44 protein-coding genes, 1 tRNA gene and 2 pseudogenes (1 of these 47 running past the window's edge) are annotated in these 57671 nt (G+C 35.1%); 28 read left to right on the top strand and 19 right to left on the bottom strand.

The genetic code is table 11. The features are described from left to right. Together GQ593_RS07285 and GQ593_RS07280 are read left to right on the top strand one after the other, a co-directional pair. Nucleotides 1-119, top strand: partial view of a Sua5/YciO/YrdC/YwlC family protein gene (locus GQ593_RS07285; protein WP_160431436.1) — the 3' end only. The gene continues 445 nt to the left of window position 1, outside the view; 119 of the gene's 564 nt are visible here — the last part of the coding sequence; the start codon falls outside the window, past its left edge; the stop codon is at nucleotides 117-119. Nucleotides 120-123: 4 nt separating this feature from the next. Further along, nucleotides 124-1230 carry an anhydro-N-acetylmuramic acid kinase gene (locus GQ593_RS07280; protein ID WP_160431435.1) on the top strand — a complete coding sequence of 369 codons (1107 nt, stop codon included), beginning with the start codon at nucleotides 124-126 and terminating at the stop codon, nucleotides 1228-1230. Between the two features lie 36 nt (nucleotides 1231-1266). On the opposite strand, the gene GQ593_RS07275 is transcribed toward GQ593_RS07280, so the two are convergent. The 3 genes from GQ593_RS07275 to hda are packed head-to-tail and all read right to left on the bottom strand — an operon-like array spanning nucleotide 1267 to nucleotide 4687. Next, nucleotides 1267-3168, bottom strand: a complete 1902-nt coding sequence (locus GQ593_RS07275) for a toxin-antitoxin system YwqK family antitoxin (protein ID WP_160431434.1) — start codon at nucleotides 3166-3168, stop codon at nucleotides 1267-1269. A gap of 54 nt (nucleotides 3169-3222) precedes the next feature. Further along, nucleotides 3223-4002, bottom strand: coding sequence for a Cof-type HAD-IIB family hydrolase (locus tag GQ593_RS07270; protein ID WP_160431433.1), 780 nt, complete (start codon nucleotides 4000-4002; stop codon nucleotides 3223-3225). Between the two features lies 1 nt (nucleotide 4003). Then, entirely contained in the window at nucleotides 4004-4687 is a 684-nt protein-coding gene (gene hda / locus GQ593_RS07265) for a DnaA inactivator Hda (RefSeq protein ID WP_085247622.1), read from the bottom strand. A 983-nt stretch (nucleotides 4688-5670) separates the two neighbouring features. Here hda and mnmG point away from each other — a divergent pair. Next, nucleotides 5671-7563 carry a tRNA uridine-5-carboxymethylaminomethyl(34) synthesis enzyme MnmG gene (gene mnmG, locus GQ593_RS07260; RefSeq protein WP_160431432.1) on the top strand — a complete coding sequence of 631 codons (1893 nt, stop codon included), beginning with the start codon at nucleotides 5671-5673 and terminating at the stop codon, nucleotides 7561-7563. Then, the gene (gene rsmG / locus GQ593_RS07255; protein ID WP_160431431.1) at nucleotides 7541-8140 is read left to right on the top strand and encodes a 16S rRNA (guanine(527)-N(7))-methyltransferase RsmG; all 600 of its coding nucleotides are present in this window, start codon (nucleotides 7541-7543) and stop codon (nucleotides 8138-8140) included. The genes mnmG and rsmG overlap by 23 nt, the downstream gene beginning before the upstream one ends. A gap of 43 nt (nucleotides 8141-8183) precedes the next feature. Here rsmG and GQ593_RS07250 read toward each other — a convergent pair whose 3' ends face one another. After that, the gene (locus GQ593_RS07250; protein ID WP_160431430.1) at nucleotides 8184-9419 is read right to left on the bottom strand and encodes an N-acetylmuramoyl-L-alanine amidase; all 1236 of its coding nucleotides are present in this window, start codon (nucleotides 9417-9419) and stop codon (nucleotides 8184-8186) included. A gap of 465 nt (nucleotides 9420-9884) precedes the next feature. Between GQ593_RS07250 and miaB the strand changes: the two genes are divergently transcribed. From miaB to GQ593_RS07180, 14 genes are all read left to right on the top strand, one after another. After that, a complete protein-coding gene (gene miaB / locus GQ593_RS07245; protein WP_160431429.1) occupies nucleotides 9885-11312 on the top strand; it encodes a tRNA (N6-isopentenyl adenosine(37)-C2)-methylthiotransferase MiaB in 1428 nt (475 codons plus the stop codon). A 77-nt stretch (nucleotides 11313-11389) separates the two neighbouring features. Further along, the gene (locus GQ593_RS07240) at nucleotides 11390-11869 is read left to right on the top strand and encodes a hypothetical protein (protein ID WP_160431428.1); all 480 of its coding nucleotides are present in this window, start codon (nucleotides 11390-11392) and stop codon (nucleotides 11867-11869) included. A gap of 24 nt (nucleotides 11870-11893) precedes the next feature. Further along, nucleotides 11894-12916 (top strand): PhoH family protein, encoded by a 1023-nt coding sequence (locus tag GQ593_RS07235; RefSeq protein ID WP_237397710.1) that lies wholly within the window; start codon nucleotides 11894-11896, stop codon nucleotides 12914-12916. 18 nt (nucleotides 12917-12934) lie between these two features. Further along, complete coding sequence (gene mrdA, locus GQ593_RS07230; protein ID WP_160431452.1) at nucleotides 12935-14872, top strand: penicillin-binding protein 2; 1938 nt, start codon at nucleotides 12935-12937, stop codon at nucleotides 14870-14872. Continuing rightward, nucleotides 14872-15981 carry a peptidoglycan glycosyltransferase MrdB gene (mrdB, locus tag GQ593_RS07225; RefSeq protein WP_202115409.1) on the top strand — a complete coding sequence of 370 codons (1110 nt, stop codon included), beginning with the start codon at nucleotides 14872-14874 and terminating at the stop codon, nucleotides 15979-15981. Before mrdA ends, mrdB begins: the two co-directional genes overlap by 1 nt. 14 nt (nucleotides 15982-15995) lie before the next feature. Continuing rightward, the gene (locus tag GQ593_RS07220; RefSeq protein WP_160431427.1) at nucleotides 15996-17177 is read left to right on the top strand and encodes a serine hydrolase; all 1182 of its coding nucleotides are present in this window, start codon (nucleotides 15996-15998) and stop codon (nucleotides 17175-17177) included. 431 nt (nucleotides 17178-17608) lie between these two features. After that, complete coding sequence (gene rpsB, locus GQ593_RS07215) at nucleotides 17609-18346, top strand: 30S ribosomal protein S2 (protein WP_065638006.1); 738 nt, start codon at nucleotides 17609-17611, stop codon at nucleotides 18344-18346. A gap of 88 nt (nucleotides 18347-18434) precedes the next feature. After that, nucleotides 18435-19292: a translation elongation factor Ts gene (gene tsf / locus GQ593_RS07210; RefSeq protein WP_160431426.1), complete on the top strand. Its 858-nt coding sequence runs from the start codon at nucleotides 18435-18437 to the stop codon at nucleotides 19290-19292. 118 nt (nucleotides 19293-19410) lie between these two features. Beyond that, on the top strand, nucleotides 19411-20145 hold the full coding sequence (gene pyrH / locus GQ593_RS07205; RefSeq protein ID WP_065587088.1) for a UMP kinase: 735 nt from the start codon (nucleotides 19411-19413) through the stop codon (nucleotides 20143-20145). A 29-nt stretch (nucleotides 20146-20174) separates the two neighbouring features. Further along, entirely contained in the window at nucleotides 20175-20732 is a 558-nt protein-coding gene (frr, locus tag GQ593_RS07200) for a ribosome recycling factor (RefSeq protein ID WP_065587087.1), read from the top strand. Between the two features lie 270 nt (nucleotides 20733-21002). Then, on the top strand, nucleotides 21003-21773 hold the full coding sequence (locus GQ593_RS07195; protein WP_160431425.1) for a hypothetical protein: 771 nt from the start codon (nucleotides 21003-21005) through the stop codon (nucleotides 21771-21773). Between the two features lie 14 nt (nucleotides 21774-21787). Then, nucleotides 21788-22189: a HEPN domain-containing protein gene (locus GQ593_RS07190; protein WP_160431424.1), complete on the top strand. Its 402-nt coding sequence runs from the start codon at nucleotides 21788-21790 to the stop codon at nucleotides 22187-22189. Nucleotides 22190-22580: 391 nt separating this feature from the next. Continuing rightward, entirely contained in the window at nucleotides 22581-23786 is a 1206-nt protein-coding gene (locus GQ593_RS07185; RefSeq protein ID WP_160431423.1) for an MFS transporter, read from the top strand. A gap of 69 nt (nucleotides 23787-23855) precedes the next feature. Continuing rightward, entirely contained in the window at nucleotides 23856-24926 is a 1071-nt protein-coding gene (locus GQ593_RS07180; protein ID WP_160431422.1) for an alpha/beta hydrolase, read from the top strand. A gap of 98 nt (nucleotides 24927-25024) precedes the next feature. Here GQ593_RS07180 and GQ593_RS07175 read toward each other — a convergent pair whose 3' ends face one another. Next, on the bottom strand, nucleotides 25025-25900 hold the full coding sequence (locus GQ593_RS07175) for a LysR family transcriptional regulator (RefSeq protein WP_160431450.1): 876 nt from the start codon (nucleotides 25898-25900) through the stop codon (nucleotides 25025-25027). A 616-nt stretch (nucleotides 25901-26516) separates the two neighbouring features. On the opposite strand from GQ593_RS07175, the gene deoC reads away from it, so the two are divergent. Genes deoC through ispC form a run of 3 tightly spaced genes read left to right on the top strand, consistent with a single transcriptional unit; the run spans nucleotide 26517 to nucleotide 29181 of the window. Beyond that, entirely contained in the window at nucleotides 26517-27182 is a 666-nt protein-coding gene (deoC, locus tag GQ593_RS07170) for a deoxyribose-phosphate aldolase (protein WP_085247635.1), read from the top strand. A 57-nt stretch (nucleotides 27183-27239) separates the two neighbouring features. Continuing rightward, nucleotides 27240-28001, top strand: a complete 762-nt coding sequence (deoR, locus tag GQ593_RS07165; protein ID WP_160431421.1) for a DNA-binding transcriptional repressor DeoR — start codon at nucleotides 27240-27242, stop codon at nucleotides 27999-28001. 1 nt (nucleotide 28002) lies between these two features. Next, nucleotides 28003-29181: a 1-deoxy-D-xylulose-5-phosphate reductoisomerase gene (gene ispC, locus GQ593_RS07160; protein WP_160431420.1), complete on the top strand. Its 1179-nt coding sequence runs from the start codon at nucleotides 28003-28005 to the stop codon at nucleotides 29179-29181. Between the two features lie 107 nt (nucleotides 29182-29288). Here ispC and GQ593_RS07155 read toward each other — a convergent pair whose 3' ends face one another. Further along, nucleotides 29289-30248: an aminoimidazole riboside kinase gene (locus GQ593_RS07155; protein WP_160431419.1), complete on the bottom strand. Its 960-nt coding sequence runs from the start codon at nucleotides 30246-30248 to the stop codon at nucleotides 29289-29291. Nucleotides 30249-30563: 315 nt separating this feature from the next. Here GQ593_RS07155 and GQ593_RS07150 point away from each other — a divergent pair, with 315 nt between their 5' ends. Continuing rightward, nucleotides 30564-32033, top strand: a complete 1470-nt coding sequence (locus GQ593_RS07150; protein ID WP_160431418.1) for a glycoside hydrolase family 32 protein — start codon at nucleotides 30564-30566, stop codon at nucleotides 32031-32033. A 135-nt stretch (nucleotides 32034-32168) separates the two neighbouring features. Here GQ593_RS07150 and GQ593_RS07145 read toward each other — a convergent pair. From GQ593_RS07145 to GQ593_RS07135, 3 genes and pseudogenes are all read right to left on the bottom strand, one after another. Continuing rightward, nucleotides 32169-33560: pseudogene (locus GQ593_RS07145) on the bottom strand (SulP family inorganic anion transporter); the annotation flags it as partial. Between the two features lie 40 nt (nucleotides 33561-33600). Continuing rightward, nucleotides 33601-34682, bottom strand: a protein-coding gene (locus GQ593_RS07140; protein WP_442903596.1) for an IS3 family transposase whose coding sequence is annotated in 2 segments (ribosomal slippage) — nucleotides 33601-34439 and nucleotides 34439-34682 — 1083 coding nt in all. Because the reading frame shifts where the segments join, the coding sequence is not laid out codon by codon here. 639 nt (nucleotides 34683-35321) lie between these two features. Further along, a complete protein-coding gene (locus GQ593_RS07135; protein WP_160431417.1) occupies nucleotides 35322-36326 on the bottom strand; it encodes a LacI family DNA-binding transcriptional regulator in 1005 nt (334 codons plus the stop codon). 208 nt (nucleotides 36327-36534) lie between these two features. Between GQ593_RS07135 and GQ593_RS07130 the strand changes: the two genes are divergently transcribed. Together GQ593_RS07130 and cysE are read left to right on the top strand one after the other, a co-directional pair. Then, nucleotides 36535-37776 (top strand): oligosaccharide MFS transporter, encoded by a 1242-nt coding sequence (locus GQ593_RS07130; RefSeq protein ID WP_202115406.1) that lies wholly within the window; start codon nucleotides 36535-36537, stop codon nucleotides 37774-37776. 187 nt (nucleotides 37777-37963) lie between these two features. Beyond that, nucleotides 37964-38725 (top strand): serine O-acetyltransferase, encoded by a 762-nt coding sequence (gene cysE, locus GQ593_RS07125; protein ID WP_272914602.1) that lies wholly within the window; start codon nucleotides 37964-37966, stop codon nucleotides 38723-38725. Between the two features lie 60 nt (nucleotides 38726-38785). Here the strand turns inward: cysE and GQ593_RS07120 are convergent, their stop codons facing one another. The 5 genes from GQ593_RS07120 to recN form a co-directional block, all read right to left on the bottom strand. After that, nucleotides 38786-39619, bottom strand: coding sequence for a mechanosensitive ion channel domain-containing protein (locus tag GQ593_RS07120; RefSeq protein ID WP_160431415.1), 834 nt, complete (start codon nucleotides 39617-39619; stop codon nucleotides 38786-38788). Between the two features lie 61 nt (nucleotides 39620-39680). After that, on the bottom strand, nucleotides 39681-40274 hold the full coding sequence (gene slmA / locus GQ593_RS07115; protein WP_160431414.1) for a nucleoid occlusion factor SlmA: 594 nt from the start codon (nucleotides 40272-40274) through the stop codon (nucleotides 39681-39683). Beyond that, a complete protein-coding gene (dut, locus tag GQ593_RS07110) occupies nucleotides 40271-40729 on the bottom strand; it encodes a dUTP diphosphatase (RefSeq protein ID WP_160431413.1) in 459 nt (152 codons plus the stop codon). The genes slmA and dut overlap by 4 nt, the downstream gene beginning before the upstream one ends. Next, nucleotides 40713-41939: a bifunctional phosphopantothenoylcysteine decarboxylase/phosphopantothenate--cysteine ligase CoaBC gene (gene coaBC, locus GQ593_RS07105; RefSeq protein WP_160431412.1), complete on the bottom strand. Its 1227-nt coding sequence runs from the start codon at nucleotides 41937-41939 to the stop codon at nucleotides 40713-40715. The genes dut and coaBC overlap by 17 nt, the downstream gene beginning before the upstream one ends. A gap of 51 nt (nucleotides 41940-41990) precedes the next feature. After that, complete coding sequence (gene recN, locus GQ593_RS07100; protein WP_160431411.1) at nucleotides 41991-43652, bottom strand: DNA repair protein RecN; 1662 nt, start codon at nucleotides 43650-43652, stop codon at nucleotides 41991-41993. Between the two features lie 495 nt (nucleotides 43653-44147). On the opposite strand from recN, the gene GQ593_RS07095 reads away from it, so the two are divergent. From GQ593_RS07095 to metF, 4 genes are all read left to right on the top strand, one after another. Beyond that, nucleotides 44148-46562, top strand: coding sequence for an AAA family ATPase (locus GQ593_RS07095; RefSeq protein ID WP_202115405.1), 2415 nt, complete (start codon nucleotides 44148-44150; stop codon nucleotides 46560-46562). A gap of 597 nt (nucleotides 46563-47159) precedes the next feature. Beyond that, nucleotides 47160-47711 carry a YagU family protein gene (locus GQ593_RS07090; protein ID WP_065583181.1) on the top strand — a complete coding sequence of 184 codons (552 nt, stop codon included), beginning with the start codon at nucleotides 47160-47162 and terminating at the stop codon, nucleotides 47709-47711. 174 nt (nucleotides 47712-47885) lie between these two features. Next, the gene (gene metE, locus GQ593_RS07085) at nucleotides 47886-50159 is read left to right on the top strand and encodes a 5-methyltetrahydropteroyltriglutamate--homocysteine S-methyltransferase (protein WP_160431410.1); all 2274 of its coding nucleotides are present in this window, start codon (nucleotides 47886-47888) and stop codon (nucleotides 50157-50159) included. Between the two features lie 132 nt (nucleotides 50160-50291). Next, nucleotides 50292-51167, top strand: a complete 876-nt coding sequence (gene metF, locus GQ593_RS07080) for a methylenetetrahydrofolate reductase [NAD(P)H] (RefSeq protein WP_160431409.1) — start codon at nucleotides 50292-50294, stop codon at nucleotides 51165-51167. Between the two features lie 39 nt (nucleotides 51168-51206). On the opposite strand, the gene GQ593_RS07075 is transcribed toward metF, so the two are convergent. From GQ593_RS07075 to GQ593_RS07055, 5 genes and pseudogenes are all read right to left on the bottom strand, one after another. Beyond that, nucleotides 51207-51283: transfer RNA gene (locus GQ593_RS07075), tRNA-Met, on the bottom strand. 301 nt (nucleotides 51284-51584) lie between these two features. Beyond that, nucleotides 51585-52514 carry a hypothetical protein gene (locus GQ593_RS07070; protein ID WP_202115404.1) on the bottom strand — a complete coding sequence of 310 codons (930 nt, stop codon included), beginning with the start codon at nucleotides 52512-52514 and terminating at the stop codon, nucleotides 51585-51587. Nucleotides 52515-52720: 206 nt separating this feature from the next. Then, nucleotides 52721-53824 carry a hypothetical protein gene (locus tag GQ593_RS07065; RefSeq protein WP_160431408.1) on the bottom strand — a complete coding sequence of 368 codons (1104 nt, stop codon included), beginning with the start codon at nucleotides 53822-53824 and terminating at the stop codon, nucleotides 52721-52723. A gap of 61 nt (nucleotides 53825-53885) precedes the next feature. Beyond that, nucleotides 53886-56966 carry a type I restriction endonuclease subunit R, EcoR124 family gene (locus GQ593_RS07060; protein WP_160431407.1) on the bottom strand — a complete coding sequence of 1027 codons (3081 nt, stop codon included), beginning with the start codon at nucleotides 56964-56966 and terminating at the stop codon, nucleotides 53886-53888. 20 nt (nucleotides 56967-56986) lie between these two features. Then, nucleotides 56987-57604, bottom strand: a pseudogene (locus GQ593_RS07055) (restriction endonuclease subunit S); the annotation flags it as partial. Nucleotides 57605-57671 lie beyond the last annotated feature (67 nt).

The raw sequence follows: 57671 nt of genomic DNA, 5'->3' as shown, positions 1-57671 counted from the left end.
TCGAAGTCGCCAAACAATTTGGTCCATATTTCCCCATTTTAGCCGGTGACACAGGTCATCGATCACAACCATCGGAAATAAAAGACATCAAAACAGGAAAAATCATTCGGCAAGGATAAAGTTATGCAAAATTTATATATTGGTGTGATGTCAGGTACTAGCATGGATGGAGTTGATATTGCTTTAGTAAATATTACCGCAAAAAATGTCGCATCAATAGCGAGCAACTGCTATCCAATGCCCGCCGATTTAAAACAGCATTTACTAAAATTATGTGAAACCCAACAAACCACATTACAAAATTTAGGTGAGATAGATCATCAAATAGGCAAACTGTTTGCTGATAGCATAAATAAGTTTTTAAAAGATAATAATATCGATAAACAACAAATTAAAGCTATTGGCTGTCACGGACAAACAATTTACCATTCACCAAACGGTGATAATCCTTTTACCTTACAAATTGGTGATGCCAATATCATTGCCGCAAAAACAGGTATAACCACTATTGCTGATTTTCGTCGTAAAGATATGGCTTATGGCGGACAAGGCGCACCACTTGTTCCAGCTTTTCATAAAGCAGTACTACAAGATCCACAAATAAATCGCGTGATACTAAATATCGGCGGTATTAGTAACATTTCGGTATTAATACCCAATCAAACCACCCTAGGCTATGATACTGGTCCAGGTAATGTATTACTGGATGGTTGGATAAAAGAGCACTTAGATAAAAACTATGATAAGGGCGGATTATGGGCAAAAACAGGTAAAATAAACCAAAAATTATTAAACCTTTTATATCAAGAAGACTATTTTCAAATACCCGCCCCCAAAAGTACAGGACGAGAACTATTTAACTTATCGTGGCTTTATAAAAAATTAGCAGGAACATATTTAAAAGCACAAGATATTCAAGCAACACTGGTTGAATTTACCGCTTTATCCATTGCCAATGAAATAAATAAATTACCTATAGTCAGCGCATTACCTTGTGAGCTTTTAGTTTGCGGTGGAGGTGCTAAAAATCCACTAATTATGCAAAGATTATCGGCTTTATTACCCTCATGGGCAGTATTAACAACCGATACAAAAGGTATAAATGGCGATGATATGGAGGCAATAGCCTTTGCTTGGCTTGCTTATTGTCGAATCAATAATATTCCATCAAACATTCCCGAGGTAACTGGTGCAAGCCAAGCTGTTTGTTTAGGGGTTATTTATCAATAAAAATTTTAATTTTTATAAACACATAAAAAATAAGCCTTATTCTGTTTGAGTAGTTTGATTAATAACCTTACCCTTTTCATCAAAGGTGATTTTTTCAATCACAGCTTTACCATTAACATACTTTTTTCTATATTCAATTATTTTTTGATTATTATCATTATATCGATACGATACTAAAGATACAAAGTTACCTTGCTCATAATCCATTATAGATTCAACAAGTCCATCTTCGTTCCAACTAGTATAAGTACCAAATAACACTCCATCGATATAATTTTTTTCCCTAGCTAGCTTTCCATTTTCATGCCAATATTTTTGAACACCATCAAGTTTATCTTGTTTATAAAATTCATCTTCTTTTAGTTGTCCATTTTTATACCAACGCTGAAAACGATTGTCTAATTTACCATTTTTATATATAGCTATTTTTTTCTTTGTACCATCATCATGCCATTCTTTCCATTCACCTTGTTCTAATCCATCCATATCATAAAATGCCTCAGATACCTTAATACCTTTTTCATTCCATTCAATTGAACTTATCAACTGATTATTTTTATAAATTTTTTCATATTCTAGCTTATTATTAGGATACCAACGTTGAAATACTCCATCTTTATTACCTTTATTATAATTCTCAAGAAGCTTAAGTTTCCCATCATCATACCAAACTCGATGTACGCCATCTAAATGTTGCTGTTTATTTTCATTATAATAAAAGGATTCTTCAGTTTTTATTCCATTTTTCCAATTATTATGTTCAATTGTTTTTCCATGATCATAAATATAATTAGTCTTTTTCGATCCATCTTTATCAAATATAACAAATTCACCATGTGAAAGTCCTTCATCATCATAATGACTTATAGAATAACGTTCACCTGTGTCATAAAACTTTTCAGATATACCAACTTTTTTTCCATTATGATAAGTTGATTTTTCTAAAATTTGACCATTTTCATAATAATCAATATAGTCTCCCTCATATTTACCATTTAAATATGTATGCTGTCGATATATTTGTCCATTTGGGAAATAATGATTACATGATCCATCAATATTAAAATCCTGATGGTAAATAGGTTGTGATTCAATAGAACCATCTTTATAAAAAACAATCGCTTTTCCTTCTTTTTTATTATTCTTAAAAGGAACTTTTTCAAAAACCTTACTATCTGGTGTATCATGATAACTAATAAATAGTCCATCTATTTCACCGTTACTGTTATAAGGTACTTCTTTCATTTTATTACCTGAAAGGTAATAAAATGTAAAAAAATTACTAAATTTTATTTCATTATTTTTAGTAACATCAGTGCTAGTATAGCCATCAAAAGCCAATAAAGGTTTATCAAGCAATTTGTTGTCATCATCTTTAAAATACCAACCCTTTATTTTCCAAAGCTTTTTATCTTCATCAAAAATTAAAGGAATATCAATATAATAACTAGCATCATGTTCAACTGTAAAATAATACTTACCTTCGTAATCCATTATCCACATGATATCATTCGCTGGTAGATACTTTTTATCACAAATATCAGAATTACAAACTTGAATATTAGTAATTAGAGGTTCACCTTTTATGGAATCGCATGGTTCAGAAGTAATAAGAAAATATTCTTCGTTTTTGATGTGTGTTGATAAATTGGACCAAAAAGAGCCATAATATTCTTCATCAGATAGATCTATAGATTTAGCATTAATAGATTGATATTTTTTACCACATGGTGTTTCTTCTGAAAAAAAGATTCTTTCAGCCATTTCAATCATAATAGTGTCATCAATCCTTCGAAGAGTAGGTTTCATTGTATTAACATTTTTTATTTTCGAAATATATTTAATTATATTTTCATTATCAGCGTTAGCAGAATAAGTAGTTAATGTTATACCTAATATTAAAACTATTTTTTTAAATATTATCTTATAGTTATCCATTATTTTTATTCCCAACCTATATTTTTTATATTAATCCCTATTTATAGGAAAATTCTAAATCAATCCAAATTTTTTCAATGCATTAGCAATACCATCATTATTATTTGTATCCGTAACAAACTCAGCTTGTGCTTTTAATTCATCAACAGCATTACCCATAGCAATAGGATGATCAACGGTTAGAAACATTTCAAAATCATTCATGCCATCACCAAAGGCATAGGTTGGTACATCAGTAAACCCTTTATTTTGTAGTAACTTAGTAATACCATACCCTTTAGATCCACCATGATTAAAAACATCAACACAGTAAGGCGTATTACGAATAAAGGTTAGCTCAGGAAAAACATCTCGATAAAGTGCCTCTCCTGATTCACAAAGTAATAAAAGCATCTGAATAGGTGTTTTTAAATAAATCTGATCATCAACAGGCGGCACTTGCTCTTTTAGGAAACGATAAAATTTTTTAGTTGGTTGGCTATCTTGCGACACTCGCATAATTTCGTAATTATAAAAAGACAGTGGAATACCTGTTTGCTGTTTAGAAAATTGATACAACCGATCGATAACACCCTTATCAATATCATTAGTAAAGACCTTTTCGCCTTTATATAAAACAACTTGCCCATTCATGCCAATTATCGACTCAATTTGAGTCTTTTTCATTAAATCAACCACTTCACAAGGTGTTCGACCCGTTGCCATCATTGGTGTAATATTATTTTGTTTTAATTTGTTTATAGCTTCCAAAGAGCTGGGTAATACATCAATTTGGCTATTAAATAATGTTCCATCTAAATCAAAAAAAACAATAGCATCAGGTTTCTTGCTCATATTACAAATCCAAAATATGTTTAATAAAAGGAATGGTTAATTTACGCTGTTGCGCAAGCGTTGCAACTTCAAACTTTTCTAATAAAGAAAACAGTGTACGCATATCACGGTTAACGCGCTTTAATAAAAATAACCCAACTTCTGTTGATAATTCAAACCCACTTAATTGTGCCCTTAATTGTAAAGCTTTAAGCTTGTCATCATCGCTAAGCTCTTTTAATTGATAAACCTGACCCCAAGATAACCTAGAAACCAAATCAGGTAATATAAAAGAAATTTGTTTAGGAGGTCTACTTGCCGTTATCAATAATTTACTCACGTTTTTTTCAGTTAAACGATTAAATAAATCAAAAATAGCTTCTTCCCAATCTCTATGACCAGCTATTGCATCAATATCATCTAAACAGACTAAATCATAATGATCCAACCCCTGCAGAATTTCAGGCACAAGATGATAGTACTGTTTTAAGGGAATATAACTGGCTAACTTATTTTGACTTGATGCATGTAAAAGGTGAGTTCGACCCGCAGCGCTAGCCGACCATATATAAAAGATATTAAACCCCTCTTTACCTAATAAGGTTTGCAATGAATCAAACAATAATCGATTATCACCGACATAAAAACTATCAAAAGTTTCATTATTGGGTAATGAAAAAGGTAAAGGTAGCTGCGAAAGAGTAATAAACGAACCTCACAATAAAACATAATCATGTTAAGTATAAATTTGCTTTTATAAAAATCAATCACTTTTATAGAAAAGTGAAATATCCTACTCTTCAAATTATTTAATGTGTACTTTAGTTGTACAAATATAGCTTAATTCACCACATAATAAAGCAAAACTGAATCTATCGACTAATGTAATAATGACTTGCTGATTCTTTTCCTTATTTTCAAAGCATTATTTGATACTCATATTTATGTAATAGCTTACCATCCTGTCGTTTTTTTTTATAAAAAATAAATTATTTTCATCTGAAAAATATTTTTTATTTGGTTGAATCTAATGACTACGCAGCTTTTGTCCTAAAGCTAGGCATAAATACAAAAAATATTCCAACATAACAAAAAATAATACCCCAATTAATATTGGTTTAATAAAAGAGATATATCAGGTGTAAAATAAAGTAATTGATTAAAATCATTCCAAACAAAAATATCAAGTAAATTAAAAAACAGCATTACAAAGATAGAAACATGATTAAATTATTTAATAACGGATCTTTCACTCAAGTATAAAATAAAACCAATAAAAGATAAAAAATTAAGCAAACAGATTTATTTTTTGTGGATAACTCTGTGATAAATTAGGATCATAAGCTGTTATGATCGCATTAATAACCTTACCCAATAAATCTTCTGTGGATAAATATAATAGTTATAAACAAGTTTAAATAAAAAAAGATCCGATCAATTAACAGAATTAGATGATCGATAAGATCCTATAAAATAATTATAAAAACGAGTTATCAACAAAAAGGATCCACATTAATAATAATAAAAATAAAAAGATCATCTAAAAGATCTTATTTTATTTAGATCGCGATCAAAATAGATCATTTGACGTAATCGAAAAGATGAGTAAAATTCCCTACCCTAAATAAACCAAATCTTCAGATCTAAATTAGCGATCTTCTGTACACAAAATAAATACGAGGCTTTTTTATGTTTTATCCAGATCTTTTTGATGTCATCATCGTCGGCGGCGGCCATGCCGGAACAGAAGCAGCCATGGCATCAGCAAGAATGGGACGAAAAACACTACTTTTAACCCATAATATCAATACATTAGGACAAATGTCTTGCAACCCAGCCATTGGCGGTATAGGTAAAGGCCACTTGGTTAAAGAAATTGATGCAATGGGTGGCTTAATGGCCCATGCTATCGATCGTGCTGGGATCCAATTTAGGATCTTAAATAGTAGCAAAGGTCCAGCCGTTAGAGCTACCCGTGCACAAGCGGATCGCTCTCTGTATCGTAAAGTGATAAGAACAACACTTGAAAACCAAGAAAATTTAATGTTGTTTCAACAATCGGTTGAAGATGTGATCATTGAAAACGATCAGATCATTGGTGTAAAAACTCAAATGGGTGTTTCTTTTAAAGCCAAAGCTGTTGTACTTACAACAGGTACTTTTTTAGATGGTAAGATCCACATAGGGCTTGATAATTATAGTGGCGGTCGCACTGGCGATCCGGCCTCGATCGGCTTATCAAAATCACTACATCAATATTCGTTTAGAATGGGGCGCTTAAAAACTGGTACTCCACCACGAATTGATGCTAGAACCATTGATTTTTCAAAATTGGGAACGCAATATGGTGATGATCCTGTTCCAGTATTTTCATTTTTGGGTAATACAAATGAACACCCTAAGCAGATCCCTTGCTATATCACCAGCACGAATGAAACAACCCACGATATTATTAGATCTAATTTAGATCGCAGCCCTATGTATACAGGCATTATTGAAGGTGTAGGACCAAGATATTGCCCATCAATTGAAGATAAGATCATGCGTTTTGCCGATCGCAATTCTCATCAGATCTATTTAGAACCTGAAGGATTAGATAGCAATGAGATCTATCCAAATGGGATCTCAACAAGCTTACCATTTGATACGCAACTTGCATTTGTCCGTAGTATGAAAGGATTAGAAAAAGCCAACATTATAAGACCGGGTTACGCGATCGAATATGATTATTTTGATCCAAGGGATCTTAAACCAACACTTGAAAGTAAAGTGATCAAAGGGCTCTTTTTAGCTGGACAGATCAATGGTACAACAGGCTATGAAGAAGCGGCTGCACAAGGAATGCTTGCTGGTTTAAATGCAGCCCGCTTTGCATATGATCAAGATCAATGGTATCCAAGCCGCGATCAGGCTTATTTAGGTGTACTAGTTGACGATCTTTGTACACTTGGCACTAACGAACCTTATCGCATGTTTACCTCGCGCGCTGAATATCGTTTAATGTTACGCGAAGACAATGCTGATATTCGTTTAACTGAAATAGGTCGTAAACTAGGCATGGTCGACGATTATCGTTGGCGTCGTTTTAATGAAAAATTCGAAGCTATTGAACAAGAAAGAGCAAGATTACAGGATATATGGGTACATCCTCATATTGAAACCATCGATGAAGTTAATGCTGTTTTAAGTGCTAATTTGACGAAAGAAGCCAATGGTGAAGAGTTACTTAAAAGGCCTGAAATGAGTTATAACACATTGAAATCACTTTCATTATTTGCACCTGGCTTATCTGACGTACAAGCTGCCGAGCAGGTTGAAATTCAAGTAAAATATGATGGTTATATAAAACTGCAAATAGAAGAAATTGAACGTCAAAAGCGCAATGAAGAAACGCTTATTCCTGAGCATATTGATTATGCCGAAATATCTGGATTATCGAATGAAGTTGTGGCTAAATTAAAGCAACATAAGCCTGTATCTATAGGACAAGCTTCTCGTATATCAGGCATTACACCAGCTGCTATTTCAATGTTATTAGTTTATTTAAAAAAGAAAAATTATGTTAAAAAAGAAACTCACTAGTCTAATTGATCAAGCGGATCTTTCGATCTCTGAATCACAAATAGATCAATTGATCCATTATGTTGAAATGCTCAGCAAATGGAACAAAACTTACAACTTAACAGCAGTGCGCGATCCGAACGAAATGTTAGTTAAGCATATTATGGATAGCTTAGTTGTATCACCTTATTTAACTGGCAAAACCTTTATTGATGTAGGAACTGGTCCTGGTTTACCAGGCGTTCCATTAGCTATTATTAACCCCACTAAACAATTTGATTTAGTGGATAGCTTAGGTAAGCGTATTCGCTTTTTAAAGCAAGTGCAGTTTGAATTAAAGCTAACAAATATTAATCCAGTACAAAGCCGAATCGAAGAGTATAACGATAAAAAATTTGATGGGGTTATTAGCCGAGCTTTTGCCTCTTTGCAAGATATGCTTAATTGGTGTAAGCACCTTCCTAATAAGCACGGATCTTTTTATGCTTTAAAAGGAAGTGATATTGATCCTATTCCTGATGGTTTTACGCTTAAACAAAATATCAAATTAACTATACCAGAGTTAGATGCTGAAAGATGTTTGATTATTATTCAATAATTTTATACTAAAACACAGGTTTTTCTGAAACTTTTGTACAATATTAATGTTTACGTTTTTTCAAATAATCTTTAATACCATCAACAATTGATTTAGATACCTGATTTTGGAATGAAGCAGTCTTTAATTTTTTTTCTTCAGTAACATTACTAATAAAGGCTGTTTCGACTAAAACAGATGGAATATCCGGCGCTTTTAACACTGCAAAGCCTGCTTTTTCAAGTGATGGTTTATGTAACTTATTAACTTTTTTCATTCGATTTAAAATAGCATTACCAAGTAACACACCATTACTTAACGTTGTTTTTTGGACTAAATCTAAAATAGTATCATCTAAATATTTATCGCCACTGCGGCTCACGCCACCTATTTGATCTGCTTCGTTTTGGGTTTGAGCTAAATAACTTGCGGCGGAACTACTTGCCCCACGTGTTGATAATGCAAAAACAGAGGAACCACCAACAGAACGATTAGCAAACGCATCAGCATGAATAGAAATAAATAGATCGGCATGTAAAGATCGTGCCTTAGCTACTCGTACTTTTAAAGGAATAAATACATCTTCATTACGTGTCATGTAGACTTTTATATTAGGCTCTTTCTTAAGTAAATTATAAGTACGCCGTGCAATTTGTAAAACAATGTCTTTTTCACGTGTTTTATTGTAGCCAATAGCACCAGGATCTTCACCACCATGTCCAGGATCGAGTACCACGATAATCGGGGCATTTTTATTTTTATTCGTTTGTGTTTTGATCTCAGATTGTTTTTTAGTGAGATCACCTTTTTTATACTCTTCTAAAAGTGCAAGTAAAGGATCATCATCTGTGGTGGAAGCGGGTTTAGATGGATAAAGATCCATCACTAAACGATGTTTAAATTTCGCTATCGGTGCTAAGGTAAAAGTATTAGGTTTAACGCCCTGCTTTAATTCAATCAATATTCTCACTGTTTTAGGATCACGTTGAACAACGCGTATCGATTTAATATAAGGATCATGCTTTAATACTTTTGAAGAAATATTTTTTAAGGTTGGATTTAAATTAATATTGCTAATATCAATTGCGATCCGGTTCGGATTACTCAATAGAAAGTGTTTGTATTTTAATCTGATATTTGATTCTAAAGTGATTCTTGTATAGGTTGATGATGGCCAAACACGCACAGCAATAACTTGTGCCATTGTTGCAGCAAAGCCTATACGAGTGACAGATAACAAACAAGTCGCAATAATACCTTTAACTAATAGGCGCTTTGTAGGACTAAATGTTTTTGACATATTTAATCTAAACACTTTATTTTCTATATGAGTTAATCGCAAATAATAACATAAATTATAAAGATTTTAAAAAGAATGATTCTTATCTTCACCCACTTTTTAATCAATAAAGCATCAATTTTTAATGTTATAGCTCAATTAGCATTTAATAAACAATTATATGATATTACAAATTTGATTTTATTGATTTTTATCTATCTTAACATCGGGTGGTATATTTCATAATAGCAAAAATCACAAAACATCTGAAAAATACCTGAAAAAGAGTTTTATACTAAAACACATATCTACCTGAAACTTCTTGACAGTATTTTTAGGGATTCTAAAAGGTCTATCTAACGTTTTGCGTTGCCATTTTTTATTTTATTATAGACCCTATAACTACAAAGGATTACAATATGGCTCGCTAAAATCGCGGATTTAAACCCGTTTTCATTTTAACAATTAAATATAGCTGAGTTATTGATGAGCAAAAAATTACATATCAAAACTTGGGGTTGCCAAATGAATGAGTATGACTCAACAAAAATGGCTGATCTCCTTGAATCCACCCATGGTTTAACCTTAACAGACAATGCCGAAGAAGCTGATATTTTATTATTAAATACCTGCTCTATTCGAGAAAAGGCCCAAGAAAAGGTCTTTCATCAACTAGGTCGTTGGAAAAACTTAAAACAACATAATAAAAATATCATCATTGGTGTTGGTGGTTGTGTTGCTTCGCAAGAAGGTGCGCAAATTCGTAAACGTGCACCATTTGTAGATATTATTTTTGGACCGCAAACTTTTCACCGCTTACCTGAAATGATTGAACAGATTCGCAGTGGTAACAACAATCATGTGGTTGATGTAAGCTTTCCTGAAATTGAAAAATTTGATCGTCTGCCTGAACCTCGTAGCGAAGGTCCAACCGCATTTGTGTCGATTATGGAAGGATGTAATAAATATTGTACTTACTGTGTAGTGCCTTACACCCGAGGTGAAGAGGTCAGCAGACCTTGTGATGATGTCATTTATGAAATTGCGCAACTGGCTGAACAAGGTGTACGTGAAGTTAATTTATTAGGTCAGAATGTTAATGCTTATCGAGGCCCCACATTTGATGGTGATATTTGTTCCTTTGCTGAATTATTACGCTTAGTTGCAGCCATTGATGGTATCGATCGCATTCGCTTTACAACCAGTCATCCAATTGAGTTTACCGATGATATTATTGATGTTTATCGTGATACACCAGAGCTAGTTAATTTTTTACATTTGCCAGTACAAAGTGGATCAGATCGTGTATTAAACTTAATGAAACGTACGCATACTGCGCTTGAATATAAATCCATTATTCGAAAATTACGTAAAGTGCGTCCTGATATTCAAATTAGTTCGGATTTTATTGTTGGTTTCCCAGGTGAAACACAACAAGATTTTGAACAAACCATGCAACTGATTGCCGATGTCAATTTTGATTTAAGTTATAGCTTTGTTTATTCAGCGCGCCCAGGTACACCCGCTGCTGAAATGGAAGATAATGTATCAGAAGAAGAGAAGAAGCAACGCCTTTATATTCTTCAAGAACGAATCAATCAGCAAGCTATGCAATTTAGTCGTCGTATGTTAAATACTGTACAGCGTATTTTAGTTGAAGGTCCATCCAAAAAAGACCTTATGGAATTAACCGGTCGAACAGAAAACAATCGAATTGTTAATTTTGAAGGTCGTCCTGATATGATTGGCAAGTTTGTTGACGTTGAAATTACTGATGTTTATCCAAATTCATTACGAGGAAAAGTGATTAGAACTGAAGATGAAATGGATTTACGTGTTAGTGAATCGCCAATGTCAGTTATATCACGAACCCGAAAGGAAAATGATTTAGGCGTTGGGATCTATCAACCGTAAAAGTGAAACGTAAAATATTTAGCTAATTTTTATAATAGAACTTAGAAAATAATTAAATAAAGGATAGAAAGGAAAATATGTTTATTATTTTTGGAACTCGCGGAAGAGAAGTTAACGAACATAGTGGACAATTTAATTGCCCTAATTGTTGTTCACAACAAAATATTACTAACGACGAAAAACAACAAAAATATACGCAGATAAAAGTAGCTAAGTATTTTACACTGTTTTTTATTCCTATTTTCAGTTACGAAACATTAGGGCGTTATATAAAGTGTAATGAGTGCAATAGTGATTATAATGAAAAAGTGCTCGAATATGTGCCGCCAACATTTGAAGAACAAGTTGCATCATATGTTGAACAAGAGTTAAAAAGCGGAACACCTATTTCAATGCTGGTCAATAAATTAAAGGCACAAGGATTTGATGAAAAACAATCAACAAATGCAGTAAATAATGTTGTTAACGGAAACATTGTTTCTTGTTATCAATGTAAAATGGATTTTCTTAAAGGCGTTGAAAAATGTTCTTTATGTGAACAGCGTCTTAGTAATTAAAACTAATTGATTAGAGGTTTATCTTTGAATATTACGACACATGAAACCATGCTTGAACCAGCTGATAATCAGCGGCTCAATAGTCTTTGTGGTCCTTATAATGACAATATTAAACAACTTGAGCGTCGATTAGGTATTGAAATTAATCACCGTGGCAATTTATTTGCAATAACAGGCGATAGAATTTGTGTGCAAGCCACTGTCGATATTTTGCAGTCTCTTTATAAACAAACCAAAATAAAAGATAAAACTGTTGATATTGAACCCGAACAAATTCATTTAGCAATAAAAGAAACAGGTGCGCTTGAAAAGGTCAGTAAACACTTACCTGCTTATATCGATCATCAAGGTGGAAAGCTGGTGATGATTAAAACTAAACGAGGTGTGATAAAACCAAGAACGGCAAATCAAGCACAATATATTGCGCATGTTTTAGATTATGATATTTCATTTGGTATTGGACCTGCTGGAACAGGTAAAACCTATTTAGCGGTAGCCGCCGCAGTTGATGCGCTTGAAAAGCAACAAATTCGTCGTATTGTACTAACCCGTCCTGCCGTTGAAGCGGGTGAAAAGCTAGGTTTTTTGCCAGGCGATTTAAGTCAAAAAGTGGATCCTTACTTACGTCCACTTTATGATGCCTTATTTGAAATGCTTGGCTTTGAAAAAGTTGAAAAACTAATTGAAAAAAGCGTGATTGAAGTGGCACCACTCGCCTATATGCGTGGGCGAACGTTAAATGATGCGTTTATTATTCTTGATGAAAGCCAAAATACGACTATTGAACAGATGAAAATGTTTTTAACCCGTATCGGTTTTAATTCAAAAGCGGTCATCACTGGCGACATCACTCAAATTGATTTACCTCGTCATCAAAAATCGGGTTTACGTCATGCTATTGAAGTACTCAGCCAAGTTGAAGAAATTAGCTTTAATTTTTTCAATAGTGAAGATGTGGTGCGTCATCCTGTGGTTGCTAGAATTGTTAACGCTTATGAAAAATGGGAAGAACAGCAGCATAAGCCACAAACAGAAAAAAGTATTTAGAGGAGTTCTATTATCTCTATATCAAGTAAAAAAAAGAGAACGAACATTCGAGATCATTCAGCAGAAGCAACGTTGTTTTTTCGCAGAGCGTTATTTTCATTTGTTGTTATTATTATTTTAATTATTATTTTGCTGGTTAACCTTTCGGGGTTACAGATTTTGAATTACAGTTATTACAGCACAAAATCCAATGATAATCGCATTGAAATTATTCCTATTCCACCTAATCGCGGCATGATTTATGATCGTAATGGTACCCCATTAGCCATTAATAATATTACATATCAATTAAATATCATTCCCGATAAGATAAAAAATCTCAATGAACAATTTGAACAGTTAAAAAGTATCGTCGATTTAACTGATGAAGATATTGAAAATTTCCAAAAAGAACGTCGTAATTATAAAGCGCACAGGCCTGTTCCATTAAAAGATAATTTGACCGAACAACAAATTGCTCGTTTTGTTGTTGATCAGCATCGCTTTCCCTATGTTTCAATCGTCGATATACAGCATCGTTACTACCCTTATGGTGCATCTCTTACTCATATTCTTGGCTATATTTCTAAAATTAACAGTCAAGATAAACAGCGTTTAGATGATGAAAATAAAACCAGTGATTACGTGGCTACTTTTAATATTGGTAAAATGGGGATAGAAAGATATTACGAAGACGTATTACACGGAACACCGGGTTATGAAAAGGTTGAAGTCAACAGCCGAGGGCGTATTGTCCGACAACTTAACCAGCACCCACCGAAAGCAGGCGAGGATATTTATTTATCTATTAACCTTAAATTGCAGCTTTATATTGAGCAATTACTCGCTGGGCGTAAAGCAGCCGTAGTTGCTATTGATCCGAATAATGGTGAGATTTTAGCTTTGGTTTCTAGCCCAAGCTATGATTCCAATCCATTTGTAGGTGGGATATCAAGTAGTAAATATAGCGAATTGCTTAAAGATCCAAGTAAACCTCTTTTTAATCGGGCTTTACTGGGTGCTTATCCGCCCGCTTCGACAGTGAAACCTTTTATTTCTATTGCGGCTTTAAGTGAAGGTGTTATTTCACCAAAAAGCGTGGTTAATGATCCCGGTTGGTGGCAATTACCTGGTACTGAACGCCGTTATCGAGACTGGCTTAAATGGGGGCATGGTCGCGTTGATGTATTAAGAGCAATTGAAGAATCAGTTGATACCTATTTTTATCAAGTTGCCTATGATATGGGGATTGATCGCTTAAATTTATGGATGACTAAATTTGGTTATGGTGAGCGAACAGGTATTGATATATCACCAAACGAAGAAACTCGTGCGGTTATGCCGAGTCGTGAATGGAAAATGAAGCGCCATAAAAAGTCTTGGTTACAAGGCGATACTATTCCAGTTGGTATCGGTCAAGGTTATTGGACGGCAACCCCAATCCAAATGGCAAAAGCATTAACGACCTTGATCAATAATGGTAAAACTTACACACCACATTTTTTATTATATAAAAAGAGTGATATTTTAAATTCAAATGAACATCAACCAATAGTTAATCCTGAAAATTATATCGAAACAAATAGCCTAGTTGATGTCAACCCAACTTATTGGTCACTTGCTAAAGAAGGTATGAATCGCGTCATGTTTGGATCACGAGGAACGGCACGTAAGATTTATGCTGATGCAAAATATCAGGCAGCAGGTAAATCGGGTACCGCGCAAGTTTATGGTTTGAAACAAGATGAAATCTATAATGCGCATAAGATCCCTGAGCATTTACGCGATCACGCATTATTTATTGCTTATGCCCCTTACGATAAGCCAAAAATTGCATTAGCCATTGTTTTAGAAAATGGTGGGGGCGGAAGCTCAAACGGTGGTGCGGTAGCGCGTAAAATATTGGATTTTTACCTTTTAGGCAATAATTCAACAGAGCTTGATGAATCATCATCAAATATAGGAACTGAAGATTAATGATGAATAATATCAAAAAATCCATTTGGCAAAAGATACATATTGATCCGCTATTTTTTTTATTTATTACTTTATTACTTGGTTATAGTCTTTATATTCTTTGGAGTGCAACGGGGCAAAGTATTGATATGATACAAAAGCGAGCAATACAAATATTGCTTGGTTTTGTTGTAATGATTGTGTTGGCGCAGTTTTCACCCAGAACTTATGAAAAGTGGGCACCGTATCTATATGTTGTTTGTATTTTGATTCTATTGTTAGTGGATATTTTTGGTTATACCAGTAAAGGCGCACAGCGTTGGTTGGATTTAGGTATTTTGCGGTTTCAACCTTCTGAAATTGCCAAAATAGCGGTGCCATTAATGGTTGCCAAATTCATTCATCGTGATGGATGTCCGCCACCATTAAACACCACCTTACAAACACTTGCTATTATTGGCGTACCGACGTTACTTGTTGCGATGCAGCCCGATTTAGGTACCGCAATTTTGATTGTTATGTCAGGCATTTTTATTATCTTTTTAGCAGGCATGAACTGGCGCTATATTCTTGTTGCGCTCATTTTAATAGCCATATTTTTACCTATTATGTGGTTCTTTTTAATGCATGATTATCAGCAAAAACGCGTATTAATGCTGATCAACCCTGAGCTTGATCCAAGCGGGGCTGGCTATCATATTATTCAATCCAAAATAGCAATTGGATCGGGCGGTATATGGGGTAAAGGTTGGCTTGCAGGCACACAATCGCAACTTGAATTTTTACCAGAGAGACATACCGATTTTATCTTTTCAGTTATTGCTGAAGAGTTTGGTTTTGTTGGATCTATCGTTTTACTGATTCTCTTTTTATGTTTAATTGTGCGCGGACTGATTATTGCTACGCAAGCACAAACCACATTTGGACGAATCTTATCGGGTGGGCTAATTTTAGTGTTTTTTGTTTATGTGTTTATTAATATAGGTATGGTCAGTGGAATCTTACCTGTAGTTGGTGTACCATTACCACTCATAAGCTATGGGGGCTCATCTTTAGTCGTATTAATGGCAAGTTTTGGCATTATGATGTCTATCCACACACATCGATATATGTTATCTAAAAATATTTAACGGAATTTAAATAAATGACAAAGAAATTTAAATTATCTTTTGCTTTTTTCGTGCTTACAGTTTGTTCATCAGCATCGGCCGAAATGGCTTTTCCTATTCCAGCTATTCCACAGTTAGATGCTGAATCTTATATTTTAATCGATGCAAAATCAGGTGAAATTTTAGCACAATATAATGCTGAACAGCAGCGCGATCCGGCAAGCTTAACTAAAATGATGACCAGTTATGTAGTTGGTCAAGCATTGCAGTCAGGACGTATTAAAAATGATGATATGGTTGTGGTCAGCAAAGACGCATGGGCGACAGGTAACCCTGTGTTAAAAGGATCATCATTAATGTTTTTAGAAGTCGGTAAAACGGTATCGGTTTCTGATCTTAACAAAGGCATCATTATCCAATCTGGTAACGATGCGTGTATTGCAATGGCAGAGCATGTTGCTGGCAGCCAAGGTGCTTTTGTTAATTTAATGAATGATTACGCCAAAAAAATTGGACTAAATCATACCCATTTTGAAACTGTACACGGACTTGATGCCCCAGGCCAATACACAACAGCCAAAGATATGGCCTTTTTAGGACAAGCATTAATTCGTGATTTACCTGAAGAATATTCCATTTATAAACAAAAAGAATTTACCTATACCCTATCAAAACCCCAACTTAATCGAAATGGCTTACTTTGGGATACTACATTAAATGTAGATGGCATTAAAACAGGCCACACCAATGCAGCAGGTTACAATTTAGTTGCTTCAGCGGTTGATGGCAATACTCGTTTAATTTCAGCGGTACTGGGTGGTCGCACCTTTAAAGGTCGTGAAGAAGAAAGTAAAAAGTTATTAGTCTGGGGATTTCGCTTTTTTGAAACCGCAAACCCTATAAAAGCAGGTACGCCATTAGCGACCGAAACGGTTTGGTATGGTGACGAAAATAAAGTTCAATTAGGTGCGATTAATGGATCTTATATTACTGTACCAAAAGGCCGCTCTGCAGATGTGCAAGTTGAATATAAAATTGATGATTATATTTATGCCCCAATCACTAAAGGCACTACAGTGGGTAAAATGCAGTTTCTATTAGATGGTAAAGTGATTAGCGAACAACCTCTGGTTACTTTACAAAACGTCGAAGAAACAGGATTTTTCGGTGGTATATGGGATTGGATCTGCCTACAATGCCATAAGTTATTCAGCTAGTTTTTATTATCATTGTTCTGTAAGCGTCTGCTTACAGAACAACCTACCCCCCTCAAAAATAATCTAATATAAAAAATCACCGCTCAAAAACCGTCATAAAAAATATTGATTTTATTTATTTTTGTTAAACAAGCAATGAAAGCTTAATAAAGCTTACCTACATCTAAATAACGATAATTAGCTTTGCTAACAGCTAATAAATACAAATAAAGCTGGCAATATTATACTATTTATGGTATAAAACGCGCGCTATATTTCATATTATTTTTTTGTAAAAGTAATGATGAATAAAAGCATTAAATTTAATGATTAATTAACGTTATAACACACACATATCATTACACTTTTCCGGGGTGCCTTTTACCTTGTGTAATTAGGTCGGTTAAAGCGGATATGTGGAGGCATAACCCCAACGTCAAAATGAGGAAATCATGACTACAGTATCAATGCGCGATATGTTACAAGCGGGTGTACACTTTGGACACCAAACTCGTTATTGGAACCCAAAAATGAAACCATTTATTTTTGGTGCACGCAACAAAGTTCATATTATCAATCTTGAAAAAACAGTACCATTATTCAACGAAGCATTAGCTGAATTAAACAAGGTTGCTGCTCGTAAAGGTAAAATTTTATTTGTTGGTACAAAGCGTGCAGCTAGCGAAGCAATTAAACAAGCAGCTGAAAGTTGTGGACAATACTATGTTAATCACCGTTGGTTAGGTGGTATGTTGACTAACTGGAAAACAGTCCGTCAATCAATCAAACGCTTAAAAGATTTAGAAACACAAGCTAGTGATGGCACATTTGATAAATTAACCAAAAAAGAAGCACTTATGCGTGCTCGTGAAATGGCTAAATTAGAAAATAGCTTGGGCGGAATTAAAAATATGGGTGGCTTACCTGATGTGATCTTTGTGATTGGTGCAGACCATGAACATATCGCTATCAAAGAAGCTAACAATTTAGGTATTCCAGTCATTGCTATTGTTGATACTAACTCAGATCCTGATGGAATTGATTACATCGTACCAGGTAATGATGATGCAATCCGTGCAATTCAATTATATGCTAATGCAGTTGCTGAGGCAGTACGTTCTGGTCGCGAGCAAAACCAATCTCCAGTATCTGAAGAAAGCTTCGTAGAAGAAGCTCCAGCAGCAGAGTAATAAACTCAAATATTTTCAGGGTCGATACTTAATGCTATCGACCTATTCTAATGAAAGTTATCACAATGGTTAAATAGAGGATTAAAAAATGGCTGAAGTTACCGCTTCTATGGTAAAAGAACTGCGCGAAAGAACTGGCGCAGGTATGATGGAATGTAAAAAAGCATTAGTTGAAGCTAATGGTAATATCGAACTTGCAATTGACAACATGCGTAAATCAGGTCAAGCAAAAGCCGCTAAAAAAGCAGGTCGTGTTGCGGCTGAAGGTGTTATTATTTCTAAAATCTCTGCGGACAAAAAATTTGGTATTATCTTAGAAGTAAACTGTGAAACAGACTTTGTTGCAAAAGATGCTGGATTTTTAGCATTTAGTGATAAAGTTGCTGAAGCAGCATTAACTGAACGCACTAGTGATATTGCTGCACTGCAAGCTAAATTTGAAGAAGAGCGCACAGCTTTAGTTGCTAAAATTGGTGAAAACATCGGCATTCGTCGCGTTGCACAAATCGCTGGTGATGTTGTGGGTAGTTACCAACACGGTGCGCGTATTGGTGTATTAGTCGCTGCTAATGGTGCTGATGATGAATTAGTTAAACATATTGCAATGCACATTGCTGCAAGCAAACCAGAGTATGTTGATCCAAGCAGTGTTCCAGCTGATGTTGTTGAACATGAACGTAACATTCAAATCGATATCGCAATGAAATCAGGTAAACCACGTGAAATCGCTGAAAAAATGGTTGCAGGCCGTATGCGTAAGTTCACTGGTGAAGTATCACTAACTGGACAACCATTTGTTATGGATCCTTCAAAAACAGTTGGCGAATTATTAAAAGAAAAGAGCGCAGCAGTTGCTTCATTCATCCGTTTTGAAGTGGGTGAAGGTATTGAAAAAGTTGAAGTTGACTTTGCTGCAGAAGTTGCTGCAATATCGAAACAATCTTAATCGTTTCAAAAAACCGCCGTTAAGGCGGTTTTGTTTATCTACAAAATATTTTAAAATTGCTATAGGCTAATTTTTTAGCTTATTGAGTAATAAAACAACGAAATAGTGAGACTTCAGTATGGTGACCCCTTTCTATAAACGTATTCTTCTTAAACTCAGTGGCGAAGCACTACAAGGCGACGAAGGTTTTGGTATTGATGCAACCGTTCTAGATCGCATGGCGCAAGAAATCAAAGAGCTAATTGAAATGAATGTTCAAGTCGCTGTTGTTATTGGGGGCGGTAATCTATTTCGGGGGGCAGGGCTTGCTAAAGCGGGAATGAACCGCGTTGTTGGCGATCATATGGGAATGCTAGCAACTGTAATGAATGGTCTTGCGATGCGCGATGCGTTACACCGAATTGAAGTTAATGCCCGTTTAATGTCAGCCATTCCATTAAACGGTGTATGTGATGATTATCGCTGGACCGAAGCAATTAGTTTGCTTCGTCATGGTAGAGTCGTTATTTTGTCTGCTGGAACAGGTAATCCATTTTTTACCACCGATTCAGCAGCATGTTTACGTGGTATTGAAATTGAAGCTGATGTTGTTTTAAAAGCCACCAAAGTTGATGGTGTTTATTCAGCCGATCCTGTTAAAGATCCAACAGCAACACTTTATAAAACATTAAGTTATGATAAAGTACTTGATGATGAACTTAAAGTGATGGATTTAGCTGCATTCACATTAGCAAGAGATCATAATCTACCCATTTGTGTCTTTAATATGAATAAACCTGGTGCATTGCGTCGCGTTATTTTAGGTGAACAAGAAGGGACATTAATTAATAACAAAGCAACAGTAACCAGTTAATTATCTTTATTTTAAATAAGGCTTTTATTATGTTAAACGAGATTCAAAAAGAAGCGCAAACGCGCATGGAAAAAAGCATTGATGCGTTTCAAAATCATATTTCTAAAGTTCGAACCGGTCGTGCATCACCAAGTTTATTAGATGGCATTATGGTTGAATATTACGGCAGTCCAACGCCACTGCGTCAACTAGCTAACATCGTTGCTGAAGATGCAAGAACGCTAGCTATCACAGTATTTGATAAATCATTAACTCCTGCTATTGAAAAAGCAATTTTAACGTCTGATTTAGGGTTAAACCCAGCATCAGCAGGTACCGTTATTCGTGTACCATTGCCACCATTAACAGAAGAACGCCGTCGTGATTTAACTAAAATTGTTCGTAACGAAGCGGAACAAGGTCGAGTATCTATCCGTAATATTCGCCGTGATGCCAACGATCAAATCAAAGCGTTACTAAAAGATAAAGAAATTTCAGAAGATGATGAACGTAAAGCACAAGATTTAATCCAAAAAGCGACAGATGCCGCAATTAAAAAATTAGATGCAGTGCTTGCCGATAAAGAAAAAGAGTTAATGGAATTCTAATTCTTCTATTTTTTCCCTTTCCTTACAAACGCTCTGTTTTATAAAGCAGAGCGTTTTTCCCTTGAAAAACTAATTTTTATACTGAAACCTATTTTAGGATGGAAAATACCAAATAAGTAATCTAAATTTTTATTGGTTAGATAGGAAAAATCTTTTTCTTGTTAATCATAAGCAATAATTTATAATGATTAATTACTGGGCGTCCGATATTACTATCACTTAGTTATTTTATGTATTATTCAATTCAATTCTGTATAAGGATTATCAACGATGGCAAAATCTAATGTACCTGCAACAAAAAGCACAATGATATTAGATAAGCTAATACAGATTCTTTTTTCTGAACGAACTTTCGAAGGTTGTGAAGAATTTGAGTTCCGTAAAGATTTGAAGCCTTTTCCTCAAGGAGACTTAATTGGGGATCAATTGTGGGCATTTTTTTATGCTTGTAAGGGAGATGTTTCAGTTGCATTATCGCTATTTGAAAAATCTTTTTCTTATAATGAACCTTATTTTATGATGAATTATATAGCCTATTTATTTGATATAGGTTTCATTAAAAAATATATTGCAGAAATCATTAGGGCAAATAATCAAATTTCAAATAACTCTAATTTTTTAATATATTTGTTTGATGCATATTTATGGAATGGTAATTTTGAGGGAATTAATAAAGTATATCAAGAACTTGATAAATTAAATAAAAAAGATGTTATTTCTGAGTTATCTCAACGCCTTGATTCATTGCGTCAATTTCAAAGTAATTTAAAATTGAGTGATGAAAATATGCAATTTTTACTTAAAACTTTTCTTGATATAGCAGATACCTATCGGTTATCACATTCTCAAATCTGTTGTGAGTATTATCCTGACGATGATATTAATATTATGATACTAACAGCCAACGACACTGATTTTGTACGTTTGGCTAAAATAGATGGTGAGTTGGCTGATAAAATTGCTGAAAATGAAAACCTTCATGATAAGGCTTTCGGCGTGTCTATTCGTTATCTAAAATCTGAATATCAAGTTATTACTTAGGGGGTTGAAAGGAAGTGTCAGTAAACTGCAAAGACTTTCTCTCTTTTGCTGAAGATTCATTAAAACGGAATGATGAAATCGGTTATCGTAATGCAATTGCTAGAGCGTATTATAGTTGTTACCACGCTATCTTATCTTCAATCAATTTTAGATTACCTAAAGATGAACCTTCTCATAAAAGTGTGACCGATTATTTAGCAGCTCCGGGTAAAGATGAAGCCATTCCAAGAATGAAATTAATTTCTTTAAGGGCAAGATTGTTAGAACAAAAAGCACTTAGAATTAAATGTGATTACCATTTACAAGAAACATTAGACAAAAAAGAAGCCGAACTTAGTATAGCTAAAGCTAGAAAATTTATACAAGATATAGAAGAAGTTATACCTTTATCAAACGATTCAGCGCCAAACTCTTAACTATTACTACCTTTAAAAATAGTCCATTTAAAACAATAGAAAGTCCCCCAATGATAACGGTAAAAAAGCATTTAAAAATGTAAGATAGACAGATGTAATATTTACTTTTTTAACTATTATTCAACAAAAAACAAACTAAATATCCTCAACAAAACGGGCTTATACCCCATGCCTTTAAGGCATATCTAACTATAAAATATAAGTATTTTACATAGATTGATGAAGTGCCTATACTTTTTTGAAGTTAGCTATTTAAACTATTTCTGCTGGTGTTATCCACTCTGATCTTATCTATATAGATAAGTTGATCTTTGGTTTAGAGGTACTTGCTAGCTAAGGTTCCAGCGTTAATGTCACTATGGAGTTAGTTGAATAAAAGGTAGTTTATGTAATGAAAACATCATTATCCTGTCAGTCAGAATCAGAAAAAACATCCCATTGGTCTGCTGTTTTTTCATTATTTATGGGGGTAACCAGTCTTATTGTGGCTGAGTTTATTCCTATTAGTTTGTTAACGCCTATTGCACAAACATTAAATATTACTGAAGGAATGGCAGGGCAAACGGTCACTGCTGTGGGTATTTTTGCTGTTATTGCAAGTTTGACATTGGCGCCATTAACAAAAAAAATAAATAGACGGTTAGTATTATTAACGCTCTCTATTTTATTGGTGATTGCTAATATATTGGTCGCATTTACCCCTAATTATATCATTCTATTGATAGGGCGCTGCATATTGGGGATATGTGTTGGTGGCTTTTGGTCTATGGCTTCAGCGGTAACGCTACAACTTGTACCGGCAAAAGATATATCTCGTGCATTAAGCATTATCTATGCTGGTGTTTCAGTGGCAACGATTATTTCGCTACCATTAGCAAGCTATTTAGGCAATCTGATTGGTTGGCGAAATATCTTTTTGTTATCGGCATTACTGGGGGTTATTGCCTTTATTTGGCAATTTATAGCATTGCCTACTTTACCTGCACAGCAAGGTAATAGTTTTAACAATATGTTTTTTCTCTTAAAACAAAGCTGGATAACGATAGGAATAGTAGCCACGATATTTAGTTATGGGGGATATCATATATTTTTCACATACTTAAGACCATTTTTAGAACATAATCTTGCCTTAAAAACAAATACTCTCTCTACACTTTTACTTCTATTTGGCATTGCTAATTGTATTGGTACCGTTATTGCGGGTTTTGTGATGGGTAAACAATTTAAAATAACGATGATAGTTATTCATTTTATTTTATTGATGCTTGCTATTATTTTAATGTTTATCGATAAAAATATAAAATTCAACATGTTACTTGTTATTGCTTGGGGATTTATGTTTGGTTTTATTCCGGTGGGTTGGTCTACTTGGATTGTACGTACACTTGCTGATAAAGCCGAAATGATGGGTGGATTATCTGTTGCGGCGATTCAGTTTTCTATTGGATTGGCAGCGGCAATAGGAGGCATCATCTTTGATCATCAAGGGATACTAGGCATATTTTTTAGTGCTGCACTTATTTTTTTATGTGCCTTGATATTAACTCATCTCAGTTTTCGATTATTTACTCGTGTAACAGGAAATCGTATTGCATAGTAATAATTTTTAACTATTTATTGCTTGATAATATCGAATTAACATTTACTTATTAAAGGGATCACATTAATGAAAAAGGTTTTATTTTATTTCAAAGATAGTACTGCTTTAATCGTCTTTTTAAGTCTTTTTGGGTTATTTTTATCACCATCAGTAATGGGAGCCGATATGTCTAACAATGCGAATAATTTTTATCAAAGCGATAATGTCACTATGCAAAAAGTTAGTTTTCTAAATCAATATAAAATGAACGTGGTTGGAAATTTGTTTATGCCTAAAACGCTTGATCCAAAAAATAAATATCCAGCCATTATTGTTGGACACCCAATGGGTGCAGTTAAAGAACAAAGTGCCAATTTATATGCGACTAAAATGGCTGAACAAGGCTTTATTACATTAGCCATTGACTTATCTTTTTGGGGCGAAAGTGAGGGACAGCCACGTAATGTTGTATTGCCCGATATGTATGCAGAAGATTTCAGTGCGGCAGTTGATTATTTAGGTAATCAAACTTTTGTAGATCGTCACAATATTGGCGTAATTGGTGTTTGTGGTAGTGGTAGTTTTGTTATTAGTGCTGCTAAAATTGATCCACGTTTAAAAGCCATTGCGACGGTAAGTATGTATGATATGGGGTCAGCCAATCGCCATGCTCTTCACCACTCGTTAACACTTGAACAGCGAAAGCAGATTATTAAACAGGCGGCAGAACAACGTTATGTTGAATTTTCTGGGGGGCAGACATTATATACAAGTGGTACGGTCAATAAAGGGCAACTCAAACCAGAAGATGGTCCAATTGCCCATGAATTTTACGATTTTTATCGTACGCCTCGTGGTGAATATACGCCTGCAAGTTCAACGCCAGAACTAACGACTCACCCAACATTAACCAGTAATGTAAAATTTATGAATTTCTATCCATTTAACGATATTGATACCATTTCACCACGACCAATGTTATTTATCACAGGTGATCAGGCTCATTCTAAAGAGTTCAGTGAAGACGCTTATAACCGCGCGATAGAACCGAAAGAACTTTATTATGTAAAAGGAGCTGGGCATGTTGATCTTTATGATCGAATCGATTTAATCCCTTTTGATAAATTAACAACCTTTTTTAAAACATATCTGAAATAGCTATTAATTTTTAATGAAATGTTATTCCACAGCAAAGGGAGTAAGAATTTATGTTGCTCCCTTACTTTTGCTCATCATTATAAAATAGCAGATGAATATCAAAAATGTTCTTTTAGCTGTTTTAAAAACAGTTCAGCAGCTTTAGAAAATACATGATATTTTTTCCAGACAATATTCACATCCACTTTTAATTTTGGATATAACGGTTTAAAACAAAGCGGGTTATCGCCAGCTGTATTAATCAGTTTATCTAAACACAAGGCATATCCGATATGTTGTTCAACCATTAATGAGGCATTAAATATTAAGTTATATGTTGCAATAATATTTAATTTGTCATAGTTTCGTTTAAACCATTGTTCAATACTATCACTAACATATTTTTGTTGGGAAACAATCAGTGGTAATGACCATAAATCAGATGGAGAAATGACCTCAAGGTTTGCCAACGCACAATCTTTTCTCATCAACACTCCCCACGTATCTTGTTGAGGAAGGCACAATGATTCATATTTTGTTAGATGAGTTGGTTCAATTAACACACCAAAATCAAGTAATCCCTTATCAATACGTTCGGTGACATCATTTGCATTACCACTATAAATATGGGTGCAGATATGAGGGTATACATCTTGCATTGATTTAATAACATTTACTACCAACTTCATTGCATCGGTTTCACCACAACCAATATAAATATCACCACCAATACTTTCGTTGGGTGCTTGAAACTCTTCTTCTGTTTTATGCACAAGTTCCAGTATCTCCTCGGCACGTTTACGTAATCGTATTCCTTCATCGGTCAAGGTAATTCGTCTACTGCCGCGAATAAATAGGGGGGTGCCAAGCGTTTGTTCTAACTCCATGAGCTGACGAGATAAGGTAGGTTGAGTTAAATGCAAATGGTTAGCGGCAGCGGTAATACTTTCTTCTTTAGCAAGCGCAAGAAAATAACGTAAAATTTTTATATCTATCATTTTCCTTTCCCATCATTCTTGTTATTTTATATTTAAAAGATGCTATGTCAGAAAATGAAGTGTGCCCACTTTTCATTATTAACATAATCTTTTAAAAATCATCAGATGTTTTATCACAAATCACTTAAGTTGGATAGGTTACTCTTTATTACTGTTCAGTATTGCCGAGCGAGTTAATTGGTATATATAGTACGGCAAGGTTTCGAACGTTTTGTCCACTAAAGTTCAAAACGTCCGAAACCACCGCGGCTAATTCATTCTATCCTCCACCCCAAAAAGGCCTGATTTTTTGTCAAAAATAGGTTGGAAAAGATATTGATTTTATTAGAGTTTTTGTTTGTTTTTTAACAAAAAAACAATAGCTTATTTCTTTGTCTCATGCCGGCATCAAAATTTGCCGAAACCTAAGCGTTGACATAAATGTTACTTATTTCACAAAAAGCCTAAAACTCAAACACAGATTTTTATCTGTACTATTTCAAACAATTTCGCCATAATGTTATAAAAATAACAACATTTAGCTATATTTGTTATTTTTATAACATCTCTATTTATTTACATACTAACAATATTTAATTAAACATTATTACAAAGACATTTTAAGGATCTCGTTATGAATTATGCAAAGTATATTGATCATACTTTACTCGCAATGAATGCGACAGAAGATCAAATTCGTAAGCTTTGTGATGAAGCTAAGGAATATCATTTTTATTCGGTTTGTGTAAATTCAGGCTATGTACCTTTAGCGGCAAGCTTACTTAATGGCAGTGATGTAAAAGTGTGTGCGGTGGTTGGCTTTCCACTTGGTGCCATGCTCACTAGCGCTAAAGCGTTCGAAACCGAAATGGCGGTTAAAGCTGGCGCTCAAGAAATCGATATGGTTATTAATGTAGGTTGGTTAAAAAGTAATGATTTCGATGCGGTTAAACATGATATTGAAGCAGTATTTAAAGCTTGTGGCGTTGTGCCATTAAAAGTTATTTTAGAAACCTGTCTATTAACCAAAGAAGAAATTGTCAAAGTTTGTACAATTTGTAAAGAAATTGGCGTTGCGTTTGTAAAAACATCAACTGGTTTTAGCGTGTCGGGTGCAACTGTTGAGGATGTTAAATTAATGCGCGACACTGTAGGTAAAGAGATGGGTGTTAAAGCATCGGGCGGTATTCGCGATCGTGCAACCGCTGAAAAAATGATTCAAGCTGGGGCAACGCGTTTAGGTGCAAGCGCAGGCATTGCTATTGTATCGGGTGATACCACATCATCAAGCAGTTATTAATCAATAAACTTATCAATAAGCTACTTTATGTCGCTTATTGATATTGATGGAAACTGAATGGAAACGCAATCGCAAAAAAGAATTAATGATCTCATTCAAATTTTAAAAAAAACAGATAAGGTTCATTTAAAACAGGCGGCTAAGTTGTTAGCTGTTTCAGAAATGACCATTCGACGAGATTTAAATAATATTCCTACATCATTAACGGTTTTAGGCGGTTATATTGTTAGTGAAGCTCGTTATCAAGCAACGCAATATTTTGTTTCAGATCAGCAAGATAAACAAGTTAACGAAAAGCTACATATTGCTAAACTAGCCAGCAAACTTGTTTATGCAAATGATACTGTCTTTTTTGATTGCGGTACCACAATCCCTTTTATCATTGATGCTATTGATGATGAAATAACCTTTACCGCTATCTGCTATTCATTAAACGCATTTTTAGCATTACAAAATAAACCTAATTGTAAGACAATTTTATGTGGTGGTTATTATCAGGTTAATAATGCTATTTTTACCTCTATTGGACAGCATTGCCAATTAAATTCGATTTGCCCAAATAAAGCGTTTATTTCTGCTGCTGGGGTTGATATATCACGAGGAGTCACTTGTTATCATTTTGATGAACTTGATATGAAGTTGCAAGCCATGAAACAATCTGACCTGCGTATTTTGATTGCCGATCATACTAAATTTAATCAAGTTAAACCGGCTTTGATTAGTGAATTAACGCTGTTTAATCAAATTATTACCGATAAAGCCCCCACTAAGGAATTTATCTCTTTTTTCAATAACCATAATATAAAAATGATGTATTAATATGAAAAATATCACAATTTTAGGGTCGACGGGTTCAATTGGTTGCAGTACGCTAGCGGTTATTGCTCAAAATCCATATCTGTTTAAGGCATATGCCTTAGTGGGTGGTCATAATGCAGCCAAAATGACTGAGCAATGTTTGGCATTTAAGCCTAAATATGTTGCCATGGCAACAGAACAAGCAGCTGATGAGCTAAGAGCAAATCTTGCCAATCTAAAATTGGATATTGAAGTGTTAAGCGGTGAACAAGCCATTTGTGATTTAGCGCAGTTGCCCGAAGTCGATCAAGTGATGGCCGCTATTGTTGGTGCTGCAGGGCTAAAACCAACCCTTGCGGCAATTAAAAAAGGTAAACGTATTTTACTTGCCAATAAAGAATCACTTGTGACTTGTGGGCATCTGTTTATGCAAGCAGTTAAAGAGTATGGCGCTGAGCTGTTACCGGTAGATAGTGAACATAACGCGATTTTTCAAAGTTTGCCAATGACGGTACAGCATAATTTAGGTTTTGCTAATTTGGCTGAACAGGGTATTACTAAAATAGTTTTAACGGGTTCTGGTGGGCCATTTCGCGATTGGGAAATAGATAAGCTTGCATCGGTTACGCCAGCGCAAGCGGTTGCACATCCTAACTGGTCGATGGGTAAAAAGATTTCTGTGGATTCGGCAACCATGATGAATAAAGGACTTGAGTATATCGAAGCACGTTGGTTATTTAATGCAAGTGCTGACGAAATGGAAATTATTATTCATCCGCAATCGATTATTCACTCCATGGTACGTTATCAAGATGGTAGTGTGGTGGCAGAACTGGGGGTGCCTGATATGTGCACACCTATTGCTTATGCCATGTCTTATCCCGATCGTGTTCCATCCAGTGTACCACCTTTGGATTTTTGTCAAATTTCGGCTTTAACGTTTAAACAGCCTGATTTTAATCGTTATCCTTGTTTAAAATTGGCAATAGAAGCGTCCAATCAAGGGCAAGCTGCCACAACGGCACTTAACGCAGCCAATGAAATTGCGGTAGAAGCATTTTTGCAACATAAAATTGGTTTTATGGATATTGCCAAAAATGTAGCAAAGGTATTAGATCAATTAGCTTTCCCTGATCCAACCACTATTGACGAAGTTTTTATAATTGACCAGTGGGCAAGATCGCAATGTGGCGGGTACTAAAGACGATTTGATTTTTATAAGCAGTGAATTAAATAGGCAATAAGGGCAGCTGAGCACAATTTTATTTTGAAAATGTGGTTGGCTGCCCTTATTCATGCTTTTCTTGACTAAGCGATTTGTTTAGCCGTTAATGTTGGATTATCGCTAATAAATGATTGTAAAAATGTGCTATCGGGGAGTGCTGTTAACGCGCCTTTTTGGGTTGTCGCTAAGGCACCGCAAGCACTAGCTATCGTCATCATGCTTTCTAACATGAGTTTATCTTCAGGCATTCCTGATGAGGCAATACTACTAAGTAGCCCTGCTACAAAGGCATCACCCGCACCGGTGGTATCAATACTATTTACTTGGTACGAATCAAAAGAAAATGTTTTACCTTGCCATAATACAATACTGCCATCTTTACCTTTAGTGATTAACTTTAATGGTGCTTTATAGTGTTGTTGTAGTTTACTTAATGATTCATGCCAGTCATTGCATTGCGTGAGCCAAAATAGTTCTTCATCTGATAGTTTAAGGATATCGGCATCATGACAAAATTGAGTAATAGTTGTGCGCATTTCATCTTTATTTGCCCACATCTGCTCACGCAAGTTAACATCAAAGCTAATTAATCCATTTTTAGCGGTAAGATTTTCAATGGCTGTTTTAAGCGTTTGCCGACAAGTGTGACCAACGAGTGCCAAAGAGCAAAAATGTAAAATATCTTTGTTAAAATCAGGTATCGCTTGCTGAGACAAAAATTGATCAGCAGAAGGTGAAACAAGAAAAGTAAAACTCCGCTCCCCATTTTGACCTAAATCAACAACAACAGTACTTGTTTTATAGTGTTCGTCCTTTTCAAGGCTTTGGCAATCCACATGATATTCAAGGAACGTTTTTTCCATAAAATGACCAAAGGGATCATTCCCCACACGACCAATAAAAGCGGAAGGTAACCCCAATTTTGCAATACCAATTGCGACATTAGCCGGCGCGCCGCCAGCACAAGCTTTATAATTCATATCACCAAATGGCAATAAATCAATAACAGCATCTCCAAGAGACCAAACTTTAGTATTATTCATTTTTTACTCGATTATAATTAGTGATTAAGGTAATCTAACATAAAAAAAGATTACCGCTAAGCTTTGTAAAATACGTCATCTTTTTGCTTTTTAATAAAGTCATTGATGTTTAATTTATTGTTGAATTAATGATGGTTATTTTTTAATAAGTTTGTTATAGACTAAATCATTTGGCAAAAAATTCATTGTTAACATTAAAAATGTGTGACTATCATCACATATTTTAACGCTAACTTTATTAATAGTTAACGTTAACAATTAAATTAAGATACTATCTGATAAAGGTATCTACTATTGGATAAAAAAGGGGTTTTTATGTCTACTGCTATTGATAAAGCCAATCAAGCTGTTGAAGCGTTAGAAAAAGTGATGAATAAACAGTACTATCCACATTTTCATTTAGCACCCTTAGCTGGTTGGATGAATGATCCTAATGGTTTGATTTACTTTAACGGTCAATATCATGCTTTTTATCAGCATCATCCTTACGATGAAAACTGGGGGCCAATGCATTGGGGGCATGCTGTTAGTGATGATTTGGTTACATGGCGTAGATTGCCAATCGCAATTGCCCCTGATCAAGAATTTGATAAAAGCGGTTGTTTTTCGGGATCTGCTGTTAATAATCATGGCGAATTGTGTTTAGTTTATACAGGTCATCTTTGGTTAGCAGGTCAAGGTAATGATGAGCAGATTCGGCAAGTCCAATGTCTGGCAAGTAGCAAAGATGGCATTCACTTTGAAAAGCAAGGGATAGTACTTACGCCAAAAAATGGCATTATGCATTTTCGCGATCCTAAAGTGTGGCAACAAGATGGCAAATGGTGGATGGTGGTCGGTCAACGAACACTAAATGATGTGGGGCAAGTATTACTTTATTGTTCAGATGACTTAAAAAATTGGATATTTGATCATGTCGTAGTAAGTGATATCGATCCTGATGTTTATATGCTTGAATGCCCTGACTTTTTTCCGCTGGGTGATAAATGGATTTTGATGTTCTCACCGCAAGGCATGAAAGCAACAGGCTATCAGTATCGCAATCTATTTCAATCGGGCTATATTGTGGGTAACTGGCAACCTGGGCAACAATTTTCAATGGTTAAACCTTTTCAAGAGATGGATTTTGGGCATGATTTTTATGCACCGCAATCATTTCTTGCGGCCGATGGGCGTCGTATTGTGTTTGCTTGGATGGATATGTGGCAGTCAGCGATGCCAAGCAAAAAAGATAAATGGGCTGGTGCATTTACGCTACCGCGTGAACTCATTTTAGATCAAAATAATAATGTGCGAAATCGTCCGATTAAAGAGCTTAAGGCATTGCGGCAAGAATCAAAATCATTTGGTGAAATAATGCTGAGTAGTGAACTTAAACCCACTAATATTCAATCCATTAGTTGCGAACTTAATGTTGAATTTGATTTAAAAGAAAGTGATGCTGAACGTTTTGGTTTGCAGCTTGCAGCCACAGAAGATGGTAAACAAGCAACATTACTATATGTTGATTTACAATCCGAGCGAATTATACTTGATCGCAGTTTATCCGGTCTTGAATTAACCGGTTATCGTAGCGTACCGCTACCAAAAACAGATAAGCTAACTTTGCATATTTTTGTTGATGCCTCATCCGTCGAGGTTTTTGTTAATGATGATTTGTATAGTCTCACTAGTCGTATTTACCCGCAATTACCAGCCAAGCGAGTTATCAACCTCTTTGCTGAAAACGGAAAAGCGAAAGTGACAAAATTGGAAAGTTGGCAATTGCAGCCTATTTATGCGTAATGTCTATTCACTGCCTATTGGCAGTGAATTTTCGTTTTAAAAGCTGCATTTTTATTGTTTCATTCCACATAATCACAACCAATAAGTCATGATGATAAAACTATCAATGTAGCGTTTTTTTATTATTTTATTGGTTTAGTGATTATTTAGTGTTTGTTTCACCTTTGGTTTATCATAAACGCCAAAATGGTCTACAATTGTACTACTGGCTTTATTTAGCCCTAACACTTCCACTTGTGCCCCTTCTTTGCGGAATTTAATTACCACTTTATCTAAAGCTGCTACAGCGGTTATATCCCAAAAATGTGCGTGGGTAAGATCAATTGTTACCTTTTGTACAACTTCTTTTAAATCAAATGAGCTAATAAATTTGGTAGAAGAAGCAAAAAATACTTGTCCATACACGGTATAAATACGTTGTTCCTTGCTGGGTTGCTCAGTTTGAATTTGTAGGTAATGAGCGACTTTATTGGCATAAAACAGTGATGCCAGTAATACCCCAACAAATACGCCATAAGCAAGGTTATGGGTAAATACAACGACAACTACAGTTGCCAGCATCACAATATTGGTTGAAAGAGGGTACGATTTAAGGTTCTTAATCGAGTCCCAATTAAAGGTTCCTATGGAAACCATGATCATCACAGCTACTAACGCAGCCATTGGAATTTGGCTTACCCAGTCTTGTAAAAAAACAACTAATAATAAAAGTACAGTTCCGGCTATAAATGAGGATAGACGCGTTCGTCCGCCTGACTTCATATTGATAATTGATTGCCCAATCATCGCGCATCCTGCCATACCGCCAAAGAAGCCTGTCACGATATTGGCAATACCTTGCCCCTTGCATTCTCGGTTTTTATCACTCGGTGTATCAGTAATATCATCTACAATGGTTGCGGTCATCATTGATTCTAATAAGCCGACAATGGCTAATGAAAGGGAGTAAGGCAGAATAATCAATAAGGTATCAAGGTTAAAAGGAACATTGGGCAGTAAAAATGTAGGCAAGCTAGTGGGTAATGTACCCATATCACCCACCGTGCGTATATCCATGCCAAAATACATATAGATACTGGTAAGAATAAGAATGCAAAGTAGTGGTGAAGGAATCATTTTTCCTACTTTGGGGATATAAGGAAATAGATAAATTATGCCAAGCCCAGCAATGGTCATTGCATAGACATGCCATGTCACATTGGTTAGCTCAGGAAGTTGTGCTAAAAAAATTAAGATGGCTAGTGCATTAACAAAACCTGTTACCACAGAGCGAGAAACAAAGCGCATTAAGTTCCCTAATTGAAGAAAACCGGCAATAATCTGAAAAATACCACATAAGATTGTCGCAACAAGCAAATATTCAACCCCATGTGCTTTAACCAGTCCGGCAATCACTAGCGCCATTGCACCTGTAGCGGCAGATATCATACCTGGGCGACCTCCAGCAAAAGCAGTAATAACCGCTATACAAAAAGCCGCATACAGCCCCATTTTAGGGTCAACACCGGCAATAATAGAAAAAGCAATTGTAAATACCCCAAACTTAGTACACAACTCACGTAGAAAATTAAGCTGCCTGTTTTAATGTTTTATACTCAATAGGTGTCATGTTATTTAATGCCTCATGCGGTCTTTCGGTGTTATAAATCGTTAACCATTCTTCGGTTATTCTCCTTGCTTGCACTAAGTTGTTAAAAAGATATAAATCGAGTACTTCAGTACGATAGGTACGATTAAATCGTTCAATATAGCCATTTTGATAAGGGCTACCGGGCTCTATATAATCAATGGCTATATCATGTGATTTAGCCCAGTTTATAAAGGTTTTTCCTGTAAATGCTGGCCCATTATCGACCCGTATTTTTAATGGATACCCATGATATTCGGCCAGTTTATCTAAATAACGGGTAATTCTCCCTGCCGGTAAGCTTACTGCAATATCAATGCCTAGCGCCTCACGATTAAAGTCATCGATGACATTGAATGTCCTAAAGCGACGTTGATTACCACTACTGTCACTCATAAAATCCATTGACCAACATTCACCTTGTTTATTGGGGACTAATAACCTTTCCGGGTATCGTGGAGGAATGCGTTTTTTACGCTTTACCCTGAGATTAAGCTTTAATTCACAATACACCCGATACACCCGTTTATGATTCCATTTATAGCCGAGCTTTCTGATACGATTAAAGCATTTAGGAAAGCCCCAGCGTAAATGCCGGTCTGTGATAGCATTCAACACCGAAATAATCACCGAATCATCCAGTAACTTAGGTTGATAATAGTAAGCACAACGGCTTAAGCCAACAATAACGCAGCTCATGGAAATAATAACAGAATGATTTTGTTGTAGTTGCTGTGCCCACGTTTTACGTGCCGTTGTGGGCACTAAAGCTTTTTTATAATTTCTTCCTGAAGCTGGGATTTTAAGCTCAGTTCGGCAAACATCTGTTTAAGCTTGCGGTTTTCGGCCTCCAGCTCCTTTAAGCATTTGATATCCGAAGTTTCCATTCCGCCGTATTTTTCCCGCCATTTATAGAAAGTTGAATTACCCATGCCATATTTACGGCACAGTTCTTTAACGGGAATACCCGCTTCAGCTTCTTTTAAAATAGCGACGATTTGATATTCAGCCATTTTTTTCATAATTAAATCCCCCTTTACTTTTATCATAGAGAATTTTCTACTTTTTTGCTGTACTATTTTAGGGGATAGTTACACAATTGCTTCAGGAATAAGGGCAAGTGCTACAACGATGCCCGATAGAACATCATTTTTGATATTGGAAAACCATTGTTTACGTAAAGATTGCATTGAATTTAATCACCACTGAAAAAACAAAAGAAAATTACAGCGTGAAGCAATGCATTTATAAGGTTATCAAAAGTTGATAAGAAAGATATGACTTGTGTGCATCACGCGAGTAACTATAATAATTCTTGATAGAAAGAACGCGCAAAAAGCTACACAGGTATACTCCATAATTAAATTATATTTTTTTATAATAATAGAACTTAACCCATTGTACAATGGATAATTTTTACATTATCGTTGAAAGTTATAATATTTTTATTACTTTAAAAATTTTAATCTAACAATGTAAATTTAAATGTATGCCGTTGCAATAGATCTATTTATTATAGGATTTAATGACGGAATTAACCGTCATCATTAAAAGTAAAATAGACAAAATTGAAAATGGGATTAGGCATTGGCGGTTAAACAATGTTTTAGATCTGTTTTTCTATGCCTTTATTTGGTTTGATCTAATATATTTTATTTCAATTACAAAGAGGCTCTTTCTAAATAAGGTGATGCTACCTGTATTATCTCTTTTTGTTTTTTGCTATTAATAATATGTAATGCTGCTTGTTCACCAATCTCATAATGAGGCAACTGGACGGTTGTTAATGGAGGATAAAATAGTTCACCCGTTCCCACCATATTATCATAACCTAATACAGCAATGTCATTTGGAATACTCAACCCTTGACCGAGTAAAAATTGATAAGCAACAAAAGCGATTCGATCATTACCACAAATCAGTACATCAAAATCTGGTGTTTTATGACAATGTTGTTTCAATATATCAACCGTCATCATATATTCTTGTGCAAGGTCATCTGATAATATTGAGGTGTGATAACTGGTAATAGCATTTAAATGATAACCCGCATCGAGCCAAGCTTGCTCAACGGCTTTACGTCTGGTTTTGCCTGCTAATGTGTTTTCTGATAAATAGATACATAGCGGCTTTTTATAGCCTTTATTTATGACCTGTTGCATGGCTTGATATTGACCTAAATAGTCATCTGGAATGTAGCAAGCGAGTTTCTTTGAATCACTTATGCAGTTAGCTAATACAACATTTTTATCTAATAACTTTTCAGGTAGTTCAACTTTTCTTAATCCCATTGTGGTATAGATAATACCGTTAGGGCGATATGACAACAGAGTATTAATGGCATGATCGGCATCTTTATCATCAAATAAATTAACAATAAAGGTATTCCATCCATTATTTTGGGCTGTTTTTTCTATGGCTTGGAGTAATTCTACTGAAAACGGTGTCATGGCGGTTTCTAATGCTAAAACACCAATAGCACAAGGTCCCGAGTTATCACCACGAATCTTTCTTGCCGATAAATCAGGCACATAATTAAGTTGCTCAATAGCTTGTTTAACGCGTTTATAGGTTTCTTTATTTAATTTGTCAGGATTATTTATTGCACGTGAAACCGTCATCAGTGAAACAGATGCTAATTTTGCAACATCCTTAAGTGAAGCCATAGTTAATCCTTTTGCTTAACAAGATAAAATGATTATCAGTCATTACTTATGGGAGATGATACCACAAATATAAATGATAAAAAGTGTGAGGAGGTTAACATTTATGATAATTGATTCTATCTATTTCGTATTAAATATGGTCATAATGTTAACATTAACATGTTAACGTTAAACTTCACCAAATTTCAACAATATAAGAGTAATAAACATGAATATGATACAAAATAGAAACTATTGGTTCTCATCTGGTTATCTTATTACGTTTTATGCTGCATGGTCGCTTTGGTGGTCTTTTTACGCTATTTGGTTAAAAAGTAAAATTGGCTTATCAGGCGAGCAGTTAGGTATTGTTTATGCCGCGAATTCTGCTGCAGCCATGTTTTTTATGATCTTCTATGGCATTATCCAAGATAAATTACAAATAGGAAAAGCCGTAATAACTTTTCAAAGTATCATTATGGTGCTTATTGGTCCGTTCTTAATTTATGTGTATGAGCCTTTATTGAAAAATGATTTCATTTTGGGTGTGTGTATCGGTGCACCCGTTCTAAGTGCTAGTTTTATTTCAGGTAGTGCTTTGACTGACTCATTTATTGAACGTATTAGTCGTTTATTTGGTTTTGAATTTGGTCCTGCTCGCTTTTGGGGATCATTTGGTTATGCGATTGCCACCTTTGTTGCCGGTATTTTATTTGGTATTGATCCGCATATTAACTTTTGGATGGCATCGGCGGTTGCTGCTATCTTTTTTACGATTAATATAGTATTTAAGCCAACACACTATCAAGTATCACAATTCGAAAATAACAATACAGCTTTAACAGAAAAAACATCGACCATACCCACAATGGGTGAAATTTTATCTCTGTTTAGATTGCAAAAATTTTGGTTGTTTGTCTTGTTTGTTATTGGTACTTATAGCTTTTATACCATCTATGATCAGCAATTATTTCCTAATTTTTATACTAGCTTTTTCGAAAAGCCAGAAGATGGTTATCAAGTTTATGGTTATTTAAATTCTTTCCAAGTTTTTTTAGAAGCAACTTGTATGATTATTGCACCTTATTTTATTAACAAAATGGGAGCTAAAAAGTCATTGTTAGTTGCAGCACTAGTTATGATTTGCCGAATTGCATTATCAGCAACATTGGATAATGTTTATTTTATTTCATTAGTAAAACTATTTCATGCAATTGAAATTCCACTATTTATTTTAGCGATGTTTAAGTATATCGTCGGTAATTTTGATGCAAGACTATCGGCGACCCTTTATTTGGTTGGGTTTAATATTTCCTCTAATCTTGGTGTTATTGTGTTGTCATGGCTAGTTGGTAAATTATTTGATAATACAGGATATGCAACAACATTTTATATACTTGCCGGTGTTGTTTTACTCACTTCGGTGATAGCAATATTTACTTTAAGCGATGAGAAAAAAGCAAAGCAATAATAATCTTAAATTCGTGCTAACAGTGATAAAAAAATGGAAACATATTGTTTCCATTTGCCTTTTAACTTGATAATAAATGAATACAAAACTTGCTTCTAGGTTAAGTTTACGAAACAATATTAGCAAGTTTAGTTATTGTATACAGGAACGTGTCGTGAACGATGCAAAAGTAGTTGTTAAACCCGATATGTTATGGCAAGCCATTCGCCAAGAGGCCTCAGCGCTAGTTGAAAGCGAACCGATGTTAGCTAGCTATTTCCATGCAACTTTACTCAATCATAAAGATCTGGGGAGTGCTTTAAGCTATATTTTAGCTAATAAGCTTGTCTCTCAGGTTATGCCAGCTATTGAAATTCGCGAAATTGCTCGGCAAGCGTATAAAGCTGATGAAAATATTATTCAGTCCGCCATAAACGATATTCTAGCTGTTTATATTCGCGATCCAGCAACTCATTATTACTCAACACCACTGCTTTATTATAAAGGGTTTTTATCACTACAAGCTTATCGAATTGCACATTGGCTTTGGCTGCAAAACCGTAAATCGTTGGCGATTTTTTTACAAAGTCAGATTGCAATAGTGTTTGGGGTAGATATTCACCCTGCGGCAAAAATTGGCTGCGGGGTGATGTTTGATCATGCAACCGGCATTGTAATTGGTGAAACGGTGGTAATTGAAAACGATGTTTCTATTTTGCAATCCGTCACCTTAGGTGGCACGGGTAAACAAAATGGCGATCGCCACCCAAAAATTCGTGAGGGAGTAATGATTGGTGCCCATTCCACGATTTTAGGTAATATTGAAATAGGTCAAGGCGCTAAAATTGGTGCGGGTTCAGTTGTGTTAGATCCTGTGCCACCACATACCACCGTTGCCGGCGTGCCAGCAAAAGTAGTGGGTTGTCCTGATTGCGATAAGCCAGCTTTAAATATGGATCAAGATCTTTAATCACTAGCAAATGATAAATAAAACTCCATTGAAAGGGAGCAATGGAGTTTTTATAAATGGCTACTTAGTATTAAGGTTTACATCCATGGTTGGATATGGAATATTAATATTATTTGCAGTTAATCCATTTTTGATATTTTCAAGCAGCTCGCCTTTCACTACACCATAATTTTCATTTAATGTCCAAACTAAAACATTAAAATTCATTGAGGAAGCATCTAACACATCTAATCGAATGGTTGGCTCTTTGGTGGTTAATATATTATTAGTTTTATCAACGGCTTGTTTTAACACTTGATAAACTTTTTGAATATCTGAATTATATCCCACATTAATCACTAAATCTAAACGTCTTTCAGGTAAACGTGTATAGTTAATAATGTTGGCACTCACTACCTGACTATTCGGGATCACAACAAGTTCATTCGTTGGGGTAACAATAGAGGTTGAAAAAATTTGTATAGAATCAATAACGCCTTGCTGGCTATTGATGACAACAGTTTCACCAACTTTAAATGGACGAAAAATAATTAAAATAACCCCAGCGGCAAAGTTAGATAGCGAACCTTGTAATGCCAAACCAATCGCTAAACCAGCGGCACCAATAACAGCAACAATCGAGGCCGTTTGTACGCCTAATTGCCCTAAAACCGCCACTAATGTTATGACAATGAAGGCATAATAAGACAAAGCACTGACAAATTTAACAACGGTCGGATCAACGTGTCGGTTAAATAGTATACGTTTTAATTGATTACTAATAAATCTAGCAATCGTTCTACCAATAACAAAAATAAGAATAGCAAAGCAGAAATGAGCGATATAGCTAAATACAACCCCATCATATCGTTTGATAAAGGTAAGGGTATGATTTAAGAAATCTTCAAAATTCATCTTATTATCCTCGGTAATAGGGAATAGAAATTTCTGTTAATGTGTTTTAGTGCAAAATTGGCTAAACCAGTTGTTTAACTAATAAAGTCCAACGTGTATCAAAATTAGTGGTTGGTAGATATTTAAAACCTGAACGAGAATAACGCGCCATCATACCTTCACAATAAGCTAATAACTGGCTAGATAAAATGCGTTCGTCTGTTATAAATGCCACTCCCTCACGAATTTTTCGTTCACGTAAAACTTGTTTAATTTGAGTTTCAATGCGTTCAAATAGTTGGCTAATCCGCTCTTGTAACTGTTCTTGCTCAAACATTAATGCATGACCGGTCATAATTCTGGTTAATCCCGGGTTTTTTTCAGAAAAGCCTAATATCAATGCAAGAATAAGTTGTAAACGCGTAAAAGTATTAGGCTCATCTTGAATAATCACATTAATGCGCGACAACAAAATATCTTCAATATAGACAATTAAACTTTCAAACATTTTTGTTTTGCTTGGAAAATGTCGATATAGTGCTGCTTCAGACACACCTACTGTTGCGGCTAATTTGGCTGTCGTAATTCGTTGAGTACCTTCATTAGATTCAAGCATTTTTGCCAAAGCTTGTAAGATATCTTCTTTACGATTTTTATTTTTGCTACTCACAGTCATTTTTTACCCGAATGTCCAAATCCACCTTCTCCACGCGCTGACTCAACAAATTCATCAACAATGTTAAATTCGGCTTGTACAACCGGAACAATAATTAATTGGGCAATTCGATCGCCAGCTTCAATAACAAAAGGGGTTTGGCTACGATTCCAAACAGGAACAAATAATTGGCCTTGATAATCAGAATCGATTAAACCAACCAAATTACCAAGCACAATACCATTTTTTGAACCCAGCCCTGAACGAGGTAATACTAAGGCAGCCAAACTAGGATCGGCAATATGCATTGATAAGCCCGTCGGCGTTAAGATAGTTTCGCCGGGTTTGATTTCTGTGGTTTTATCAAACATCGCGCGTAAATCAATACCAGCCGATCCTGCGGTTGCATAGGTAGGGATTGGAAATTCATTACCCAAACGTTTATCTAATACTTTTATATCAATTTTTCTTTTCATCATGACTCGCTTTATATCGTGTTATAACAGCTTGAAGTAACTGTGTTGCTAATTGTTGTTTACTGCTTAATGGTAACGTTTGCTCACCATTTTGCCAATATAGCGTTAATGTATTTTGATCAGAATTAAAGCCGATGGTTTTGTCTGAAACATCATTAGCGCAAATTAAATCTAAGTTTTTTGTTGTTAATTTTTTTAGTGCATAAGCTTTAACATTATTGGTTTCAGCTGCAAATCCTACTACAAATGGGCGATGCGTTTTTAGTGCTGCGACACTTGCGACAATATCGGGGTTTTTCACTAATTCAATAATAAGTTCATCGTTATCGCTGGTTTTTTTGATTTTTTGTGTCGCAACTGTTTTGGCATGATAATCAGCAACCGCTGCGCACGAAATAAAAATAGTTGATTTTTGCGCACAATTTAATGCTTCATCATACATCTGTTTAGCGCTTTTAACGTCAATTCGGTTGACACCATTTGGCGTATCTAAATGGACTGGTCCACTAATTAATGTAACGGTAGCCCCCATTTGCGCTGCCGCGCTTGCAATTGCAAAGCCCATTTTTCCTGAACTGTAATTACTAATGTAACGAACTGGATCGATTTCTTCGATCGTTGGGCCTGCTGTAATGGTAATGGATATGTCTGAAAGCGCTGAAGTTGCTTTAAAATAGTGTGCAATTTCTTCAACAATTGCGTGTGGCTCAAGCATACGTCCTGGTCCAATATCACCACAGGCTTGGAACCCGTTATCTGGTCCTAAAATTAAAGTATTTCTTGAGGCTAATACTGATAAATTATGTTGAGTTGCCACTGCTTTATACATTTGTTGATTCATTGCTGGAGCAATGGCTATTGGTGCTGGCGTGGCTAAGCAAATGGTTGATAACAAGTCATCAGCAATGCCGTTAGCCATTTTGGCAATAATATTGGCGGTTGCGGGTGCAATTAAGACTAAATCAGCCCATTTAGCAAGTTCAATATGACTCATAGAAAGCTCGGCTGATGGATCAAAGAGATCACTTGATACTTGATTGCCAGAAACAGCTTGCAGGGTCATTTTAGTCACAAAATGGCTAGCTGAATCAGTCAGAACAACATGCACTTGCGCACCGGCTTTTTTTAAATGGCGAACAAGATCGGGGCATTTATATGCAGCAATGCCACCTGTAATGCCTAACAAAATATGTTTACCCGATAGACTCATGATCAAGCTTCCTTCACATCAAGATGAAAGCGCTATATTACCACAATTCAGTTAGATAATAAGTAGCTCTTTCGCATTGGCTAATGTTGCATCTGTAATTTTATCACCCCCTAATAATCTGGCTAACTCATTTAACCGACCATTTTTATCCAATTTTTGCATATCGGTTGAGGTTTGTTTGCTATCTGTTTGTTTACTAACAAAATAGTGCTGATTTGCTTGCCCTGCCACTTGTGGTAAGTGTGTGACGGTAATTACTTGGGTTGATTGTCCAAGCTGTCTTAATAGCTGCCCCACTTTAGCGGCAGTTGGACCACTAATACCGACATCAATTTCATCAAAAATTAAAGCAGGAGTATCCATTTTTTGCGCCGTTAAAACTTGAATGGCTAAGGCAATACGTGATAATTCACCGCCAGATGCCACTTTAGCAAGCGGTTGTGGATTTTGACCAGCGTTGGTGCTGACTAAAAAGATGACTTGATCGGCGCCATCTTCATTTAATCGATTTTCGTCAAAAGCGATATCGATACTAAATTGCCCATTTGGCATAGATAGTTCATGCATAATGGTGGTCACTTTTTTGGCTAAGGTTTTACTTATTGAGACCCTTTTTTGATGCAATTTAGCCGCAATGTCGATCGCAATTTGATGGTATTTACTAATATCAGTTTTAAGTTGTTCGCTTTGTTCATCTTGCTGATTGATCTGTTTAAATTCAGCTAACAAGGTCTGATGCAAATCGGGTAATGCTTCGGGAGCGACATGGTGCTTTCGCGCTAAAGCAATTTGTTTAGATAATCGCTGTTCAAGCTGCATAACGCGCGCCGGATCAATCTCTAAACGTTCACTATAGTGACGAAGTTCGTAGCTAGCTTCTTTAATCTGAATGGAAGCCTCTTCAAGCATGTTGCACACATTATGTAAAGTTGGATCAAGCTCAACCAATTCTTGAACACTATTTTTAACGCTACTGAGCAAATTACTGACGTTATATTCATCCGCTTCATCTAACAACATCACAGATTGTTGGCTCAAATTGATTAATTGTTCACTGTTGGATAATCGTTTGTATTCTTCGTCAATTTGTTGATATTCACCCACAATTGGCGAAAATTCATTTAACTCTTTTAGCTGATATTGTAAAAGCTGCATATGCGCATCACGTTCTTGTCGTGTAGTTTCGTATTGCTGGTAAGCTCGTGTTGCTGCTTTCCACTGTTTATAGGCTTGTTGCATTTGGGCAAGCAACGTAGGTTCATTCATATAATGATTTAGTAACAACTGTTGATAATCACTGCGTAACAGGCGCTGATGTTCATGTTGCCCATGAATTTGAATCAACATTTGCCCCACATCTTTTAATTGCGAAATAGGTACCGCACGACCATTAATAAATGCTTTAGAACGTCCATCTTGATTAATCACTCGGCGTAAAATGCATTCATTTCCTTCATCAAGTTGGTTTTCACTTAGCCACGCAAATGCAGCCGGCGTATCATCCAGCACAAAGCTTGCAGAAATATCAACACGATCAGCCCCATGCCGAATAGATGAGGCATCAGAACGATTACCCAAACATAATCCTAATGCATCAATAGCAATCGATTTCCCCGCGCCCGTTTCACCCGTAATAGCGGTCATCCCCGTAGTAAAGTCAACAAGAAGCTGATCCACAATAGCAAAATTATTAATAGTTAGTTGAGTTATCATAATAAATTAATACATAAGGCTAGTTATAATATTGGCAGTATAGCAGTAAAAACACTGTAAATAAATACAGGTGATTGTTTTTTATTTTTTGAGGGGTTTTTTTGGTAGGGCAAAGTTCATAATGCGTTGGCATATATAGATCTAATTGCGTTAGCTCATATAAAAACTGATCAAAATTGGTGTGTAACGTCTGCGGAATGAAACCATTTTTTATCTTTTTCCAATTAAGGATATTTTGCATATTCCTAATAATCCTGAGCTCTCAGACTAATAATAAATCCCCTTTTACATTGAATAAATAACATATTGACCGTTAATTGGTATTGTAATAGATTAAGGAGAAGATTGTTTTTTCACCACTTTCCTTTAGTTGATGATTAGAAATTATGTCTATAAGGCAAATCTATAAAAATAATAATTATTTAATATTTTTTTTGAAACAATTATATCGTTGTTCAAAAAACTCATTTGATGTTATATAAGGATAAAAATATAGTGAAAATTTTAAAGATAAAAAGAATCGGAAATTTTGGTATTTTTCAAAATTTTGAATGGGATACTGAATTAGCTTATAAGAATGAAAATAATAAAAATCAAATATATAATTTTAAAAAGATTAATATTTTTTATGGTAGAAATTATTCTGGAAAAACAAGTCTTTCTAAAATATTAAGAGCATTGGAAACTAAACATATTTCTAGTAAATATGAAAACCCTGATTTTGAAATTTGTTTAGAAAATAATGATACTATTAAACAATCTGAGCTTGATTCTTTTTCTTATCCAATTTATGTTTATAATTCTGATTTTATTAAAGAAAATTTAAAATTTATTTATGATGATTCACAATATATTGAATCATTTTCGGTTACTTTAGGTCACGATAACCAAAAAGTTTTGAATTGTATTCAAGAATTAAACAATCAACTCGGTACAGATAAGCTAGATGCTGAAACAGGAATATATTTATCCATTAAAGAAAAACAAAAAAAATTAAACAAGGCAAAGGATATTTATACCAAGAAACTAACAGAATTCGAAGGATTACTTTCTAATAGGGCTACAAAAGGACAAGACTCAATAAGAAAGCAACCTGAAAAATACGGCGATCAAAATTATAATGTTAAAAAGCTAAAAGACAAAGATATTCCTAAAGTTTTAAAATCAACTTATGAAGTATTAGATAAAATTCAAAGATATTCATATGAAAAACTTATTTTACAGGTAGAAAAAGAAGCTCCTAATAAGATACCTTCTTTTACAATCAATTACCAAACCATAATTAAATCAGTCGAAGATATACTCAACACCCAAATTGGCAAATCGAGAAAAATAGATGAATTGGTTGGTAATGGCCATCTTAATAAATGGGTAGAAGATGGGATGCATTATCATGAAAAAAGAAATACATGCGCCTTTTGCTCGAATAGTATTACTACCGAGCGTTTAGATGCTTTACGTAATCACTTTGATGAAGAATTAAAAAAATTAAAAAAACGTATTGTAAATGGTATTGCATATTTGGAAAAAGAAAAAGCGTCTATGACCGTTAATATCGATGTAAATACCTTTTATGAAAATTTTCATCCTGAGTTAAATGAATTAAAAGCAGAACTCTCAAAACTTTTACAAAACCAAGTCCAATCATTTGATACTCTTATATCTTACTTAACGAGCAAGCAAGAACAGTTATTTAGTGTGATGGAATTTTCACCGCCAGCGGACTACTCTGAAGCAATAACAAAAAAACTAGAACAGATTGAAGAAATTAGACAAAAGCATATTGAATTAACAACCAATTTAAATAGTCAGAAAAAAGTAGCTAGAGATCAGCTACGCTTAGATAATGTTTATAATTTTTTAAAAGATATCAATTATATCGATAAATTAGCTGAAATAGAAAAGCTGAATGCTGCTATTTTACCACTAGAAAATGAATTAAAATTATACAAACAACAAAAGGAGCGCATTCTTAATGAAATTAAGTTAGAAGAAAATAAACTGAAATCTGAACGACAAGCTTGTAATCGTATTAATGAAATACTACAACATGATTTTGGTCATAATGCTTTGAGTCTAGAAGCAATACAAATAGGTGATTATCAAAATAAAATAATCAAATTTGAAATTAAGCGAAATGGTATTAAAGCACATAATTTAAGTGAAGGAGAGTGTAGCCTTATTGCTTTTTGTTATTTCTTGGCGAAAATACAAGATGATCTTGAGCAAGATAAAAATCCAATTATTTGGATAGATGATCCAATTTGTAGTTTAGATAGTAACCATATATTCTTTATTTTTTCTTTAATTCAGGAAAGAATTTGTAAAAATAAAAAATATAAGCAATTATTTATTTCAACTCATAGTTTAGAATTTTTAAAGTATTTAAAAAGAATTGAAGAAGATAGCAATGGAAAATGTAATTACTATTTAATTCAACGGCATGATCATATTTCGACAATAAAGCGTATGCCCTTGTACTTGAGTAAATTTGTAACCGAATTTAATTTTTTATTTGAACAAATCTATAAATGTGCAACAGTACAAAATATTGATGATAGTAATTATACTTTATTTTATAATTTTGGTAATAATGTTCGCAAATTTTTGGAAATTTATACTTTTTACAAATATCCATCTCCATTTTATAAATCGGACGAAATGTTAAAAAACTTTTGGGGTAATGATATTTATGAAATTATAGCTGATAGAGTACATAATGAATACTCTCATCTGTGTGGTGTTTTAGAAAGAGGTGAACTTATTATAGAACAGCCTGAAATGAAAAAATCTGCTATCTCAATAATTAAAAAAATTCAAGAGGATAAAAATCAATATAATGCATTGTTAGAAAGTATTGGTATTGAAATATTAAACGATACTTTATATCCAAAGACAATGGAAGTATGATTGTTCCTATAATCCAATAGCCTATTTTACATACAATTAAAATAGGCATCTCTATAAATTTAAAACTAGTTAGCTTGGCTCACTCTTTCCTTGCCCCATAATTAGTACAAAACTAACTTAGAAAATTACTGGAGTAATTAGTTTGATGCCAAGAAAACAAAAATCCTTTTCTGAATCAATAATACATGCTTCTCAATACTACACACACCGTCCGCACTTTCAATATAGCGTTTACCATGCTCGGTCAGCTTCATCTCCACCTATTCACATTTCAAATTACATTTTTTGTAAAAAATATTCAGGATTCTATACCGTTTTAATAATAAATAATCACATTCAATGATTTATTTAAGCTAGATTTACCTGGTGGTTATGCTCGATTATTTTTCGACAACATGGACTAATTGCTTTGAAAATTACCTTTGCCTAAAGGTGGCATAAAACGCATTATAAAGATTTCAAGGATTATTTTAATCAATAATCACCCCAATCATTCCAATAACTTTTACAATCAGCCAATCCCATTTATTCTTCTTTTATCTACTGCTGTGGAGTATAATCCTACAACGTATTTATTTTAACTATGGGAAACCCAGTATGTTTGGAAATAAAACAAATCGCCAAGTTATTATATGGACCACCATTATTGGCGGATTTTTTAGTTCATTAGTAAAATGGGGTTCAGAGGTCAATATGCCTCCGCGCGTACCTGGCGAAATTTCGCCACCAGCGGCACATATTGATGCGTGGCTTGGTTGGCTTGGGATTAATTCCCACTCGCTTGATTATATTTATCAAGGGGCAAGCGTTTTAGGTGCAGTGACACTTTATCACTGGTTATTTAGTTTTGCTTTCGCCTTTGTTTATGTTGCAGGTGCATATTATTGCAACAAAATCCGCTTATGGTATGGGGCATTGTACGGCATTATTATTACCGTTGTGATGCACGGCTTTTTAATTCCATTGCTTGGTTTCCGCCATCCTGCTTATGATGCGGAAGGTACGGTTGGTTGGTTATGGAATTTAAATGGTTATGAGCTTTGGAGTGAAATTCTAGGTCATATCTATTGGGGAGCATCGATCGAAGTGTGTATGATTGCAGTGCTGGCTCATTTTGCAAGACCAATTCATGGTAACTGGCGTCAATAACTGGCTTAGCTTTCATCTGTTTATGTTCAATCCTACTATTTAAATAGTGGGATTTTTTATTTTAGTTGTTATAGTTAAAAACTATAGCAATCCATAAAAAACTAGAATTATTCAATATCTATTTTTTTTGTTATCTTTTTATCACTATAAGAAAATGGATAAAAGGAAATAAAAATGAATACTGCTGTTATTGGATACCCTCGAGTGGGTAAGCTTCGTGAACTTAAATTTGCAACAGAAGCTTATTTTAAAGGTAATAAAACCCAAGCGGAACTATTAAACGAAGCCAAAGCGTTACGAGCTGAGCATTTAAAACAGCAAGCCGCGCAAAAAATTGCTTTTATTTCATCGAATGATTTTTCATTCTATGATGCGGTGTTAGATACAGCGTGTTTACTTAATGTTATTCCAAAACGTTACCAAGATTTAGGTTTACCTGAACTTGACCGTTATTTTGCCATGGCACGTGGTTATCAGGGCGAAAAAGGTGATGTGCGTGCACTGGCTATGAAAAAATGGTTCAATACCAATTACCACTATTTAGTACCTGAAATAGAAGATTCAGTGCAAATTAAGTTAACAGGTACCAAACCTTTTGACGAATATCAAGAAGCTAAAGCGCTAGGCGTGCAAACCAAGCCAGTTGTGATTGGTGCATTAACCTTTTTTAAATTAGCGCAGTATTTAGGTAAAAAACAGCTTGGTGATTTTAAAGCGGATATCATTAAAGCTTATCAAGCGATCATCCAAAAATTCACAACGCTTGGCGCTGAATGGATCCAAATTGATGAGCCAATTTTAGTGACCGATCTAAATAAAGACGATATCGCTTTATTTACCGAACTTTATCAAGCGATTTTATCGGTTAAAGGTAACACCAAAATTGTTCTGCAAACCTATTTTGGTGATGTGCGTGATTGTTATAAAGAATTAGTGGCACTGCCTTTTGATGGTATTGGGCTTGATTTTGTCGAAGGTAAGCAATCATTAGCTTTACTTGAAAATAATGGCTTCCCTGCTGATAAAGTATTATTTGCCGGTGTTGTTAATGGCAAAAATATCTGGAAAAACAATTACCAAAAAACTTTAGCTTTACTTGGTAAAATCAAACAAAAAGCCACAAATATTGTCATTAATACGTCTTGTTCATTACTGCATGTTCCTTATACATTGCAAAATGAAACAAAATTAACCATTCAACAACGTGCTTACTTTGCTTTTGCCCAAGAAAAGCTACAAGAGCTTGCTGAACTTGGTCTGTTATTTAAAGAAGTAAATCCTGAAAATAATGCCGCTTATAAAGCCAATCAAACACTATTTACCCGTGAACGTGAAGGTGCAAACCACGCAGTTCGCCAAAAAGTGGCGGCATTAAATGCGTCTGATTTTACCCGTTTACCAGAGTTTTCAGTGCGTGAAGCGGCGCAGAAGAAAGCCTTTAACTTACCACTATTACCAACTACAACCATTGGATCATTCCCGCAAACACCTGATGTGCGTTTAAATCGTGCTAAATTCAAAAAAGGCGAAATTTGCTTGAATCAATACACTGAATTTAATCAACAAAAAATAGCTGAGTGTATTAAATTGCAAGAAGAAATTGGCATTGACGTGTTAGTTCATGGTGAATTTGAACGTAATGACATGGTCGAATATTTTGGTGAAAGCTTAAATGGCTTTGTGTTTACCGAAAAAGCTTGGGTGCAATCTTACGGTACACGTTGCGTTAAGCCACCGATTGTTTGGGGTGATATTTCACGGTCTAAACCGATTACGGTTGAATATTCAAAATATGCACAAAGTCTGACTGATAAACCAGTTAAAGGAATGTTAACAGGGCCGGTAACGATTCTTAACTGGTCATTCCCACGTGAAGATATTTCGCAAAAAGAATCAGTATTCCAAATTGGATTGGCCATTGGTGATGAAGTGTTAGATCTTGAAGCTGCTGGCATTAAGATTATCCAAATTGACGAAGCCGCGTTAAAAGAAAAATTACCACTGCGTAAAGCGGATTGGAACAGTGAATATCTTGATTGGGCGATTCCAGCATTTAGATTAGTACACAGCAAAGTCCAAGCCGATACCCAAATTCATACACATATGTGTTATAGCGAATTTGCTGACATTATTAAAGATATTGATGCAATGGATGCCGATGTAATTTCGTTCGAAGCTTCTCGCTCTAATCTACAATTAATTGATGTGCTCAATGCCAATAATTTTAAAACCGAAGTTGGACCAGGTGTTTACGATATCCATTCGCCACGTGTTCCGCCTGTTGCTGAAATTAAAGCAACGATCGAAAAATTACTGGCGAAGATTGATAAACAAAAATTATGGATTAATCCAGACTGTGGTTTAAAAACGCGCGGTGAAAAAGAAGTGGTTGAAAGCTTACAGCATCTTGTTGAGGCTACATTAGCAGTAAGGAAAACACTGAATTAAGCACTATTTTTACAAAGAACTGAGTTTATTTACTAAGACATCGTACTTTACGAGCCTGACAATTCCGCTGCCTATTTTGGCGGCGGAAATGTCAATAAGGAAAATAAGTGATATAACGAATGGATGATAAAAATGAAAACAAATCTATTATTTAATAAAAAAACGGTGTTCTCTTTTGAAGTTTTTCCCCCTAAAAAAACATCACCTTTAGAAACCATTTACAGCACACTACGAGAGCTTGGTTATTTTAAACCTGATTTTATTAGTGTCACTTATGGTGCTGGTGGTAGCTTAAATGGGCAAACCACCATTGATATTGCCCATTCAGTCAAACATACTTATGGCATCGAAAGTGTCGCTCATTTACCTGGCATTAATTTTGACAAAGCTGAGATGCAAAAAATCCTACACGATCTTAAATGTGCAGGGATTGATAATGTGCTTGCTTTGCGTGGTGACATCAGTCCGAATGTATCGCCCAAAGATGATTTTCGATACGCTAGCGAACTGGTGACATTTATTAAAGAAAACGGTGATTTTAACGTGATTGGTGCATGTTATCCAGAAGGACATCTTGAAGCATCAACCCTAAAACAAGATCTGATCCACTTAAAAGAAAAGGTCAATGCGGGTACTGATCAACTTATTTCACAGTTATTTTTTGATAATGACTATTTTTATGCATTTTTAGATAAAGCACACGATATGGGCATTAATGTGCCGATCGAAGCTGGCATTATGCCAGTGACTAATAAAAACCAAATTGAGCGCATGGTATCGATGTGTGGAGTGAATCTACCGAAAAAATTCAAACAAATGATGGAAAAATATGAACATCATCCTGATGCATTTCGTGATGCGGGCATTGCTTATGCCATCGATCAGATTGTTGATTTAGTTTCACAAAATGTGGATGGGATACATTTGTACACCATGAACAATAGCTACATAGCTAGACGCATTAGCGAAGCTGTTGCAACATTATTAGCTGTACCAAAAACAAAATAGTGATTTAGAAAAAAGGATATATCAAGGATTGATAGGAATTGGTTGCGGGGGCTGGATTTGAACCAACGACCTTCGGGTTATGAGCCCGACGAGCTACCAAGCTGCTCCACCCCGCGTCAAAGAGATAGTTATCTTATAGTAATAAAATAATAAAGCAATACCTATTTAACTCAACCGCGCCATTTTTAAACACTATTGAGTAAATATGTACTATTTTTTTACATAAACATACCTACCTAAACGTTTTTATCCGTATTTTCGTTTTCGTCAAAACCGAATACGCCAGAAACCTGACTACTGCTATACCTAAGCGATTTTTATCAGGATTCGCAAGCTTTATACAAAAGAGTAAGGTTATTACTGCGACTCTATGTTAAAAAATAAAATAGTTTTATTAAAATAATTAATTTATTTTTACTAAAACTCTGGATAAATAATATGCCCAATAATAGAGCAAATTAATCTATTGTCGTTGACATGAAAAGTATCGAAATTGTCTTTATCTTGTTCACCAATAAAAAAAATCCAAGTGTACTCTTTAGTGTTCCCTTCTTTTTTTAATTGTCTAGCGTCTTGTTGTGCTAGTTCTATTTCATTTAGTAGTCTTGTTTTTTTAGCTTTAGACCATGCAGACCAATCAATCTTAATTTTATAAGTACAATCTGGCTTATTATTAATCCAAATTCCTGCCGTTAAAGGTATAATTAATAAATTATCATTGTAGTTGATTTTTTCCCAGAGCAATAATGAAGAATAAAAGATTTTCTTTTCTGCATACTTTTCAATTTTTTTATGGGATAACTTCTTAAAAATTTTTATATAATTATCGCCTTCAATTCCAGGAATACTTAAAGACATATTTCGATCGTAGGGAAAATTGATAAAGGCTCTACATATTGGACGAATAGTATTTGCAGGGCGCCTAGATTTTTTATCGACATCTGTATTTAGCACTTTATTTTGTTTGTCTGAATTGTCGAATGATCGTGTCGTTTTATTATTTAAATCTGAAGAAGTGCCGATATGCTCTCTGTGTTCAATGAGTACTAGGCTGGAAGGAGATAACCCTGGTGTTTTTTCTAATATACTTCTGATACTTTGTTTTTTACCTAGCCCTTGCTCAACAATTTTCTCTTCAGCATCTGCATCACAATCTTTCGCGTGTGATTGATTTGGATGCTTGGCAAAATTTGCGCGCATTTTATTTTCTTTTTTCCATGAACGTGGCACCATATCAATACCACATCCCCAGCATTCATAACTTTTAGGATCAACATAATCTAATTGGCATAATGTTTCGGCCTCAATAATTATTTTGGTTAACTTATCGCGAGCTGAGTCCATCATTCCTCCCATATATTATCAATATATTCAAATCTTAAAAATAGTATTTAAAATTCATCATTCTCTTTATTAATAATTAAAAATTATTGTAAATTATCCTATTAAGCTAAACTAGGCGCAGAGTATAATAGGTTTGTTTTATAAATTATATCTATACGCTATATCCTCAGACCTATGTTTATAATTTAGTTTGGCTCTCTAGATTTCTATTACTCCTCGTGCTCCGTATAATCTTCTAATACTGCATCAGTCATACGGTCTAAATGCTTGACTTTACTAAGGGTTTTTAAATTGCGGTAAGGAATATAGCTACAACGTTCAAAAAGAGGACCACTTTCCAGTAATGAAAATACTGGGCGGCGGATCTCTTGAAATACTTTTTCCTGCCGACTATCTGGGGCGACAATATGAAGATTAATATTCATATTGGGTTGTAAGGCAAGTAAATCCGCCATGCGTAAAATACCAGAGTAAACCGAAGTGGTATGTTCGACCTCAAATGCGCGGGTGATAGAACGCCCTTTTAACCAAATTACATCGATTTGTTCAATGGTACTTAAAGTCGTTTCGTCATAATTAAGCGGTAATTTTTCTAATAATGCTTCGGTACCGTTTTTCCACTCTTTTAATACGCGACTACGATCGGCTTTAGGTAGCCAAATCTTCATCCCCATACAGGCACCAATTTGGGCAAGTAATGCTTGCATTTTGATTGATTCGCGTACCTCTGGGTTTTGGATTGGCGCATCGTCATCAACCAGCTCACTATCATTCGGAACCGAAACCTCAACCACTTTATCAGTTCGATTGACGGTATGGGTTTTTAATTTCTTTTGATCTTGTTCATTAAGAGGATAATCAGTAGTTAGATTATTTTGTTGTAATAGGCAGTTTGTTAATAATTTACCATCTTTTTCGTTTATTTTATTTAAACTATTACGCAGCAATCCGGTCCATCCCTTACCGTTTTTTTCGATTTTTTGAGTAAAAGAAAGCTGTTGCCAAATTTGGTCAGAATGAATAGGAATGGCTTGGATTAATGGTAACCACACTTTAGCCCGAACATGAAAACGGATAGTAAAAGGATCATCGGATGCTAAAAAAAGTGGCGTGCTATCTTCATAAGGGCCGTCAACTACTTCAAGCAGGCCGCACCAGCGAGATAATCTAGTGAGATAACAAACAAAAATATCACCAGCTTTTATTCTTTCTGTCAGTGATTTTTGTCGAACCCGAAAACCGGATACTGTTTTATCTGAACGCGTAAAAGCTTGATACGTTTCTGGTGAAAAGATATTGGTGTAGTAAGCCATAAATAATCATCCAATTGTAATTAACATAATTTTTTAATTGCTTAGTTTTATTTTAGAGCAATCAACTAAATTGCTGTTTAATCTCAGTCATCCAACGTGGAAGTTCGTCATGTAAGGCGATATTGAGCATAAATAAACTATCCACCTTTTTACTGGTTCGGTTTAAGTCAACACTTTCAATGATCTCAGCAAAATAAGGAACAACATCTGATTGTGACAGATCAAACTCAAGCAATGCTTTGGTTAACAGCTTGCTATCAATGCCCCATTCGTTGGCAAATTCGTTTGCGGCATGTTTGATTTTATCGTTTTTCCAATCAGTAAAAGCTTGATCAAAATGAACTTGGCTGGATAGGTGGCCTGTCAATAATTCAGTATCGACAAATTCCTTTAATATTTTAGCTTGCTGGTCTTCGCCCATTTGGCTTAATTCTTGAATTTGTTCATAGATAATGCGCCTAGTTTCGTCGTTAACGGTTTGTACACCATCGACATGTGTCACTTTAGATCCAATTAAGCTAAGGATATGGGCGGCATCAATAACCTGTGTGCCCGCCAATTTAGTTTTACCGATTAGGGTTGGCATGACTGTTGGCATGCTTGCAGTGCTTTCTTTGGCAGTTAAATTTTTAAATGCCCCGACATATTGCAACCAACGGTGCTCGGTCATGCCAAAAGTGGCATTATCCCATTGATACTCGTAATACTGTTGCACTGTATTAAGTTGGTCTGCAGCTATTTTAAAGGCTTTGCTAAATTCAGTTCGTTTTTTGTCATCATGTTCAATCAATTGCCATTCGGTTGGATCGGCTAAGGTTAAAACTAATTGTTCAAAATCGTTGGCTAAAATTCGCACGGCAGTGGCATAGGTTTCTACAATCGCTTTGCTACTGCTACCACCACTACCATACAGTTCAAGGGCTTGATTCACCATTTGTTCGGTCAGGCGTGGCGTTTGAAAATTAACAATCGTGCCAAATTCTTTGCTAGAACCAAACACACGATTGGTGCGCGAATAAGCCTGAATTAAGCTCTGTAGTTTTAAGGTACGATCAACATAGAGGGTATTTAGTCGTTTAGAATCATAGCCAGTTAATAGCTGATCAGCAACAATCACTAAATCGATATTTTTACTATTACGACCACTACCGCCACGGGTAGCTCGTTCCACTACATCCTCAAAATAGGCTTGTTCGCCATGTTTTTTATCACCTGCTATAAACTTAATGCCAGTAAACTCTGCATAATCGTTAAACATGGCGCTGATAATTTCAGGATCGACATTATCTGGATCATTTTCGTTACCAAAGCTAAAGGTCATAGCGATATTGATTTGTTGCTGACTGTTTGCTAGCTGTTTTTTAAATTCGTGATAATAGGCTATCACCCGTTCTTTATAAGCGACGGTTAAAATGGCATTAAATTGTTGCCGTTGGGATTGTGCTTGCCAGTTGTTTAAAATCTCTGTTACCACACGGGGGATATGGGTTTGATCATGATAAACTAATAGCGCTTTATCAATGGCTTGCTTTTCAACTTCGGTTTCGCTCCAGCTATGCACTAATCGGGCGATTTCGCGATCGGATTGTTCTGGCTTTTCGATCTTGATGCGCTCGATGAGTTTATCGCGTAAATCTTCATAACTATTAAATTCGCCAGTATTAATATAATCGACATGAAACCCGAGCACGTTACCATCGGCAATGGCTTCATCAATGGTGTATTGATGTAATTTTGGACCAAATAGCTTTTCGGTGGTGTTAATGACTTCGCTATTTTCGTTTATTTTGCCTTTAACTTTGTTTTCGTCAAAAAGTGGCGTGCCAGTAAATCCAAAAAATAGCCCATTCATTCTAAAATGGCTTTTTATATCGCCCATCATATTCTTCATGGTGGAACGGTGGGCTTCGTCAACAATAAATACTATTTTTTTATCGGCTAAGTGGCTATCTTTGCCCTCTTCAAGGGCTTTAACTAGGTTATGCAGTTTAAAGATAGTGGTCACCACAATGCCATTTTTGGGGGTGCTAAGGTGTTTTCTAAGTTGCGAGGTGCTGTGCGTATCATCAACCGTGACAGGTTCAAAGGCAGCATAGGCTTTAAAGTTGTCACTGGTACGGCTATCAAGCTCACGCCGATCGACCAAAAAGACCACTTTATCAAAATAAGCTCGGGTTGATAAAAATAGCGCTGTTTTAAAGCTGGTAATGGTTTTACCTGAACCAGTCGTATGCCAAACAAATCCGCCATGTGGCTTTTTGTCGGGATTATCCCAACCAAATGCCGCACCTTCAACTGCTTGTAAAGCAAAGACCTGATAAGGACGCATTAGCATATGCCGGCGGTTTTCTTCCTCTTTGGCTTCATCAATAACTAGGTAGTCACCCACCATTTGATGCGCCATTGGGATCATTAAAAAGTGTTCAATGACTTGTTGCCAATGATTGATCGGTTTATTGAATTTATTCGCCCAATGAAACACAAAGCTAGGATTAAAGTCATTAAGTGATTTAGGGGTAGCAAAGTAACGGGTTTCGATTTCGCTGTTTATCACCATCATTTGCGAAAAAGCCATAAAATTATGGCTATATTCACCTTCTCGATAGTAACGTTTAAATTGTTCAAATGCTTCGTCTAGGGTTTTATCAGTACGTTTTTGTTCAATATTAATTAACGGTAAACCATTAATTAATAAAACCAAATCGAAACGGTTACCGTTAGGGGTTTGTACCTCGCGAGCAATACGATAACTTGAGTCACCACCACACACTTCGGCTTTTTTAAAAATAGTTAAGGTGATTTGCTTGCGTGTCACAAGCGGATTATCATCGCGATAAATACCATCAATTTTGCCTTTTGATTCTTCCATAGCGAGCAGTTTTGCCGCTTGATAGCTGTTATTGAGTTGATTAACTTTTGCCATCACTTGGCTAAATTCGTTATCGGTTAATTCAACGCCCTCAAGCTGATCGGTATTTAGGCGATTGAGTTCGCTCCGCCAATGGGTGACTAAATCATTAACGGTCACTTTATGTCGATTACCATCTAAAAAGTCAGGTGCTTGCCATTGCTGTTTTTTTAATTTTTTAACAAAATTCTCTTGAAAGGTTTTTTCGGCGACATCTTTCGCTACCCGACTCATTCCTTAACTCCTTTTTATACAAACAGTTCGTTTAAATAAGCTTGTTTGATGTTTTTTAATTTATCTAATTTTTTTTGTTCTAATGCGATTTTATCATCGAGTAATTTAAAGAAATTACCGATTTTGGTTTGTTCGCTCAGCTTTGGTAATGTAATTGGCATTTGTGCCATTTGTTTTCCTGAAACTTCAGTAAACGTTGACCCAGCACCTTTTATCTGGCCGTATTTTTTTAATTCATTACTTCTTGAATATATGAAATAAGAATCTAGCTTATTTTTATACGGAACTATAGATTGAAACCCTTGATTAGTACATCCTTCTTTAGCAAGAATAGCTGTATTTCCTATACCCGCTCTAGAAGTATATAAAATCGTTCCAATTGGTAAAATTTTAGCAGAACTTTTTGCTAGCCCTAGTTGAGTAATCTTTTTTTCGCTATTATTTAGATATATTTGCTCTCCAATTTCTGTTGGAGAATACCAATCTATATCACCATTCCAAAAAGCGTTAACACTTGTACTGGGCGTTCCACCACCGATAATATCAGATATATCTCCTAATTGAATAATATTCCAATGACTATCCCCCTCAAACTTCTTAAACCGCAATTTAGGCTTTAATGGATCGGCTACACTAATTCATACAACTTTTTTAAGGGGTAAGGTAAACTTATCACCACTAAAAAAGGAACAAATATGAATAAGA

Source organism: Gilliamella sp. Pas-s25 (assembly GCF_009795885.1).
In the GTDB taxonomy this organism is placed as follows: domain Bacteria; phylum Pseudomonadota; class Gammaproteobacteria; order Enterobacterales; family Orbaceae; genus Gilliamella.
The sequence above is the reverse complement of the archived record's forward strand: the minus strand, read 5'-3'. Positions and strand labels throughout refer to the sequence as shown.

Coding starts and splice junctions, on each gene's coding strand:
- GQ593_RS07280 (WP_160431435.1), top strand. CDS start 124: ATGCAAAATTTATATATTGGTGTGATGTCAGGTACTAGCATGGATGGA.
- GQ593_RS07275 (WP_160431434.1), bottom strand. CDS start 3,168: ATGGATAACTATAAGATAATATTTAAAAAAATAGTTTTAATATTAGGT.
- GQ593_RS07270 (WP_160431433.1), bottom strand. CDS start 4,002: ATGAGCAAGAAACCTGATGCTATTGTTTTTTTTGATTTAGATGGAACA.
- mnmG (WP_160431432.1), top strand. CDS start 5,671: ATGTTTTATCCAGATCTTTTTGATGTCATCATCGTCGGCGGCGGCCAT.
- rsmG (WP_160431431.1), top strand. CDS start 7,541: ATGTTAAAAAAGAAACTCACTAGTCTAATTGATCAAGCGGATCTTTCG.
- GQ593_RS07250 (WP_160431430.1), bottom strand. CDS start 9,419: ATGTCAAAAACATTTAGTCCTACAAAGCGCCTATTAGTTAAAGGTATT.
- miaB (WP_160431429.1), top strand. CDS start 9,885: ATGAGCAAAAAATTACATATCAAAACTTGGGGTTGCCAAATGAATGAG.
- GQ593_RS07240 (WP_160431428.1), top strand. CDS start 11,390: ATGTTTATTATTTTTGGAACTCGCGGAAGAGAAGTTAACGAACATAGT.
- mrdB (WP_202115409.1), top strand. CDS start 14,872: ATGATGAATAATATCAAAAAATCCATTTGGCAAAAGATACATATTGAT.
- GQ593_RS07220 (WP_160431427.1), top strand. CDS start 15,996: ATGACAAAGAAATTTAAATTATCTTTTGCTTTTTTCGTGCTTACAGTT.
- rpsB (WP_065638006.1), top strand. CDS start 17,609: ATGACTACAGTATCAATGCGCGATATGTTACAAGCGGGTGTACACTTT.
- tsf (WP_160431426.1), top strand. CDS start 18,435: ATGGCTGAAGTTACCGCTTCTATGGTAAAAGAACTGCGCGAAAGAACT.
- pyrH (WP_065587088.1), top strand. CDS start 19,411: ATGGTGACCCCTTTCTATAAACGTATTCTTCTTAAACTCAGTGGCGAA.
- frr (WP_065587087.1), top strand. CDS start 20,175: ATGTTAAACGAGATTCAAAAAGAAGCGCAAACGCGCATGGAAAAAAGC.
- GQ593_RS07195 (WP_160431425.1), top strand. CDS start 21,003: ATGGCAAAATCTAATGTACCTGCAACAAAAAGCACAATGATATTAGAT.
- GQ593_RS07185 (WP_160431423.1), top strand. CDS start 22,581: ATGAAAACATCATTATCCTGTCAGTCAGAATCAGAAAAAACATCCCAT.
- GQ593_RS07180 (WP_160431422.1), top strand. CDS start 23,856: ATGAAAAAGGTTTTATTTTATTTCAAAGATAGTACTGCTTTAATCGTC.
- deoC (WP_085247635.1), top strand. CDS start 26,517: ATGAATTATGCAAAGTATATTGATCATACTTTACTCGCAATGAATGCG.
- deoR (WP_160431421.1), top strand. CDS start 27,240: ATGGAAACGCAATCGCAAAAAAGAATTAATGATCTCATTCAAATTTTA.
- ispC (WP_160431420.1), top strand. CDS start 28,003: ATGAAAAATATCACAATTTTAGGGTCGACGGGTTCAATTGGTTGCAGT.
- GQ593_RS07155 (WP_160431419.1), bottom strand. CDS start 30,248: ATGAATAATACTAAAGTTTGGTCTCTTGGAGATGCTGTTATTGATTTA.
- GQ593_RS07150 (WP_160431418.1), top strand. CDS start 30,564: ATGTCTACTGCTATTGATAAAGCCAATCAAGCTGTTGAAGCGTTAGAA.
- GQ593_RS07135 (WP_160431417.1), bottom strand. CDS start 36,326: ATGGCTTCACTTAAGGATGTTGCAAAATTAGCATCTGTTTCACTGATG.
- GQ593_RS07130 (WP_202115406.1), top strand. CDS start 36,535: ATGAATATGATACAAAATAGAAACTATTGGTTCTCATCTGGTTATCTT.
- cysE (WP_272914602.1), top strand. CDS start 37,964: ATGTTATGGCAAGCCATTCGCCAAGAGGCCTCAGCGCTAGTTGAAAGC.
- GQ593_RS07120 (WP_160431415.1), bottom strand. CDS start 39,619: ATGAATTTTGAAGATTTCTTAAATCATACCCTTACCTTTATCAAACGA.
- slmA (WP_160431414.1), bottom strand. CDS start 40,274: ATGACTGTGAGTAGCAAAAATAAAAATCGTAAAGAAGATATCTTACAA.
- dut (WP_160431413.1), bottom strand. CDS start 40,729: ATGAAAAGAAAAATTGATATAAAAGTATTAGATAAACGTTTGGGTAAT.
- coaBC (WP_160431412.1), bottom strand. CDS start 41,939: ATGAGTCTATCGGGTAAACATATTTTGTTAGGCATTACAGGTGGCATT.
- recN (WP_160431411.1), bottom strand. CDS start 43,652: ATGATAACTCAACTAACTATTAATAATTTTGCTATTGTGGATCAGCTT.
- GQ593_RS07090 (WP_065583181.1), top strand. CDS start 47,160: ATGTTTGGAAATAAAACAAATCGCCAAGTTATTATATGGACCACCATT.
- metE (WP_160431410.1), top strand. CDS start 47,886: ATGAATACTGCTGTTATTGGATACCCTCGAGTGGGTAAGCTTCGTGAA.
- metF (WP_160431409.1), top strand. CDS start 50,292: ATGAAAACAAATCTATTATTTAATAAAAAAACGGTGTTCTCTTTTGAA.
- GQ593_RS07070 (WP_202115404.1), bottom strand. CDS start 52,514: ATGATGGACTCAGCTCGCGATAAGTTAACCAAAATAATTATTGAGGCC.
- GQ593_RS07065 (WP_160431408.1), bottom strand. CDS start 53,824: ATGGCTTACTACACCAATATCTTTTCACCAGAAACGTATCAAGCTTTT.
- GQ593_RS07060 (WP_160431407.1), bottom strand. CDS start 56,966: ATGAGTCGGGTAGCGAAAGATGTCGCCGAAAAAACCTTTCAAGAGAAT.